Source organism: Psychrobacter submarinus, assembly GCF_904846685.1.
Lineage (GTDB): Bacteria > Pseudomonadota > Gammaproteobacteria > Pseudomonadales > Moraxellaceae > Psychrobacter > Psychrobacter submarinus.
This window is the reverse complement of sequence record NZ_CAJHBQ010000003.1, coordinates 57,672-115,342: the sequence shown is the minus strand read 5'-3', so window position 1 is coordinate 115,342 and position 57,671 is coordinate 57,672. Positions and strand designations below refer to the sequence as shown.

Below are 57,671 nucleotides of genomic sequence, written 5' to 3'. Positions count from 1 at the left end.
ATTGCCATCAAGACAGAGCTGCTGCTACCAAAACCGCAAACCCCAACTGATGAACGTGACCCAAAAGCGGAGCTGATTGAACGCCTAGAAGCTTACGCGCAAATTAAAGAAGCAAGCAGGCGTTTAGATAGCTTAGTTCGTCTTGAGCGCGATGTGTTCTTAGCTATGGTCAGTCTACCTAGCACGGATGTCATGCAAGCTGAGCTACCTTGCTACTCACCTACTCTACTGGTCGATAGCTTATTTAAGATGCAACTGCAGCCTGATTATCAAATGCATAACATCAAAGTCGACGCGGTGCCCCTATCTGATCGAATCGCTAGCATTAGTCGGCAGTTAAGTACTGGTAGTGCTCGCTCCTTTTATCAACTCTTAGATAAGTCGCAAGGCAGAGTCGGCGCAGTAGTGAGCTTTGTAGCGGTGTTAGAGCTCATGAAAAGACAGTTAGTAGGCGTAGTTAGTAGCGATGTAGAAGCTGATAGAGAGACTAGCCAGATAAACTCGTTAACTCTGCAATGGTTGCTGTAGTGTTCGCCGTTGGCGTTTAATTCATTCGTAAATAGAACAGACATGATAAATAATAACGATATCGCTAATACTAAAGAGCATAGCCTACAAATAGAGGTGCTACTGCACGCCTCAGATGCACCGCTGACTGATAAGGCTCTACGCAAGCATCTGTCTGTGTCTGCCAAGGAATTAGAGCAAGCATTAGCGGAATTACAACAGCGCTTAGCTGCTAGTGTGTTAAGACTTCATAAAACCGCTAGCGGCTACCGTTTGCAAATCGCTGATGACTATAGCGCGCTCATTCAGCGTGTGTTTCCACAGCGGCAACAGCGTCTTAGTCAGGCGCTACTTGAGACGCTAAGCGTCATTGCCTATAAGCAGCCGGTCACTCGTAGCGACATTGAGTATGTGCGCGGCGTGACGTTATCTAGTAGCCTGTTAAGACAGCTGTTTGATAAAGGTTGGATTATGGAAGAGGGCTATAAAGACACTTTAGGACGTCCAGCGCTACTGCATACTACCCCGCAGTTTCTGGACGCTTTTGGATTGACAGCTTTGGACGAGCTGCCACCGATGCCGGATTTGTCCGCAATAAACGACGCGGTTTGTAGTGGCATAATTAAATTGGACAACTGCTAAGAGGCTATACTAACCCAAAGAAGGAAAATAGTATGACCAACAAACGCAACCAATATACCCGAGAATTTAAATTAGAAGCGATTAGCTTAGTCACTGATCACAACCGCACCATACCTGATGTGGCAAGCTCACTGGGTATTGGCAAATCTACCCTGCAGAAATGGCTGAGTCAGTACCGTCAAGAAATGAGTGGCCAAGCGCCTAAAGTCGGCAACGCTTTAACGGATGAACAGCGCGAGATTCAAGAATTGCGTAAGCAGGTTAAGCGGCTGACTATGGAGCGCGACATATTAAAAAAGGCTTCTGCTCTGCTGGCCTTGGACAGCCTGAACGGCTATCGCTGATAAGCAAGCTTGCAGAGCAAGACAAACAGGCCAGTAAAAGCCTTTTATGCAAGTTGTTTGGGGTATTGAGGAGCAGTTACTACTATGGACTAAAGCCCAAGCCCATCAGCCTTGAAGCCGTCAAAACTAAAGCATTAGTCCGCCAAATATTTAACGACTCAAAGCGCTCAGCAGGCGCTCGCAGCATTGCCGCTATACTAATGAATGAACACGGCATCAAGCTGACCCGTTATATGGTAGGTAAACTTATGAGCAGCATGGGGCTTAAAAGCTGTCAGTTAAAGACGCATAAATACAAGCACTGTGATGAAGAACACAAAGCTCATGACAACATACTGAACCGTAACTTTAGCCCCACATCGCCCAATCATGTCTGGACAGGTGATGTCACTTATGTTCGCATTAAAGGCGGCTGGTGCTACCTAGCTATCGTTTTAGATTTATATGCTCGTCGTATTGTTGGCTTTGCTGTATCAGATTCGCCTGACAGTATGCTGACAACCAAAGCGCTGCAGATGGCGTATCAGTCGCGCTTAAAGCCAAATGGGGTGTTGTTTCACTCTGATCAAGGCACCCATTACACTAGCAAGAAGTTTGCTGAATCCGTGGCAAGTTGTAATGGCATGAAGCAGAGCATGAGCCGAAAAGGTAACTGTTGGGACAACGCGCCAACTGAAAGGTTCTTCAGGAGCTTTAAAACAGAATGGATGCCAAAGGGCGGTTATGAGAATATTGCTGAAGCTCGGACTGCCATTATTGATTATATTTGGGGCTATTATCAGTCAGTGAGACCACACCGTTTTAATGACTATTTAACACCGCTAGAAAAAGAGAAACGCTACTTTAACAAAAACCTCTTATCAGGTGTCCTAAATTAGTTGACCACTACAGTTTGACATTACCCTTGAACCGGCTCATAGTCGCCTCTCCTTCTGCACATATACCGTGCATGCCAATCACCATCTTCACCGTCTTAATTAATATAATGAGATCCAACCACAGCGTTCGGTTATCCACGTACCAAGTATCAAGCTCGAAGCGCTTTTGCCAACTGATGCTATTGCGGCCGTTCACTTGCGCGTAACCTGTTAAGCCTGGAAGGACTAAGTGCCGGCGAAACTGTTCTGGGCTATATAGAGGCATATATTCCATAAGCTGAGGGCGCGGACCTACTATACTCATCTCACCTCTAAGCACATTCCATAGCTGCGGCAGCTCATCAAGACTAGTTGCTCGAAGCTTCTTACCAAAGTCAGTTAACCGATACTCATCAGCTAATAGCTTGCCTTGGGCATCTCTTTCATCACTCATCGTGCGAAACTTATAAATTTTAAAGGGTTTACCATTGAGGCCGGACCGAGTTTGACGAAATATAACCGGCGATCCAAAATTTCTCTTAACCTTGTATGCTACCAACAGATACACAGGTAACAGTAAAATTAAGACCGTGAGCGCAAGACTGAAATCGAGGGTTCTTTTAAACATATTATGACCTCACCAGTTTTTGACATCTCCTAAAGCCGTTATACCTCTTTTTTAATCAGCTATATCAGGACATGTAAGTATAAATTTAACGGGCAATTAGATTGGATTATTCTTCAAGCGATGACTCATAATTTCGCTATATAATGAACATCTAACCTAAGCCCATCTCCGCTATCATCTGAGTGTTTACTTTTTTGACGTCATACATATCTACCGCAATGTTTCTAGAAGCCAATCCCATTTGCTCACATAGATTAGGATGTTCTATAAACTGGCGCATAGCATCGGTTAATTCATTAATCGCTTGCACAGGAACTAAATAACCATTTTTACCGGAGACCACTGTTTCTCTACAGCCAGGCGCATCGGTAGTAATAATTGCTCGTCCCATAGACATGGCTTCTAACACCGAGCGTGAAGTGCCCTCGCGATAAGATGGCAATACATAGACCGAGCTTGCTGCTATAGCAGGACGGACATCTTTAAGCTCGCCCCAATAGATGATGTCGCCTTCTGCTATCCATTGATCTAATTGTGCTTTTTCAATGGCTGCTGGGTTTTCATCCATCGAACCTACTAGATGAAACTCAGCATCTGGATATTCTTTTTTTATCTGCTTAGCGGCCTCAACGTATTCCACTATGCCTTTATCTTTAAGCAGTCTTGCAATTAATAAGAAAGACAGCTTAACGTTACCTGACTCATCTTTAGGTAAGGGCATTACCTTAAAGTCAGATAGATCAACTCCTGAGCCATTCACCACTACTGTTGGAATAATTGGCTTAAATACATTTAGTTTTTTTAGTAGGTTTAAGTCATCGCTATTCTGAAAAAATATTTTTGAAGATCTTGCTAATGCTTGTTGGTACAGCATATGGACACACGTCTGAAATACGCTGCGCTTATTGGTCTCTTCTACTTGCTGAAAGGTATACCCTAAGCCTGAGAACAACACAAAACGATAAGAAACTCTAGCAAGCCATGCGGCTAGCGTTCCATATACCATAGGTTTAACTGTATAAGAGAGTACATATTCTGGTTTAACTCTAGTCAATATCTGATAAATATGAATAAAAGTCTTTATATCTTTAACTGGATTAGTTCCGGTGCGTTGCATATTAATTTGATGAACATGATAGCCACGACTTATAAAATCACTATGGTCTGTGGCATATTTCTTCAAAACAGGAGCGACGATATGTATCTCATACCCTAATTGAGCAATAGACTCTAAAAGTTTCCCCCTAAAATTAAACACATTGTGCAAACAGTTAGAGAATATTAAGAACTTTTTGATAGTAGTCATAATGTCTTCAACTTAGTTTCGAGTCATATTAAAATGAGTTTCGTGAATGTCATTATTAAAACAATAAGATGAACGCATCTCAGCATTTATATTTATAAATTCATATATTCGAATATATAAATATAATATAGGCGATATTTTTAGGGATTATCAATAGATAAAGACATAAATAATATTTCAATTTATGTCTTAAGAAGTGGTAGTTAGAAGCTTTTAAGAGTCAGGGCTTTGTTCAGCAGGGGTTTTACTTTGGAATAAAGTACTGATTTCACAGTCAGCGCAGACAAATAAAACATATATCACAACAAAAGGATATCTATAGCGGACGGCTGTACCATAGTTGAACACCACCAAACCATATACCGACATAGATAACACTAAAAACAGTAACCAAAATGCCAGTTTATCAGGCCTTTTGAACAAAGCTTGCTTTGTGATTAAATATAAAATGAACAAGATAAATAAGTTTTCAATAGACTGGATGAGAGGTAGAAGACCGCGCGCCTCCCAGATAAAGGGTTTAAACAATAAGTATAAGCCTGAGGTAAAGCCTTCAACGACGAACTCTCCTGCTCCAGATATGAGACTGATCTCTTCGGCCCTGCCGCCATCTTCTACGTACATAGCGACCCTAAACTTATTGACCAAAGGTATAGCTAGAGGAGCTGAGAGCAGCAAAGCGGCGAAAGTAATCGCTCCAATGATTGATGCTTTCGCCAGTCCCATGCCCTTTTTTGCAACGTTAAAAACAAAGTACATTAAAACTATAGGTCCCAAAATATAGAAGTTTTGAAACTTAATTAAATAAACTGGCACGGTACAAAGTGCACTTTTAAAAATCTTAGACTCACGAGCAAACACAATGGCTAAAACCATAAAGAAAAATATTGGTGTTTCTCGTAAGCTCAAAGCAGTATACAAAGCAACACTAGGGAACAGCAGATAGAACCATATAGAGACCTTGGTAAAGATATTCTTGACATACAAAACAAAGAATAAAACGATATAAAGAAAAGTGTTGTAAAATCCTAAACTAATAGCAGAAACAGGCGTAGGAAATGGCATAAGGGCGAAAAACGCACTCGCCTGGAGAGTTTCCCAAACTTTGTGTAACTGCTTATAATCCACTAACAGGAGAATAAGCAATGACTAACCAATCTGACATCAAGAAACTGGCTGAGCAAATGGCCAGCAGCATGAAAAGCTTCGATGACATCAAAGACTTTCAAAAGCAGCTCATGCAATCCTTTATCGATACTGCCTTAGAAGCAGAAATGGAAGAGCATCTCTCGGCTACCCCAAGCATGAAAAAGCAGACAAGCCTAATAAGCGCAATGGACACACTAAAAACCGTCCGTAGCGACACAGGCGATCTTGAGATCTCTAATCCCAAGAGACCGTGATAGCAGCTTTGAGCCTGTACTTGTTAGTAAGCATCAAACCCGTATCTCAGGTCTTGATGATAAAATCATATTCCTTTACGCCAAGGGCCAAACCACTACCGAGATTGTAGAGAGCATCAAAGAGCTCTACGATGTCGATATCTCCAGTAGCTTAGTTTCAAGAGTCACCGATAATATCTTAGACGACATCACCGCTTGGCAGAACAGACCGCTGAGTAGTGTTTATCCTATCGTCTATTTGGACTGCATTGTCGTCAAAGTACGTCAAGACAAGCAGATCATCAACAAAGCCATTTACCTAGCTCTAGGCGTCAATCTTAGTGGTAAAAAGAGCTGCTTGGTATGTGGCTCTCAGAGAATGAAGGCGCTAAGTTCTGGCTAGGTGTTCTTACCGAGGCTTCAAAACCGTGGCGTACAAGACATCTTAATCGCTTGTGTTGACGGTCTAAAGGGCTTCCCTGATGCCATCAATACCGTCTATCCAAAGGCACAGGTTCAGCTGTGTATCGTACACATGGTGCGCTATTCAATGAAGTTTGTGCCGTGGACGGATAAAAAGGCAATAGCGGCTGATTTAAAAGCCATCTACGGCGCTGATACGCTTGAGATAGCAGAGGCCAATCTTGAACACTTTGATGAGGTGTGGGGCGATAAGTACCCACATGTCATCAAGTCTTGGCGTAATAACTGGGAGGGCTTAACGGTGTTCTTTGAGTATCCGAAAGACATCAGAAAAGCCATCTATACCACCAATGCTATTGAGTCTTTAAACAGCGTGATTCGGACAGCGGTGAATAAACGTAAGGTGTTTCCCTCTGATCAGGCAGCATTCAAGGTAGTATATCTGGCAACCCAGCAGGCCTCTAAAAAGTGGTCGATGCCCATCCGTAACTGGACGTCTGCTTTAAATCGCTTTATGATTATGTTTGATGACCGTATCAGCAAGCATTTAATCTAAACGGCAGTTACACAGAATTCGGGATGGTCTCCTCGCCTGCAATACGTTTTCACCACTTGTTAGTGCCTCCATGATGCCCAGCTCACCAGATCTTATCGCATTGACTCCGCGCCAGTACCTAAATTGATCGCCCATATAAGAGGTGCTAAACAGCACATCATTTAGTACAAAAGGCAGCAAACAGTGTAGGGCTAGAATGACTTGATAATTAGAAGGGATCTTAAACTTATAGCCAGCAATCACAATCAATAACAAACACATCAAAAAACTAGGCAAATCAAAAAGCCTAATCCCCAAAAATCCATATGAATAAATCCAGTTCAGGTCTGTCATTAGATTTTCTCTATGTTGTTTTATAATATTTAAATATGAAACCAACTAATAACACTAAGCAGACTACCTATGCTTGAAACAGCACTCTATCTCATCTATGAGATACAAGCTTAAAAACGTCTGCTAATAAGGGTGCTTGTACTTGTAAAGAGTAAAAGTCTCTAACTGATTTCTTGCCCGCCTCGCCAAGCAATTGTCGCTGCTGTTTTGACTGTAATAATTTATTTAATGAGGTTTTCCACTGCTCTGCGCTATTAGCTAGATAGCCACACTGGCAACTGTCTATAATATCTATGTTGACTCCGACAGGGCTTGCAACTACTGGCTTAGCACAGGCCATATATTGAAGAAGCTTATAACCACACTTCCCCCTCTCCCACGGACCGTCTATCAATGGCATAATCCCAATATCAAACTGCTCAATATAGCTCGCCTCTGTACTCTCACTCCATGGAAGCACCTCAACGTCTAGCCCTTGTAGCTTATCTTGTATTTGCTGAGTAGCGCCGATCAGATGTATCTTAAAGCTGACTGTCTGTTTTAGCGCCAAAAACATCTCTTTTAGCTCTAGTACATATTTCTCTGTGGTTGGCGAGCCAATCCAACCAATGATAGGGATTTCGTTATCAGCCTCTATAGCTTGATAGCGACGGTTATCGAGTACCGTTGGGATAATGACCACTTGCTTGCTTGCTGAACTGGCAGCACGCTGAGCAAGATAAGCGTTCCCTGCGATGACTGTAGCAGCATTACGCATAACTTTATTAATTTTGTTTGATAGCAAAAGCCTGACTATCTTATGATTCGAGAGATCATAATTGTGGAAGACAGCATCATCATAATCAACGACGTAGGGCTTGCCCAATCTAGCCATGAGAGCTTCTGCCCAAGCTGGTAGATAAGGAAAAAGCTCTTTTTCTATCCAAATCACATCGTACTTCTTTAGCGCAGATAACTTATACAGCCTAGATAAATAGCGGTGCAATACTTTGGCTGTAGAGCGACCCTTGCTAGCATATAACTTGTGCAAATAATCATTGTCATAAAGAGGGAACACATCAACGACTATTTTCTCATCTTCTAAAAAGGGCAAATACTGCATAGAGCGTAAGCGGCTACTCGCGCCCATACGCGTATACTTGGAAAACAAAGCCACTTTGAGCACCCTATCTTTTTTCATGAGAGGTTATACTCCTATAAATTTGACGATAGCGCACAGCGCCTTTATCCGCAGAGAAATAATCCTCAGCAGCATCTCGGCAGCGCTGACTTAAGTTTTTGTCTTGATAAAGGGTATCTAACTTTTCTAACGCTTCATCGATTGCGTGCTGACTGCCATCTTCTATAACAACGCCGACTTGGTATCTCTCGATAAGACTTGCCATATCACCTACCCCGCTATTACCAATGACGGGAATGCCGCAAGCCAGAAACTCTCCTAAGCGAGTCGGTGCTGATCCAAGCTTGCTAATGCCTGCCGTAAAATACAGCAGCCCTGCTTTGATATCAGCTATATTTTTTGCAATGTCGTTCGGGTTTGAGCTTAAGATTTCTAACTTTGAAGGCTCGATCTCATACTTTTGCGCCATTGTTCGTAATGCTTGCGCTGAATCTCGAGTTACAATCTTAAAAGTTGCATCCTTATCTTTTCGCAATTGCGTTTTTAGTGATAAAAATAGCCAGTCTAAGTGATACCAGCCACTGATGACCGTGCCCATAGTGCCCAGTTTTTTATCCTCGATCGCTACGGTAGATAGCTTAAATCTCTCCAGATCAACACAAGTGGTAATGACAGAAAAATTTTGAGTGTTTAATTGTGGCTGTTGCTGTTGCAAGTATTTGACTGCCGCTTCAGTCAGGCTAACCACATGCACGGCATCTTTGAGTAGCTTAGTCTCTAACCATTCCAACACTTTGTGAACCGGGCTATGGCGATTTAGTCTGCCAGCCTCTATCATCTCCTCAAGCCACAAAGCGCGCATATCAAAGATAAAAGGCACCTGCGTTTGTTTGCTGACTAGCCAAGCGGCGATCGCTGGTATATAACTGCGGCAATGGACATGGTGCGCGCGATTAGAACGCGATAACTGCCAAGTGTGATAAATCAGAGACGATAAATCCCATAGCGTCGCTAATAATCTAGGTTTGTGATGATAGGTCTTAGGCTGCCAGTTAATGCCGTAGTGTTCACACTCTTTTTTTAACGCTTGTAGCTCATCAGTCTTTGCTAAATCCTCAGCCTTCTCAAAGCTAATAATAGTAAATTGATACTCATCAGCAAGACGTGACAGATAAGCCAAGATTTGCGAGCGGCCTAAAGGCTCAAGTAAGCCTGTATAAGAGAGATAAAGCACTTTTATTTTAGACATAGTTATCTATCCTTTCAGGAAACATGACGTCTAAATATTGATTGGCTATTTTTTCTAGCGAGAAGTCAGCGGCTCGGTTTTTTAGTACTTGTTCATCTTGCGGTTGCTGTAAAGACTCAAGCATGGCTTTTGCTAAAGCGTCAGCGTCACCAACAGGTACTAACCTGCCGTATTCTCCTTCTGCTAGAATCTCTCTTGGTCCAGACTGACAATCAGTTGAAACCACAGTAACGCCGGCACTCATCGCTTCTACTATGACGTTGCCAAAACCCTCATAGTCAGAAGATAAGACAAATAAATCTGATTGGACGTATTCAGCCGCGACATCTTTTTTGAACCCAGTCAAAGTCACACAATGCTGCAAATTTAGATCCGCAATGAGTTTTTCCAATTCACCTCTGAGCTCCCCCTCGCCGACTATCACCAGCTCAGCATCAATGTGCTCTAAAAGCTTGGCAAATGCTTTAATCAATAACGCTTGGTTTTTTTGGCGCTTAAGTGAGCCTACATTTAGGATTCTAAAATAGCCTCTTAAATTTCCTTTCGCTGCGTCACTCTGAATAGTGATATCGATTGGATTGTGAATAACATTGAATTTACTCTTGAACAGGCCTGATAACTGTTGAATGTCTGCTGCAACCCCATTAGAAACCGCCAAACGGACGTCAGCTAGCGGATAGATCCATTTAATAGTCTGTGCCAGCATCTTTTTGTTAGACCTACTATTTGTAGCGGTGGAAAGCGATAGAGTATTGTGATCACTGACAACCATACGGCCACTACACCTTGATAGTCGAAATGCAATAGTGGCTATCACGGTCAATGGCCACATAACAGCGATAAGTATCTCAGGATCATGGTTTCTTAAGTATGAAAGAAGAGGCGCAAACGACCCTCTTATCTTTTTACTATCGATATCAATAATATGAACCTTGGCATCTAAGCTGTCTGATAACTCACCCTTTTTTTGGATCAGTAACATATCGACTGCAAAGCCTTGCTTAATAAATGCAGCAGATAAGTTAACAAACACCTTTTCAGCGCCGCCGCCGTCAAGGTTTGGTAGGAATATGGCTATTTTCCTTTTATTATCAGTGCTCATATTCGCGGTCTCCTACGGTGAGTACATCAAGACCTTGAAGCTTTTCTAGCTTACTTATTTTGTAGTGGAGTAAAAAATTACCATACGCTTTAGCTATCTTCGCTGCAGTCCATTGTTTGCTATAAAACACCCGACCTTTATCAATATCATCTTGCTCGATATTCGGTAAATCCTCATCGCGCGTAAAGCTTGCAATAGCTTGTATAAGAAGATCATGGCCATGAGTCATCACCTTTTTGTGCAACTCTAGCAAGCTCTCATTACCGAGTAGCGGCGTTCTTTCAGTTCTTATCAAATTACCGCTATCTATGCCTTCATCTAGCCACATAACGGTATTACCTATCAGTTGAAATGCATTGTTTGCTAAACACCAGTTAGTGCAGTTAGGGCCGCCTTTGACATAAGGAGAGAGACCGGTATGCAAGTTCATTATTTTGCCACTAAGGCCAATTTCCATTATTAGCTCAGCGGTTAGTAGGTTGGTTCCTGAGACCACGACCAACTCAGGCCTGATGGCTTCTACTAAGTCTACAACGGCCTGCGAATTGACATCATCAACCACTAAACGTTCAACTGAGGTAAACCCATTGAGATTCTTTTGAAAACTCGCCTGCATTTTTCGCCAAGCAATAGAGAGCGGTAAAGACAGTACTTTCTTCATTCCTTTAGAGATAAGACGATCTTTTATCGCGTTTTTTGTAGTGCTTTTTTTGTTGACAATGATTACCGCATCTAAAGCAAAGTCTTGATGCATGCGTTCACACAAATATTTATGGTTAGGCTGATCGCCGATGAGCGCTATAATTTTCATGTTATTAAAGCCCTCCTGCCAAACGACTTATACTTGGCTTCATCCATACTACTTGCATCAAAGGTAAACCGATTAAACACCTCACTCCTGCTAGGACTATATTTATCCCCTACCAATAGAATATGGTCAAACCCTTGCTCTTTTGCTTGTTGTACTTGTTTCTTTGTCGCACTACCATTAGGGAAAGCGTAAATATTACACTCAAGCGATAAATCTTCTGCAAAATACGTTTTACACTTCTGTAGATCCTCTAAAAAATAGTCTTCATGCTGACTCTCCATCGACAGATGCTCATAAGAGTGCGCACCGATTTCATGCACAGCAGCGATATCTAGGATGTCCTGTTTCGTCATGGCTGACGCACATAAAAACTCTGGATAATTCAGCAAAAAATTTAGTAGCACTTCTCTTTGCAGGACAAACTGCGCTGCTGGCAGATATTTGATCGCAAAAGATGCTGCTCGGCCTACCTCATGCCTATCGCCGTCGGTAGCTATCTCTAAAGGTATTTTCTTTAACAGCTCAATAGGGGCTTTACCGATGAAGTCTTGTAGTAGCACGTTGACAGGAGGCAAACCCGTCTCAACGCTATAAGGGATAATATTTTGATTGACACGCACCTTGTGCTTATCTAGTACTGGCACCGCATAGTCTATAAAGTCTTTGTAGCCATCATCAAACGAGAGAATAAGCTTAGGTCTATGGCTTTGTATCTGCTCTAATTCAGAAAACAAGCAAATATAAAACTCTTTTTTTAGATAAACAATGAGCTCATTAAATAGCGCTGGCGCTAATGCATTATAGGTGCTACCAGTATTAGGTGCGACTCTATGGAGATTCAGCACCGTAATCACCTCGTTGCTCACTAGTCTTTTTTTTCTAGCGTGCAATCTAGCCGTCGTTGTCAATGTACGAAAAGCGAGAGTCTTAAGTGAGTAATTTTTCATTGCTTGAATCTCTCTTGTTATTTAATAAATTCACTTATCCTTATATCTTTTATAGTTCGATAATATTTCTTTAAAAATATTACTTTGCTTCTTGATTAAATCATTGGTGATGGATATCAGGGAACATAATAGCCAGGTACTGAGCGGAGATTTTGGCTACTGAGAAGGTAGAAGCGTGACACTTTAGCGCTTCATAGTCATGCTTTTGCGCTAATGATTCAAGCATAGCGCTAGCTAAAGCCTCAATATCACCTACTGGCACTAAGGCACCATATTTACCCCCTTCAAGAATCTCTCTAGGGCCGCACTCACAATCGGTAGCGACAACGGGGGTTCCTGCATCCATAGCTTCGACAATCACATTGCCAAAACCTTCGTAATCAGAAGACAGGACAAATAAGTCAGCGTGAGTGTAGTAAGCAGAAGGGTCATTAACGAATCCGGTTAAAACAACGTCTTGTTGTAAATTAAGCGACTCAATCAATGTCTCATACTCACTCCTTAAATCGCCATCACCTACAATATAAAGCTTGGCTGTTACTTTTTCTCTGACTAGCGCAAAGGCTTCAATCAATAGCGCATGATTTTTAACTTTTTTATAACGCCCGACTGTTATGATTGCTAGTCCATCGTTGATCGCAAAAGGACTTCGAGTTTGTAGTTCATCTAGATCTATTTTAGAGGCAGGGTTGTAGATCACTTTAATAGACTCTAAAGGTAGTGACGCTAAGGTAGAGATGTCCTTGGCGACACCTTTTGACACAGCAACTACCTCATCACTCAACCGATAAGAGAGCGCCATACTGGCTCTAAGACTTAGATCGTGCCACTTACCTTTAGGCTGATATTGCGCTGACAAAATGCCATGATCGCTGATCACACACATGGTCTTTTGTAGACTGAGCTTAGTCGCTAGAGCAGCAACAACTGTCAATGGCCACATCGCTGCTAATATAACCTCTGGTTGTTCTTGACGGATATAGCGTACTAAGCTAGGAAGCAGCATTCTATATCTGGTTACATTGAGCACAGTTACTCGAATGTCTTTAGGGATAAGCTCTAGTAACCCACCTCTTTTTGATAACAACAAAAACTCAACATCATAATGAGCACGCCACTCCTTAGCTAGGATAAGGCGCATTTTTTCGACACCACCCTCGCGCATATCAGGAAGAAGTATAGTTATTTTTTTCAAAATAGCTCCGTATTATTGAGTTGAGCCTACAGGACTAGTATCTTGCTCTTTGATTGATTAGTGTTTGAATATTAATGTCCTATATATTGGCCTGATGGCTTTTTTTAGAGGGCTTGGTAATTTGACGGCAATAGCATGCTCCCATTGTTTTAATAAACTTTTAGGCGGTTTCATAAATGTTTTGCTTAGGCTGGGCATATACATCTGATTATCACCCGTACAGAACACGGGCTTGTCGGTAGCAGTCATAATGGCCAAGGCTTGCGCTGGTGCACTTTCTATAAATAGATCGAGCCCGGACTGACTATAATAGGCAGCCTTATGTTTGGCGTGCGCGCCTAGCTTTTGACGTTCTTTTTTGCTGGGCAGATCTAGCATGATTAATTCATCGTATTGTATATTGTGTGCCTTGAGCCATTGCTCAGTCTGCGGGCGATATTTCTCAAGCCTACTAGTGACTAAAGCTTTTAACTTAGTGCTGGGCATGTGCAGTGGTTTGGCATTCAATATAAAATGAATATAGTTATCACCATCATCGTTTTCATCTTCTGTAGGGTCTATACACAGTACGCCCTCTATATCTAAGCAAGCGTTTTTCATCAGTCTTGAATGAAAAATATTCCACTCAAACACCCGTGGCCTTTTGACATGTTCCAGATAAATATCGATATCAGGTTTGTTTTTTTTATCTGAATAGATGGCGCAGGTGGTGATATTCTTTTTAATATTGTCTGGTATGCTTTCTAATGCTAGCTGCATCGCTTTACCAGTTACGATACTATCGTCTACCAGTAAAACCTTATGTGCATCCATAGCATAAATGAGAGACATCTTGGTATTCCTAGATACGCCCGAAGTCAATTTTTCATTCTTGATGAATGAATCTAGGCTAGTGACATGGACGTTGAGATAAAGTCCTATCATGTACGCGGGTATCATGCCACTACGGGGGATACCAACAATCAGATCATAGCCTTGATTATTTAGTTTGAATAAGTTGTTATTGATATCAATGGAGAGGTCGGCAAAAGATTTATAATTCATAGCTTTTCTCGCAACTTTTCAATATTATTTTGTCCAAATCTAATTTATGTTTTGGGTCGTATAACTAATAGTTAACATAAGTATGCTATAGCGTTTACTTGTTGTAAAGAATTATATTCTTTACTTTGAATATATATCTAAGACAATCCCTGTATAACTAGTATTTGCTCTGAGCGCTTTAAAACCTAATTCTTAACAGACCTAGCAACAACCTAATGTCTGTTCTTTGCAGACGTCTAACAGGCTTAAAAGAGGCGAACCAGTGTGTTCTATACTTTTTGAAATCTCCCTGCTGCAGATGCCTATTAGCCAAGTTAAGGTGTATCGCTGTAGCTTTATGATGAACATATTGGCTATCAGGAACCTGTAAATAGGCTTCTAGCTCTTTTAAGCTGTTCAGCATTCTCTCACTTTTTTTAAAAAACCTATGATCATCACTGACCACCCTATTTGTCCAAGAGCCACTACTACCAAGACGATAAACGCTGCAGACCTCTGGTAAATAATGTACGCCGCCAATAGCGCTTATTGCTTCTAAGAAAAAATCCCCAATGGGCACTCTAGCAAAAAACTCCGGCATCACTGCTACTTTGTCTCTAGCGATAACCATAGAAGCGGTCGGACAGAACTGCCCTGCTGTGGTATAAACGAGCTTTGACGACAGCACAGTCTCAGACTCTCCGTGGCCAGTAGAGACATCAGTGATTTGGTTATCCATACAGATATGAGCGCGGTGAATGGATAGGAATATTTTTGGATTTTTACGTAAAAATGAGACTTGCCGGCTGAGCTTATCGCTACAAGTCCAAAAATCGTCGCCTTCACACAAAGCGATATAGTCCCCTTGCGCTCTTGGGAAGTTAAAGGTCGGACTGATTTTTATACCCTTAGAGTACTGATTCTCAGTTTGATAGATAGGTTTTATGATATTGGGATATCTTTGCTCATAGTCGCGAATGATATCCGCCGTGTTATCTTTTGACGCATCATCATGGATCAACACCTCAAAGGGGTAGTCGGTTTTTTGCATCAAAAAGCCATTCAAGGCGTCACGAATATAGGACTCATGATTATAGGTAATACAGACAATAGACACTAAAGGCGCAGTATAATTCTCTTGCCACTGCGCCATTATCTCCGCTTCAGGCTTAGGTTCAGGAGGGGATAAATTTATGCCCTGAACCTTTGAGCTATCTATGTCAGTATTCACTTTACAATCCTTGTATGAAGTGCTGCAACTGGCCGCTAGTGCAAACGAGCCAGTCATCTACTTACTGGTATATTTTGATAACTTCGTCGTAATCTTCTCGAATTACAGACATCAAAACCAAATCTTGCGACCGGCCTTGTTTAAACACCGCCTTTCTCATGACGCCTTCTGTTTTATAGCCGCACTTTTCTAGTACTCGTGTCGATGCTTGATTATGCAGTAAAACACGTGACTCTATCCTCTCTAATCCCAAATCGTAAAAAGCATGATACAAAAGAAGTAGCGTAGCATGAGTACCAAACCCTTTGCCCCAGTAGGCTTTATTGCCAATGAGCTTTCCTGAGTTGGCAGTTCGATTAAAAAAGTCAATATTATTAAGGTATATATTGCCAATATAGTTGTCTGTGAGTACATCGCAGATAGCTAGCTTTAACTGCCCTTGCAAGTCGCCCGCTTGCTGCACCCATTTTTTCTCAAACTCACTGGAAACAAAATAACGCCGGCCGACAACCATATCCCAGATCTGTTGATCTTGCCGCCAAGCGATAGAGGTTTGGTAATCCTCTACCTCTAAAGCTCTGAGATAAACCTTCATATTTTTTAGCATTATGGTCCCCTATGAGCTTAGTTTGGCTGTTAAGCGTTTTAGCTAACCACTGATTATCTAGGGTTACGCATATAACACCCGGACTAAATCGTCTATATTATTCATCTGCTGATCTCTTGTCTCAACCGTTGGAAACGCTAATAGTAAAACTCCAACTGAGGTATGCGAGCCGCAATATTGCTGCACAGCCTCGCCTTTTTTCTTAAATAGCTTCTTATAAAAGATAAACAGCTCTAGTGAAGAATCAATGTTTATACCGGCAAAAATGCCGTCTGTTTGCGCATGTAGGACATAATAAGCACCGATCTTGCGCTGAGTTTGCTGACCAGCCTCATTGTGAACGACCTTTTGTCCCAAGCTAACTTTGAGAACCGCATCGACATAGTCAAACCCAGTTAAGCGCTTTTGCAGCAAAGGCACAAAGTTACCGCCGTTTCGAGCGCCGACTTCAATAAGGTACAGCTCGTTATCACGGTTGAGCCGAGCTTCAACATTGATAGGACCATTGAGATATCCAGTATGAGCGGCTAGCTGCTCTAGCTGTATTTTTAATTGCTGATAAACATCAGCATGCACCGTCGGCCAGCGGGTTGAGATCGGAATAAAGCTATCACTTTGAGTATAAAAGTACTGATCACCAAAATAGCCCGCGATCAGCTTACCGTCTTGCAAAAAGCCATCGCCATGAACTTGTGGACCCTGAAGATACTCTTCAATGATGCATCTATGGCTACGAGAGAAACTCAAAGCATAATCGATACACTCTAAAATATTGCTTTGAGTGCCAGTACTTAACCTAACGCCTTTGCTGCCCGAGCTGTCCACCGGCTTGACGATATAGGGTTTATTATTATTTAGCCCAAATGGGATAGCAGCTGACTTGGTCAGATAAAAACTTGGTGTCCTCAGCCCGGCCTGTTTTAGCACTTGCCGAAACAAATCCTTATTCGAAAAATTTTGAGCAGCTTGTGCACTAATACCGGGTAATCCCAACGCTTCGGCGACATACCCTATAGTCGGAATAGCTGGATCTGAGGCAAAGGTAGCGATACTATCTATCTTATAATCTATAGCCAATTGCAACACTGCGTCCTTGTCAGTAGTACTGATATTGATATATTTATCTGCTAGAGCATGACCTGGATTGTCCGGCAGATAATCACAAGTGAGTACATATAGACCCAGCTGCTTCGCCGCTTGGATCAACGGAACCTGAAACTCTGAACCGCCTAATATCAATATCGTTTTTGTTGTCATGACACAATACACGCAATAATTTTATCTTGCTGTTGTTTTGTTAGACCCGTAAATAGCGGTAGGCAAAGGATACGGCTAGCTATGTCTCTTGAATGCTTACAAACTTGCTCATGGCCCAGATAGTCTAAGGTGTCCAGACTAGGATAGAAGTAACGTCTGGGGAAAATATGGTTTTTTTTCAACTGTGCCTCTACTCTTAATAACTCTGATTCGGAGTTGAAAAGTATGGGTGCATAAGCATGGTTATTCTTGCTTTTTTTATGCCACCGCTGAAAGATTAGCGTTTTTTTTGTCAAGGCTTGTCGATAGAGACGCCAGATTTTAGCTCTGCTATCCTTAATGTGCTCTATTTCATCTAACACACATAGCCCCATCGCTGCTTCAAACTCATTCATCTTAGCGTTGATACCCATAGCGTTGATTTGAGTGGCACTAGCGATACCGAAGTTCATCATCAGTCTTATCTTGCCCGCAAGCTCATCATCATTGGTGATAATGGCCCCGCCCTCAGTACTGTGAAACAGCTTAGTAGCATGGAAGCTTAAGGTACTGATATCACCATAATTTAATACGCTTTGGCCTTGATACTGGGTATCAAACGCATGGGCGCCGTCATAGATCACCTTTAAGTTATTTTTTTTGGCAATGTCTTGGATTTGCTCTACTTCACAAGGGTTACCAAAGACGTGTACAGGAACGAGAGCGCTGGTGTTTGTAGTGATTTTTGCTGCAATCTTAGTAGGGTCGATATTAAAAGTAGCAGGATCAATATCAACAAAAACAGGCTTTAACCCTTCCCAAACTAAGGTGCTGGTAGTCGCAACAAAACTAAAGGGCGTAGTGATGACCTCGCCTTTTAGCTCCAAAGCCTTGTAGGCGAGCTGCAAGGCTAGCGTTCCATTTGCCACTACTATCAAATGCTTGACGCCCAAATAGTTCTGCAGACGACTTTCTAGCTCTTTTACCAGCTGCCCGTTATTGGTCAGCCAGCCACGATGAAAAATACCCTCTACGTAGTCTTGATAAGTGTCTTTATTTGGCAAATAAGCTTTTGTGACCGGTATCATGATATTCTCTCGTATGCGAATATGACTTATCTCTATATAGTTGCCTTAGTAATGCGCTAAGCAGCTCTTCATGCTTTGCGGCCATTGCGATAACTCAACCCCAAACTCCTGCTCGATTTTTGCTGTCGCTAATACTGAATGACTCGGCCGCTTCGCAGACGTAGGATAGTCACTACTAGGTATCGGCTGTACGCGACAATCGATATCCGCCGCTACAAAAATAGCTTTGGCAAACTCATACCAACTGCACTGGCCTTGGTTACTATAATGATAGATTTCTACCTCCTGACTGGCACGCTTAAGCTGAGGAATAATCTGTACAATCGCTCTCGCTAAGTCGCGAGCATAAGTCGGTGACCCAATCTGATCATTCACGACATTTAGCTGCTCTCGCTCTGGCCCTAGCCTGAGCATAGTGGTTAAAAAGTTACTACCAAATAAAGAATACAGCCAAGAAGTACGAATGATAATACTATTAGGTGGACTGATATCCTGCAGTGCTTGCTCACCTAATCGCTTAGTTTTACCATATACATTGTTTGGATGAGTAATATCTGTTTCCTTATAAGCTTGCTTGCTATCACCATCAAAGACATAATCAGTTGAGATGTGAATCATAGCGATGTCGTGCTTTTTTGCGACTTCGGCTAAGTGCTTAACCGCAAGATGGTTTATGGCATTGGCTTTATCCGCTTCACTCTCTGCTTTGTCTACGGCAGTAAAAGCGGCGCAATTAATAATATAGCTCACACTATTGGTACTACAAAAACTCTCAATCGCACCTTTATCGGTAATATCTAAGCGGCTTTTATCAGCGAAAATAAAGGCGTATCCTGCGCTTAAGCTGACTTTATTTTTCCTAATATCCTCACCAAGATAGCGCAGCTCAGAGCCTAACTGCCCGCCTGCGCCTGTCACTAAGATATTAGTACTCATAATCACTCGTCCGATAATAGTTGGTCTGATAACTAAATAACTCAGCATCAGCCAGTAGCGGTTGTTGTTGATCTTTTGCTGATAATAGTAGCTCGCTAGTAGGTATACCCCAGTTGATCGCTAGGCTAGGGTCATCAAAAGCGATACCCCTATCCTCTGCAGGACTGTAGTAATTATCGACTTTATAACTAAAGATAGTGTTATCTTCTAACACCGCGAACCCATGAGCGAAGCCTCTTGGTATCAACACTTGCCTTTTATTCTCAGCGGTAAGCTCGATAGCGACATGCTGAGCGAACGTTGGACTACCCTTACGAATATCAACAGCGACATCCAGGACTCGCCCTGAGATAACTCGTACTAGCTTACTTTGAGCGCTACTCCCTATTTGATAATGCAGACCTCGCAGCACCCCGCGGTCAGATTTGGACTCGTTGTCTTGAATGAAGTTGACGCTATAACCCACAAAGCGCTCTAACACATCTTGACGATAGCTCTCAAAAAAGTAGCCGCGTTCGTCACCGTGCACTTTAGGTTCGATGATAATAACGTCAGCGATAGCCGTTCTCCTAAGCTGCATATCAACGCCCTACCTTTTTCTCGTTGGCTCGTCTAATCAGATATTGGCCATATTGATTTTTATGTAAAGGTTCGGCCAACGCCAGTAGTTGCTCACGGTTTATATAGCCTTTTTCAAAAGCAATATCCTCAAGACAAGCCACTTTTAGACCCTGACGATTCTCTATCGTTTGGATAAAGTTACTGGCATCTATTAGACTCTCATGAGTCCCAGTATCAAGCCAAGCAAACCCTCGGCCCATCAGCTCGACATGCAGCTGCTCACGCTCTAGATAAGTCTGGTTTACTGTAGTGATCTCTAACTCGCCGCGCTCTGATGGGGTGACTTGTTTTGCAATATCTATCACTGAGTTTGGATAAAAGTATAAGCCCACTACCGCATAGGAGCTTTTGGGTTCTGCAGGTTTCTCCTCGATACTCAACGCTTTGCCAGTATCGTCAAAATCGACTACCCCGTAGCGATTGGGGTCTTTGACATAGTAGCCAAACACAGTTGCATACTCATGACTTTCCACATTATCTTGAGCTTGTTTCAGCATTTTAACGAGGCCTTGACCATAAAAAATATTATCTCCTAATATCAAACAAACATTATCTTTACCAATAAACTCCTCACCAATGATAAAGGCTTGCGCTAAACCATCAGGGCTTGGCTGCTGCGCATATTGCAAGGAGATACCGAGTTGACTACCATCGCCTAATAAACGTTGAAACTGGGAGGCGTCCTCCGGCGTCGTAATAATCAAAATCTCTTTGATACCCGCGAGCATCAGCACTGAGAGCGGATAAAAGATCATTGGCTTATCATAAATCGCCATCAGCTGCTTACTGACCCCTTGGGTTAAAGGATAGAGCCTAGTGCCAGAACCGCCTGCTAAGATAATGCCTTTTGTATTATGACTCATGATGTACTCCTAATCGTTTGCGTTGATAGCTACCGTCTTGTACTCGCCGGCACCATGCTAGATTCTCTAAGTACCAGGTAATCGTTTTTTCAATGCCGCTCTCAAAAGTCTCTATCGGCGTCCATCCCAGCTCATTAGCCATTTTGCTAGCATCGATGGCATAACGTAAATCGTGACCGGGACGATCTTTGACAAAGCGGATTAGTGACTCATATTTAGCGCCATCCGCACGAGGCTGCTTTCGATCCAAAATCTGACAGATAATGGAGACGACTTCGATGTTTTGTTTTTCGTTATGACCCCCTATATTGTATGTCTCGCCGACTTTACCTTCTGTGACCACTTTATAAAGCGCCCGAGCATGATCTTCCACAAACAACCAATCACGGATTTGATCGCCTTTACCATAAATTGGCAAGGCGCTATTATCTAAGGCGTTTAGAATGACTAAAGGAATCAGTTTTTCTGGAAAGTGATACGGTCCATAATTGTTTGAGCAATTAGTAATAATGATGGGTAGACCGTAAGTACGACCCCAAGCTCGTACCAAGTGATCCGCGCTGGCTTTTGAGGCAGAATAAGGGGAGCTTGGTGCATAAGGAGTAGACTCGACAAATAGCGCATCCGTTTCTGCTAAGTCACCATATACTTCATCGGTTGAGATATGATGAAACCTAAAACGGGATTTATCGGTTTCTCTAAGACCTTGCCAATACTGACGGGCCACCTCTAGTAACGTATAAGTACCGACGATATTAGTCGTAATAAACTCTGCTGGGCCATCGATGGAGCGATCGACATGGGATTCAGCGGCAAGATGCATCACCAAATCAGGCTTAAAATGATCAAAAACATCTTCTAGCGCTTGGGCATTACAGATATCTAGCTGCTGAAACTGATACCTCGCGTTTTGATCGATATCCACTAATGACTCTAAATTGCCTGCATAAGTCAGCTTATCGATATTGCACACTTCATTATCGGTATTGTTAATGATATGGCGGATCACCGAAGAGCCGATGAAACCTGCACCGCCAGTAACTAATATATTCATAAGCTCCACCTTGTTATTTATATCCCTAAAATATGCGCTTGAGCAGCTATGAGCATAACGTTAATCGCCAAATCTGCCATTAGTGTCATTAAGCGTGTTTCGCCATCTCCTTAAACTTTGAGTTGCGCACGACTAAATCTTGATAAGTTCCGCAGTCTACTATCTTCCCGTGCTCCATAAAGTAGATAAGATCGCACTTCTCTACCGTTTTTAGACGATGAGCAATCATAATGATGGTTTTTTTGCCACTGAACTCGTGGATAGCGTCCATCACTATCTTTTCAGTGATACCATCTAACGCACTCGTAGCTTCATCGAAGACGAGCACTTGGGCCTCATGATAAAGTGCACGTGCAATTCCAATACGTTGACGCTGGCCCCCTGAGAGCTTTACCCCGCGCTCGCCTACTTTGGTATTGATACCCTCGGGTAATTGGTTGACCAATTCGCTGAGATTGGCAAGCGTCAATGCTTTATTGACTTGCTCTAGGCTGATATCTTTTGCCGGCACGCCAAAAGCGATGTTTTCGGCGATAGTGCCTTCGCTTAAAAAAATACTCTGTGGTACGAAGCCTAGTAAGTTTTGCCAAGCTCGCTTGTTATTGGCGGTAATACGAATATCATCAACATATAAACTGCCGTGCTGCGGAATCAGTAGGCCAAGCAATAAATCAATCAAAGTCGACTTGCCAGAGCCGGAAGAACCGACCAAACCTATCACGCTATTGGCAGGGATACTCATACTGACGCCGTCTACTGCTGCTATCTCTTTGCCGGGATAACTAAATTCTATCTGTTGCAAAACAATGCTTTTGTGCAGACTAATCGATATCGGTGAAGGATTCTCATTAAGAGGTTTTTGCTTATCAAAGGAGCGCTCTAAGTCCTTTTTTACTGCCTCAAAAGCGGCAACATTACCTTTTATAGTAGACACACTGGCATAGATCTGCTGTAGAGCTGGCAGGAGCTTAAAAGCAGCTAGCGCATACACCGCTAAAATAGGTAGCACTTCTCCTAAATTACCTGAATGTAGTTTGATCAGTACCAGCACCAGTGAAATCATCGCCCCAAAAGCGATGAGCTCTACAAAGTACCGCGGTACTTGACTGATGGCGATATTGGTCCCTTGTGCGCGGGCGAAGACTTTGCCACTGTCATGAAAACGCTCAATAAAATCATGGCTTCGGTTGAGCAGTAATACATCCTTAATACCACCAAAGCCTTCGTTCATCAGCCGAAACCGCTGGGTCGATACATTAGATAGCTTCTGACCATTGCTGACTAACTTTTTGCGCACCAATCTATAGAGCAAGAAGTACGCTAACGAAAATATGGACAAGCCTAGAATGGCAATAAGTGGCTCATAGATTACAATACCGACAGAGATAAATAGCGCCAAAACCAGCTTGGCATTCATCCTCACTAGCGGCTGTATGATGCCATTACTGATTCTCGCCGCTTCGGTAGAGACTTGCTTGGTCAGCTGGGCACTGCTGCCACTGGCGTGAAACTGCCAGCTTTGCTGCATATAATAAGTATAGAGGCGATCAGCAAGCTCTGTGCCTATACGAGCGCCAAAGATGGACAGCTTCCAAATCGTAAACATAGAAACCAGTGTAGAAAATGCCAGCATAACTAACACAAACACACCAGTATAAAACAAGAAATCCATGGGATCATTGAGACCGGAGAGCTGGTACAGCTGGGCAAAAACGCCATTGCTCTCAAGTATGCTCATATCGCCAACTAAAGCCATAAAAGGTGCAATAGAGGCAATGCCTAGCAGCTCGGTAAACGCCATGACGACGACTAAGACTTGCAAGACATAAAAATGCTTTAGCTGCTCATCTGTCAGCAAAGCAAAGAGCTGCTTGATGATAGTCAACATAATTTATCCAACGCTAAGCGGTTTTGTAAAAAACCAACGTACCAAGGCATGGCTTTTTTAATACCAGCAACGATCTCAAACTGCGGCTCATAGCCCAAGGCATTTTTAATCTTACTGATATCTGCCTGACTATGACGCACATCGCCTGCGCGAAAGTCCCGATAAACAGGCGCTTGGCGATAGCTTACTCCGTTCATAGCAAGATTATCTTTTAAGGCTGTGAATAAAGTATTCAGCGTCGTACGGCCACCAACTGCGACGTTATAGACTTGATTCTTTGCCTCTTCATTCGCCGTTGCGGCCAGAATATTGGCTTGCACTGCATTTTCAATGAAATTAAAGTCGCGACTGGTATCGCCATCACCATTGATGAACACCTTATCACCTGCGATCATCGCTGCTGTCCATTTAGGAATCACCGCGGCATATGCACCATCAGGCGCTTGGCGTTTGCCAAAAATATTAAAATAGCGTAGACCAATTGTCTTAAAGCCGTAAGTACTGGCAAACACGTCCGCATAGAGCTCATTAACATATTTAGTGACCGCATAAGGCGATAATGGCTTACCGATAGCGTCCTCGACTTTGGGCAGTGCTGGATGATCGCCATAGGTTGAGCTGCTAGCGGCATAGGTAAAACTTGTGACCTTGGCATCGCGAGCGGCGACTAGCATATTTAAGAAGCCTGAGATATTGGTAGCGTTAGTATTGATCGGATCAGCGATAGAGCGCGGCACTGAGCCAAGCGCTGCTTGGTGCAATACATAGTCAACACCTACGCAGACGCTCTGACAATCCGTCAGCTTACGTATATCGCCTTCGATAAAGCTAAACCTCTGCCATTGCTCGCTACTGACTAATCCCTCTACCTCATCAAGATTATACTGAAAGCCAGTAGCGAAATTATCTAAGCCTACTACTTTTTGATTTAGTAACAATAGCTCTTCTAGTAAATTAGAGCCAATGAACCCCGCTACCCCAGTAATCAGCCAAGTTTTGGGAGAGGCTACTAATGAAGCTTTGACTTTTTCGTACGCTATTGCGGTCATATACTCTTCTCTTATCATGTTTTTTTAGGTTATGTACTTATAGCGTTATAGACGAATATCAGTGTCTTCTTTTGCAAAGACATACTTCAAGTCATAGAGCACATGGTCAGCTTTACCAAAGCTTCTAATGTGCTCAGCCCCCATATCAACGAACTCACTATGAGCCACTGCTAGGATAATACCATCGTAGCCGTTAGTTATAGGCTGCTCAACAGGGGTAATCTGATATTCACTCTCAGCTTCTGCTCTATCTATCCAAGGATCATAGACATCCACTTCGATATTGTATTCTTCAAGTTCATGGACGATATCAATGACCTTAGTATTGCGCACATCAGGGCAATTTTCTTTAAAGCTTAGGCCTAAGATTAGTACTTTAGCGCCTTCAACCTGAATACGCTTTTTTATCATCGTTTTAACTAATTGGGTCACTACATACTCACCCATGCTATCGTTTAGACGCCGGCCTGCTAATATAATCTCTGGGTTATGGCCGATAGCTTGCGCCTTGTGCGTTAGATAGTAAGGATCGACACCGATGCAGTGCCCGCCAACGAGGCCTGGACGGAAAGGTAAAAAGTTCCATTTGGTACCCGCCGCTTTTAATACGGCTTCGGTATCGATACCCATTTTATTGAAGATAACCGCCAGCTCATTAATCAGCGCAATATTCACATCACGTTGCGTGTTCTCAATCACCTTTGCCGCTTCTGCTACTTTGATACTTGCTGCTTTATGCGTGCCGGCGGTAATGATTAAGTTATAAACCTCATCTATAAAGTCGGCGACTTCAGGGGTTGAGCCTGCAGTCACCTTTAAGATATTTGTCACGCGGTGCTCTTTGTCACCCGGATTGATGCGCTCAGGACTGTAGCCTGCGTAGAAATCTTGGTTAAAGGTGAGTCCAGAGACTTTCTCTAACACCGGAATACATACCTCTTCTGTCGCGCCTGGATAAACCGTTGACTCATAGACCACGATATCGTCTTTTTTTAGTAAGCCAGCGATTGCTTTTGACGCTTTGATCAGTGGCGTTAGATCAGGCTGTTTAGAATTATCGATAGGCGTAGGCACAGTGACAATAAAGAAGTTACAGTCTTTGAGCTCATTGATATTTGAGCTATAGCGTAAATGTATCGCTTGCGCTAACTCAACATCGCTAACTTCTAGCGTATGGTCCGTACCGCTATTGAGCGCAGCGATACGCGCAGCGTTGATATCGAAACCTACTACTGAGTGCTGTTTACCAAACTCAACTGCCAGTGGTAGTCCAACATACCCCAAACCAATAACAGCAATTTTTAGATTATTTATATTTTTCATAAAGTCCTATCACCTAATCGTTGTTGAAGCGTTTGATAAATCAGCTATATGGTCACTACCCTCGTGACAACACTGGCGCGTATTATCGATTACTGCCATAGGCATAGCTGTAGTGATAGCTATACTTGCCCATTAGCCCCTGTTTTACATCGTTAAGGACAATGCCATCTATATGAATATTAGACTCTTGCATTTGCTTGACGGCATACGTAAGCTGTCTTTCCATTGAGCTATCATAGCGAGCCACCATCAGTACTTGATCAGCATACTGAGCGAGTAGCATGGCATCTGAAGCGGCTAATACTGGGGGTGAGTCGATAATGATATAGTCGTATCGAGATTTTAGTTCGGTGAACAAGGCATCGAACCTTTCGCTAATCAGGAGCGAGGCCGGATTATTGGGATGCTTGCCGCGCGGTATCAAGTCGATATATTCGATACCACTATAATGGATAACGTTATCGATATCCAGATCAGCAGCCGGCTGCGTTGTTTGCCTATCGGCAGTTTGAATATCGGAAGTTTGCATATCAGTACGCTGGACATCAGTGATAGGCTTGAGTGGTTCTGTCCCTTGCTCAAAAGATAGATAATCTGCCAAACCCTCATACTGACTCAGACCAAAGACATGGTGCAGCTCACCCATACGCATATCGGCATCTATGAGCAACACTCTTTTATTTAGTTTAGCGAATATTTCAGCTAAATTAGCGGAGATGAACGACTTACCAACTTCTGGGCTTTCACCAGTGATTAAAAACACTTTGGCCTTTTGGCTCTCTGGAACGGTTGTTGGCGTATTTAAGATAAGTTTTGTTCGCAGGCTTTTGATGGCTTCATAGCTCAGGCTATTATTATCGATATGAGCAAGCATGCGAGGCGCCGCGTTTTTATTCGAGCTAAGCCTAGATAGTGGCGTAGAGCGAGGAATGGTAGCAATAACCGGTATCCCTGTCTTAGACTCGATACGCTCAGGGTCTTTGACGACGTTTCTGATCAGATGCATAATAAAGACCAATAGAGCACCTATTAATGCGCCAGATAAAGTCGCCAGCACCATGATAAGCTGTTTTTTCGGCGTGATGGTTCTATTGGTGTTAATAGGTAGATCGATGATACGAGCATCACTCACTTCGCCTGCTTTAACGATTTTTAATTGCTCATAGTTTTTGAGAATTGTTAGATAAATCTCTCGATTAATTCTGACATCTTCTGATAGCGTCAAAAACTCTCTTTGTACTTCTGGTAGCCTGTTAATCGTATTGTCGATTTCCTGCTGTCTAGCATTCAACACTCTTAGTTGGTCGTTTATTTGCACGACTAGCGGATGCTCATTCGTGTAGTAAGTGGTAAGCTCTGCTTTTCTAAGCTTAAGCTCACTGATTTGTGAATCAATTCCGGCATTTTCACTGAGTAGCATTGACGCTTCTTGTGCCACATCGATGGTGCCCGATTTTTCACGAAAATCGTTGAATATCGCTTCTGAGGCTTCAAGGTTTTGTTTTAGCTCTGGAATTTGTTTTTCCATAAACTCGATAGTCTTGATGGTTTGTTCTGAGCTTCGAGTTTGGTTCTGAGCAATGTAAGAGCGTACGACTTGCTCTAGGGTTAGACTGGCCTGCTCTTGATTTAGGCCGGATAAAGACAGCTCGATAATACCCGTCTGATTGCCTCTTTCTTCTACGGTTAAGGCACTATTGATCGAGTCTGTAGTGATTTGCAGCGATTGCTTGGTGATGTTTATAGGGTGATCACCAGAGGGCAAATCATTAACGGTAATCTCTATAAAGCCCTGATTGCTCTTGAAACGATATGCTTGATTAAGACTGCCTTTAAACTGCTCGCTGTCGTTACTCAAAACAAAACCAGTGTCCGTTCTAGATAACATAAAAGGTTGATCTAACAGGTCTTTGGGCACTGTAAATTGGCTTACTTGTACCAAGCCGTCAGCGGTCTCAAGGGTGACGCCGTCAGCGGTATTCATTTGCACACTGGTATGGTTACTCAATATTCTATCTAGCTGACTAACCGACGGGTCGCTCAACTTAATATCTAAGTGTAGTAACTCAACCACAGGCTCTAACACCATGCGCGATCTAATCAGCTCGATTTGTGCCTGTACTGAACTATCATCAGGTGGCAACAGCTCGGCTATATTTGACCCTAGACCAGATACGTTTGTTGTGGTCTCATCAATCTGAATGAGCGCATCTGATTTATAAGTAGGGTTTTCGTAGCGGATATATAACATCCCTATGAGCAGACCCAATATTGCAAACAGCGCTATCAGCTTCCAGCCGCGCAATAATACTAAAAACAGACCTAGTAGCTCATTATCTTTACCCGTATCTCTAGGGGCGCTGTGTCTAGATAACTCTTTTGAATGATTATTCATAACTATATCTTCATCAGTTAGTATTAGTCGTTCAGCTTAGTGCGTTAGCTGAGTGCCCAAGGTACGCTTATCTTTGCTAATTGCTAATTGCTATCCGCACCGTATTATTAACCTCATAAGGATTGGTACTGTCTTTGTCAGTTGGCCCGTCCCACAGCCCTGCTACAGCTCACGCGGCTACCCCTTCTCACCCTCTTCTACCTAAAAGCCTGAAAGCGTGTTGATTGCAGATGTCGATGGTAATAAAGCACTGATGACTCGGTTCCAACGCGTTAGACCTGTCGGATCAACATAGAGAATGTCATTGGCTTGCATCTCGAAACGATTAGCTAGTGCTAAGCCGGTGATGGTTTTCATGTCGGCATAATAGATATGAGTATAGTTGTACTGTTGATTATCACGGACGATGTATACCCTTGCCGCGTCAGCTGTGAATGAATTAAGACCATTCGACTCACCTAGTACCTGCGCTAAGCTCAGCCCTTGCTCAGGTACAGCAACTGGTGCCACGCGGCCAAACTCGCCCAATACATAGACCCTATTACGGTCTTGACTATTGACATGGATGGAGTCGCCGTTTTGTATGTAGACTTGGTTGGCGGATAAGCCGAGCTGCCGGAGCGACTGTAGTCCTAAGTTGTAGTTTTTACCGCGGCGATTTAAGACGATATTATTTGAATCACCTTCGGTAGTAGCGCCCCCTGCCATAGACAAAGCACTGTATAAAGTGACTGGTACATCAGCAATAGGATATTCACCAGACTTCGCGACTTCGCCATCAATAAAGAATTTGCTACCTAGATAGTTAACCATTTTGACTTGCGGATCTGAGTATTTAAGATAGCGTTGTAACCGACTCTGCAATGTGGCAGTGAACTGCGGCACACTCATACCGCTTGCTTTAAGACGGCCTATCAATGGAAACTGAATAAAGCCTTGCTGATCTACGGTCAGACTCGAGGTTGATTTACTGATATTGGGATAGTCAGTAAGGGCAATACTCATAACATCGCCTGCTTTAATCCGATAGCTTATTGGCGCTGAGGTTTTGATTAAACGAGATAAATTATTATCGAGTACGGGTACCTGTTTGGCTGGCAAATTAGCTATAGTCAATGGCTCCACGTGAAAGGTCATACCATTTTCTGCTACAAAAGCACCGCTAGGTGGCAAACTGCCTACTTGCAGTCCCGAGTTAATACTGGTACAACCTGATATAGTACCCAAGACCAATAAGCACATTATCGTTAAGCGCTGAAAAAGATGAATACGCATAATGAGACCTTTATTAACTGAGCTATGCCAAATCTAAAACAGTTTCATTGCCATTCAGAGCAGCTATGTTTATGGCATTATCTGTCACTCTCTAGCAATCTGCTGTTACCCGCTTAACAAAACAATTATATATAAATAGTTGAATATATATATCTACTTATAGTTATATAGTATTTATCTGAAAAATACAACAAAACTTCATTACTAATTTAGAGGTCTGTAAGGATAGTCAAAACTGCTAAATAGCTAGGCTAAGTTTTTAGCTTATAGAAGGTAGTCATATACTTGGTTGAAATAGAGGCTTATAGATAGTCAATAACTACTAAGCTACTGGTAAGTATGGGATTTAGCTTGTGAATATTATTGACTGTCGTGATAATCATTGAGATAGAATGAGAGTCAGGCACAAAAAAGCGGCCATTGATATGATATCAATGGCCGCTTTTTATGTTATCTAGTGATAACTAGATAACAGCTAGAGCAAACAATGTCTACATTTATAAAGCTTCCGTTCTATAAATGCTCTGGTTTAATAAGTTGCCAGCTCAATACCGACACCAACACCGACATCGGTTGACTCTACATCTGAGTCTACTGCCCATAGTCTTGTGCTAACTTTGGTCAGCGGCTGCAGCTGATACTCCCATGCAACATCGACAGCGGTGAGCTTATCCGTTGTTGGATAGGCTTGGTTATCCGCCTCCCCAGTGCGAGAGTCTAACTCTCCTGACTGATTGACTTTAGCGTGTTGTAGTTTGGCATTGATAAAGTTACGCTCATCAAGCCATAAGCGGCCACCTACTGCCACACTCTCAGCATCACCGCCAAGCGCATAGCCTAACGGATAGCCTTGCTGATAATAACCATCGGTATAGTTAATATGGTCATAGGAGATGCCTCTGACCTCACCGCTGGTACGCGTATCGGTATATTCAGCATACAGCTGATAGGGCTTGCCGTAAGCAGATGAAGCATAGTCAGCGCCGGCTAGATACATGTTTTTAGCCGGTAGGCCGCCCGCTTCATCTTCACCGATATACTGACCGTAGACGCTAGCCGGAACATCAATCAGTGAGGCGAGCTTGAGTTTGGCATCAAAGCCGCCCAATTGGTTGGCTGGATCGCCACCATCACGACCACCATTATCTTTGGTACCTAATATGGCATCACCAAAGGAGCTTAAACTTTCAGGTCGACCCTCGCCGCCCCACATAAAACTACGTGAAGCGCCGACTTCTAACCAAGGCAATGGACTAGCGGTTAGACGCGCGCCAAATAGCTTAGCGTCAGGAACCGCATCATAATCATCCAATTGCCCAGCAAATAGCTGATACTGCCAAGGTCCGACCCAGTTTAAATACTTATAATCAGGCGCAGTTTGCGTATCACGCTGCATAGTAAAGCCGGTCACCGGGATACTAGCATCACCGCGAATCAGGCTACCGTCATGCCCAGGACCCCACCAAGTCGGAATCTTACCAGCGACTAGCCATTGGTTAGCAGCCATACCCGCCAGATAAGAGCCTTCAAAGCTGACGTCAGAATCATCATCTATGAGCTCATCATTCTTGACATTAGCTTGCAGATTGAACTCCCAATTGGCTTCGCTCAACCCTACCGAGCCACTAAGCTGCTGTCCGGCGAGTTTATCGTCGCCGAAGCTCTGGGGCAGCTGTTGACGATCGGTCTGTATAGAGAGCTCGCCAGTCGCTTTAACTAAGGACTCACGATCTTTATTAAGACGGGTTTGGATAGACTGCACGACTTGCTGCTGCACAGGCGTAGTTAACTGGGCGCCCAATAGTCCGCGCTCAATCTCATTAGCCGTCAACGGCCAAGTGCTGGTACTGATCTGAGTGACGCCTTGAGTGTTGAGCCAGTCGATATCAGCCTTTAAGCGCAAGTCATTCATATAGAGGTTTTGCGCAGTAGCGGTTGTGGCTAGCATAGAAGACATTGATACAATACTGGCAGTTAATGCCGTCATTAACTTTTTATTCATAAGGGTCTGCTTTTATAACAAGGTTTGATAAATAATAGCTTAATAATACAGATTATACTTACACAGCATCAGCCATTTTGGTAAATACTTGTTCGATAGCTTGCACAGTTTGTTCAATCTCTGACTCAGTCAAAGTTGGATGTACTAAGAACATGAGACTCGTCTCACCTAATTGCTTGGCTATTGGTAATGGCGCTGCTGGCCGCAGACCTGTATCATCAAAGGCTTTTTCACGGTAGACTTCAGAAGCGGAGCCGGAGAAGCAAGGCACTTTTAATGCATTAATCTCCGCGATAATCCGATCTCGTGACCACCCTGCTGGCAAATTCTCTGGCTGTACGTAGACATATAGTTTGTAATAGGCATGGGTGCAATCGGCAAACTCTGGCGTTTGCTCTAGTCTAGGTACAGACAAATAGCCTTTATCTTGCCACTTTTCACAAGCATCAAGGATAGCATGGGCATTGGCTGTGCGCTTAGCGGTCCAATCCTGCATACGCTGTAGCTGGATACGCCCAATTACTGCTTGCATCTCAGTCATGCGCCAGTTAGTACCAAAGCTCTCATGCAACCAACGATAGCCTGGCGGATGTTGTGTCTCATAAACCGCAGCGTAGCTCTTACCATGATCCTTATACGCCCACATCTTGCGCCATAGTGCCTCGTCGTTGGTGGTGACCATACCGCCTTCACCGCCAGTAGTCATAATCTTGTCTTGGCAAAAGCTCCAAGCGCCAATATGCCCAATACTACCCACGCTACGACCCTTATAAGTTGCACCATGAGCCTGTGCGCAGTCTTCTATCACATAGAGGTCATGCTGCTCTGCTAGCGCCATGATGCCGTCCATGTCGCACGGCCAACCAGCCAAATGCACACAAACGATGGCTTTAGTTTTGTCCGTCAGTACCGCTTTGATGGTCTCAGGCGAGATATTACCAGTCTCGGCATCCACATCCGCAAATACAGGCGTCGCACCTGCATTGACCACACAAGAGATACTGGCAATAAAGGTGCGCGGCGTGACAATCACTTCATCACCTGCACCGATATCTAACGCTTTTAATGCCACATCCAATGCAAGTGTGCCATTAGCAACGGCTACTGCGTATTGGCTGTCTGCCCACGCTGCAAATTCTTTTTCAAACTCGCGCCCTTCTTGCCCTGTCCAGTAGTTAACTTTATTAGACAATAAAACAGCACTGACCTTGTTCGCCTCTTCTTGAGTAAAGCTGGGCCATGGTGAGAAAGGAGTGTTTAGCATAAGGTTCTCAATTTTTTATAATAAGTCATAAGATTTATAGTGTGCTAGTTTTAGCAAATTATTTACTCAAAGGTCGTGCTGGATTACCTACTACTACGGCTCCGGCGGGTACGTCTTTAGTCACCACAGCACCCATCCCAACGATAGCGCCTTCACCAATGATCAAGGGTTTATCAGGTGTGCCTTGGTTGATGACTGCCCCCGTGCCGATATAGGCATGGTCGTGAATATGAATGTTGCCGTTACAGCTGACACGCGGGGCAAAGGTCACATAGTCGCCAATGACACAATCGTGAGCGATATAGCTGTAAATATTAGCGTGAAATTGCTTACCAATTTTAATATTAGAAGTCAGTTGAGTAAAATGACACAGTACTGAACCTTCTCCTATTTCGACTGCATCTAATACAATGCTATTAGATGCTTTTGCAGACAAAACAGCGATATTGTCTTTACTACATTTAGCTACTAATATTTCACGGATTCTACTATCTGCAATGGCTATAACCACTGCTTTATCTTTAGGAGCTAAGCCTAAATAGGCTTCATAGTTATAAATCTTATAACCATTTAACTCTTCGTCTTGTGATCCGTCATCTACAAAACAAATACTTGCTTCTGGATACTGTTCACGCGCTAAAGGCAACAACTCTTTGCCAAACCCGCTAGCGCCATATATACCGATTAACTGCTTCATTTTGACTTCCTTATTATTATTAACTATATATTCCCTTTAAACTTACTCATAGTCGCTTCACCATCAGCGCTAATACCATCTTTGATAACCACTTTTTTTACTGTATTAAGTAGTATTTTAATATCCAACCATAATGATTGATTGTCCACATACCAAGTATCAAGCGCGAATTTTTCATTCCAGCCAATCGCATTACGCCCATTGACCTGCGCATAGCCTGTAACACCAGGGCGCACATGATGGCGGCGCTTTTGCTCATCATTATATAGCGGCAGATATTCCATCAATAACGGACGCGGCCCTACCAAGCTCATATCGCCTTTAATCACATTCCAAAGCTCAGGCAGCTCATCCAAGCTGCTGTCACGCAGACGCTTACCAAAATCTGTTAGACGCTCGCTATCAGGCAGTACATTGCCCTCAGCGTCAACAGCATCTTTCATCGAGCGAAACTTAAGCATCTCAAAGGGCTTACCATGTAGACCAGGACGTGTCTGACGGAATAGCACTGGTGATCCTAAGTTTTTACTGACTTTGTATGCAGTAATGGCGTATACCGGAGAGAGAACCACTAATGCTGTGGTGGCAGCGGTTATGTCGAAGAGGCGTTTTATCATTTATAAACTCAATTTAATAAATATCTGTTAATTTAGAAGATATAACAAGCTATGATTTGTTTGCTAGCATAATTTACGTCTTAATCATTACCAAATAAATCACGAGTAAACACCTTATTAGCCACATCCTCCAATTCATCTGCTAAACGATTAGTGAGAATAACATCAGCCTCTTGCTTAAAATCTGATAAGTCTCGAATAACACGTGAACCAAAAAACTCGTCATCATCTAGCACTGGCTCATATACAATGACTTCAATGCCTTTTGCTTTTATACGTTTCATAACACCTTGTATAGCACTAGCTCTAAAGTTATCTGATCCAGCTTTCATAATAAGACGATATACTCCCACTGTCTTGGGGTTTCTTTTCAATACAGACTCTGCAATGAAATCTTTTCGGGTACGATTGGCATCTACAATAGCTCGGATAATGTTATTTGGCACTTGCTGATAGTTGGCTAATAGCTGCTTTGTATCTTTAGGTAGGCAATAGCCACCATATCCAAATGAAGGGTTGTTATAATGATTGCCAATACGAGGATCTAGGCCAACACCCTCAATAATTTGTCGACTGTCTAAGTCTAGGGACTCAGCATAGCTATCAAGTTCGTTGAAATAAGCGACTCTCATGGCTAAATAAGTATTGGAAAAGAGTTTGACCGCTTCAGCTTCTGTATTACCTATAAATAGCATATCAACATCTTTGGTAATTGCGCCTTGTAGCAATAACTCAGCAAACTGGTGTGCCCGTTCAGAGCCCTCACCTATGATAATACGTGATGGATGCAAATTGTCGTGTAGTGCTTTACCCTCACGTAGAAATTCAGGAGAAAAAATCAAGTTTGGTGTATTAAAAGTTTTTTTGGTCTCTTCGGTATAACCTACAGGTACTGTAGATTTAATAATCATTATAGCTTTAGGATTAATGTTGATTACAGAAGCAATAACCGATTCAATACTTTTAGTATCAAAGTAATTGGTCTGTGAATCATAATTGGTAGGTGTAGCGATAATTACAAAGTCAGCATTACTATAAGCAGCCTTAGCATCTAAGGTGGCTACAAAGTTTATTTTATCACTATCCAAAAAAGACTGGATATCCATGTCTTCGATAGGTGACTTTCTTGCATTCAACAAGTCAATTTTTTCTGGGATGATATCTACTGCTACTACTTCATTATGCTGCGCCAAAAGCATAGCGTTAGAGAGACCGACATATCCTGTTCCAGCAATTGCTATTTTCATGTTCTAATCCTATAAGTATTCGCCAGCAGCGATAGACTCTATATTATTTGTTTTACCTTGAATCGTTAATTCAAGTACAGACATGAGTTGTGCAGCAAGAGCATCTCGATCAAACTCTTCTTCAGCCAGTCTACGGGCAGCCGAGCCCGCTTGTTTTAGCCATTCATCATCGTTCATTACCTCATTAAGCTGCTCTGCTACTAGCTTTATTGGCTGTTGCCACATAGCTAAACCGCAAGAATGCTGTTGCACTAAGTCATGCATCCAGCCCCCATAGTTAAGTAGCACAGGAGTGCTCGAAGCCAATGCATCAAAGAATTTGTTTGCAGAGTTTGGACGCATCTCTGGTAAGTCAATAAACAAAGCAGATGCCATCGTTGCTGCACTCAATAGAGCGGGAATATCTTTTTTGGGCATTGATGGCTCAATAAATAAATTCTCTTCGAGGACTCCAGCACTTTTAGCCTTTGCAATTACCTTTGGTTTTTCTGCACCATCACCAACAAGCAAAATCTTTACGTTAGAATTTAAACGTTGTAGCTCGCTCGCTAACGACACCATGTAACCTACACCATTGATCTTTCCGAATGTACCTGTATACACAAGAAGAGGGCTATCATCTAACCATTCTCGTTCTTTACGGAATTGAGCGGCAGCACTGTCGTCATGCATCATTTCAAAATTATCACTGCTATTTGGAATCACTGCAACTTGATTTGAAGGGTATTTAGTGTTTAGTATGCCTTGCTTCATTCCTGGAGACAACGCAACGATAGCACTTGAGTTCTTATAGGCCCAGCGCTCAAGTTTTTTTGCAACTAGTTTAAGTGCAGGATTTTTAAGGGCACCAATGGCGATAGGGATTTCTGGCCATAAGTCTCTTACCTCAAAAACCATAGGTATTTTTAATAACTTTGAGGCTATAACTGCAGGTATAGCAATAGTTAACGGTGTACTTGTTGCAAAAATAATATCCGAACTTTTAAATGACGCTGTCTTTTTGGTTGCCGCATGAGCAAACTTTATGAATGATTCAATTCTTTTTTTAAATGACATGCTATTGTCATAGGCATTTGGATACCAATGGACATCAATACCATCTATTTTTTCATGAAACCAGTTTGAATGTTCTGTCTTATCTGTCCAAGTCGTAATCATTTGTACTTCATGACCCGCTGCCACCATGCGCTTTGCCATCTCGTAAGAGCGAGTACCTCCAGACATATTAGGAGTTTTAAAATATTGATGTAGATATAGTATTTTCATATAATCTATTCCGTAATTCATAACCACTTTCTAAAAATATAGAGATCAAAATATCTTTTTCAAATGCCTAACGGTTGCTAGAACCCTAGTTAATAAAAAAGTTTTGTCAGAACGAGGTGAAAATAACATTTTACTATATAAATAAGTGAGATATGCGACTCTTTTTATTTCTTTTGGTTTATCTATTCTAGATCGTGTCGCTGAACCTTCTCTTTCACATACATAGTACAAGACATCATTATCAGTTTTTTTAATACCTTTAATTTTATTAGATATTTCTGTCATAAATAATGAGTCTTCACCAACTGACAGATTTGTATTAAACCTTGTCTCTCCAATCATCTTACGATGAAGCATTTTGGCGACTGGCGATGAGAAATACTTTCTAGATTTTGTTTTTGAAGTCTCAATAGATTTTAGTTTTAAGAAAGAGTTACCAATATAGTTGGATTTTAATGAGCTCAAATCTTTCTCAAAGTTAACAATGTTGGTTATACCCATAAAACTTTCGCTAGTTACTGAACGTAATTCCGCAAGGTAATTTTGGCTAATCAAGTCATCATCATCAAGGAATACAATAAAGTCTTCTGTAGAGTTTTCAATTAGAAAGTTTCTTGCATTTGAAACACCTGCCTCTTTGATATCAAAAAACTCATAATTAAAGTGATAATTTTGCAATACAGTCTGAATATATACTTTATAACTACCCTCCGAGCCATTTAATACCAAATATACTTTGAATTCACTTCTTGATAAAGTTTGATTTTCTAAACTGTCTAGACAACGTTCTAAATAATCGCCTGGTTTATAAGTCGGGACTAGAACAGCAATATCTGACATACCAACCTCCAAATCATGATAAATACCTCTTAGGTACTACCGATACTCTTCTTATTCTTTAACAAATAACTATAAATAAATAAATAAATAAAATTTTATTAAAAGCAACAGCTACAGAATATAAACTCACCTTTATATTGAAATATAAAAAGCTTAGAATTAAAATAGAGAGGAGAAAAATAAAAGGAATTGGGAATAATCGTTTTAAGTCTAGTATAATTGTAATAAAACAGAGCAATCCAGATAAAATAAAATAGCACCGATAATGGTAGTCCAAAAAATAGTAAAAATCGCATGTATCCAGCATCTACTGACATATAATAACCCGATCCATTCACATTAGAATAACGAGCATCTCCTATCAGCATAGTTTCTTGAGGTGGAACATAGTACATATCTTCTAGTCCCTGTAATGAACTGACACCAAAATTTCCGTAATCAATAAAATGTTGGATTGGCTGGAAAACATAGAAAATATATCTTGATATAGATGGAATATCTAACTGCAACAAAAATATTGAGAATAGAACTACAGATAACGGGACTAAAAAAACAAACTTTATAATTGAAAACCAGCGATTTTCTTTTGAACTTATCAATAAATAGCTTAATAAAAATATTCCAACTCCTGCTATCGCAGTTCTACCAGCAGATAGTACAGCAATGGCAGTAAAAATTAAGATTATATAATCAGCTACTGTCAGTTTGTTATTTTGGATTATTAATTTAAGACAAAACACAATGTATAAAAGCTGCGCTAAAGTTACCGCTAAACCAAAAGCAATAGAACCTGATAAACCAAGTCCTCTTGAACCCTGATATCCAGACAATCTATCGATTTGTTCAGTAGTTTTTGTAAAAGAATTTATTACTTCAGCCGTAGTTGGAAAAAACAACATAAAAATTATCAAAAATACCTGTATATACAATATATATTTAAGGTAATTATATATCGGTAGAAAATCATTTTCATCTTTACGATATGAATTAAAAATATATGAGGCTAGTAAAATACATGCAGGAATTGATGCTAAAGTGTGTAATAATGGTCTTGAGAAGGCGAAATCGTAAGTGTTTCTGAAAACTGTGTATGAAACAGTAAACATAAAAAATATAAAGTATGGCAAAACGTTTATTAAAAAGCATATTTATTTTTTATTAGAGAAATAGAGAGAGAGTGTATATATTATTATGTTTAGGATGAAGTAAGAAATAATATCGGAATGTAATACAATACACTATATAGCTAAAGTTAGGTAAAGCCATTAAAATTAACAGCATATATAAATAAAAATGATAGAACTATTGCAAGAATATCAAAGACTTTTGTATATAGTAACAATTTTATTCCTTTTTTGCAGTTCTAGTATCTATTAAATTTTTATTGAAGTAGTATTCAACTAATCTTTTCTATGGAATTGATTAAGAATAACATATACATTCGACGTACTCTAAAAAATGTTATAACTCTTACTAGGGTTGATCTTATAGCAAATGTATGTATAAAAAATACAAAATAGATTCATACCAGTAGCATCTTGGCATAAATAAAATATTTTCATGTCAGTTAAACCAATTTTCTCTTAAGTTTTAACAAAGAGTATGTAATACTATGTATTGGTTTGGAAATATTTAATGGTAATGAAGAGAATATAGTATAAAAACCAGACTTAACAGGTTGAACTTTAAAAAACAGCTTACCTCTAAGTACAAAATTTTCATCTACTAACATATGCATATTTCGATTCCAAGCAACCGTTAGTAGGTTATTATATCTTATTTTCAATTTTCTGATAATTTCATCAGAATAGTCTTTATTCAACATTGCCATTAAAGTTTGGTGATGAAGATCAGGATCAATGATACTTGTCTTAGTTACCATGTTTATGGAATCTGTAAAGTATATAGCTCCAATATGCTTAGACCAGTACATACTTTGAGCGGCCTCTATACATCTTAACCAAGTATCTACATCCCCCCCCATGGTTATTTTTCCTTCAGGAAACATTCCAGCTTCTACTAGTACAGCCTTTTTAATACACGCTACAGATGTCCATATAGGTCTTCCAAAATTAATCTCACTTGAAAGATAGTCTGAGAAGCTAATAGTATGACTTTCTGCATTTCGTCTGGAATAGTTATCTAATCGATAAGCATCGTGTTCGTATATCTTCCAACCACAAGATATAATAGAGCATTTATCATTGCTTATTACAGACTGATAAACATTATTTAAATGATCAGGATACCACTCATCATCTGCATCTAAGAAAGCGATCCAGTCTGACTTAGCATTGGTAATACCGAGATTACGAGCTGCATAACCCCCAGGTCCAGGTTGTTCTCGATAAAGTACACGGATTCTTGGATCATCAAACTTAGCAATTTCCTCATTGCTGTTGTCTGTTGAGGGATCACAAACTATAATCAACTCAAAATCACCAAAACTTTGTTTCAAAACTGAATTTATAGAACGATAAATATGTGGCTCTTTATTATATACAGGGACCACTACGGAGAAAAAAGATAATCGCCTTTTTTTCTTTATACCGATACTATTATTCATTTTGCTTATCCTTAAAAAGACACATCGTAGTTATTATTTATACAAAAAGAAAGTCTATTTTATTTAATAAAACACTAACTAAGTAGTATAAAATATATATACTGCTAGTAACGCTAGTCATACCTATAACAGTTTTCTTAACATCAAAACCTTCAGTAAAACTTTTAATGACTTAGAAGTAGTTATTGAACGTAACAATAATTTTTTATCTACTTTCGTACGTGTCTCAAAAGACACTTTTACATAGTTTGAAGTAAAAATACCCATACGACGTCGAAGAAGTTTGTTTTTAAGCTTATTTGAACGACTTTCATTTATAAGTTTATGTAATGAGATCAAAATAGCACGCTGTCCTTCTACATGCTTAACACCTTTCTTACCTGTCATTGTAGAATTAGCTCGAATTCTACGTAAGAAATATACTTTTTTACTTACTACATATTTTGAAGCACTAAATAGTAGAGGATAGAATATCTCTTCGTCTTCATGATAAAAGTGATTGAACTTTAAGTTATTATCGCTCCATATAGAGCGATGACTTACATATAGACAAGGGCTACATGAAAGTTCAGGGTACTGCACTAACTCTTTCAAAAAATCATTTTGGTTATTATATCTACCTTCGAAAGGCCTTATATAACAAGGGTTAAAACTTGTTCTTTCTAGCATAGAGTCGAGAAAAGACTTACCAGAGAATAACAATATATCAGGTTGGTTATTATCTACAAGCTGCTGCTTTACATGCTCTACAAAACTATCAATCAACAAGTCATCAGAATCAAAAAAATATAAATACTCCGATGTTGCTTGATTTATACCTATATTGCGTGCAGCTCCTTGTCCTCTATTTTTAGTTTCAATGAGCTTTATTTTCGGTATTAGATTATGACATCGAATAATCTTCGAGGTTTTGTCATTACTACCATCATCAATAATTATAATTTCATCTGGTTCTTTCGTTTGATTAGCTAGTGAATCAAGTGTTTCCTTAATATAGTCTTCGACATTATAAGCGGGTATGATTATTGTTAATGAGTGTTTAAACATATTTACCCTTAGAATTTTTAATTTAAATATATGTATAGTTATAAATGTCAGTATTATATACTAACGAATAATCTATCTTCTTTTCTGTTTTTTACTTTAGCATTTAAAAAATTCTATATGCTTAATTTATAGACCTCTTGCAAAAGTAGTTGTAAGACACAACGTATATTATTGAACTCTACTTACTTAATAGATATGCCAAACATAAATAAGCTACTCAAACAAAGTGACGCTGGTTTTAAACGCTACACTGGCATTCATAAAGCCACCTTTTATGACATGCTTGATGCCATGCAAGAGCATGAAGCATCTAAGACCAAATCAGGCAGACCAAGTGTGCTCAGTCTTAAGGAGCAGATACTACTCGCCCTGACTTATTGGCGTGAATACCGCACGCTTTATCATATCAGTATGGACTTTGGTATTCATGAGTCTTCTGCTAGCCGTATCATTCGTAAAGTAGAAGACGTACTTATCGATTCAGGTAAGTTTGAATTGCCTAAAAAGTTGCCTAGTCGTGTCGATGAGGACATCAATTGGTCAGTCGTCATTGTCGATGCCACCGAAACCCCTATTGAGCGTCCAAAAAAAACCAAAGAGACTACTACAGCGGTAAGAAAAAACAACACACCTTAAAAGCGCAGGTTATCGTTCATTGGCAAACTGGTTTGATACTTGATGTGCAAACCTGTAAAGGGTCAATCCACGATTTTAAGCTGTATAAAGATACTTGTCCTGACTGGTTACCTTGTGACGCCAAGCTATTAGCCGATAGTGGTTATCAAGGGTTAGCAAAGCGACATAAGCAAACTTTCACACCATTTAAGAAACCTCGTGGTGGTCAGTTATTGGAGATATGCAAACAGGCCAATCACTATCTGGCAAAGTTCCGTATTGTGGTTGAGCACAAAATAGGCTTAATCAAGTTGTTTAAAATCGTGGCTCATAAATATCGCAACCGTCGTCAGCGCTATGATCTTAGAATGAAGCTGTTTGCTGGTATCATTAATTTCGAGCTAAACCTATGACTTTTGCAAGAGGTCTTATAAATAAACTATATATTGAGGAATTTGATATGTAGCTTAATTTTTTTCGCTATCTCTAAAATAATCTTGTATTACTTTCAATATGAGGTTTTTATCATAATATCCTTTTGGTAACACTGCCTTTTTTGCCATCATCTCAAAATCAAGTGTATCAATATTTTCTTCTTTAATTGAAATATGTGATACTTGAGATTCATCTATAGTAGAAAAAAAATCTTTAAACTTAAAATCATTTCCTATTAGATTATTATCACAGACTTCTAACCAGACCCATGGTATCTCGTAAGCTTGTGCAATTATAAGACCGTGTAAAGATGTAGATATACAGACAGTAGATGAGCTAATATTATCAACAACAGTTTCAACGTCTTCTTGTACATCGATAATTTTCAAATTATTTTTTTCTATTACTTTTTCCAAAAAAGCTGATTTATGTATATGATGAGGGCAAATCCCAATTTTCTCCTTATTTTCTACAGAGGGCTCATAGAACAAAGGTAAAATTAAGGCAGGGTCGCCGTATGCATTTTCATTTTCAACTGTTATACCAAGTTCTGCTAGGTATTTAGCCGTTTTCTTTCCTCTAACTGATAAAACTTTTGGTTTATACTTTTTAATACTAACAGCTACTTCAAGATTTGGTTCATTTATTAAACCACTGCCCCAAATTACTATATTTTTTCTATCGATCATCTGTATGATGCTACCTACAGCCATCATACCAGCATAGTTAGAATTTTTGATATTCACAACTGACCTGCCACTTATTTTAGAAATCAAATATGGTCCAATAAGATCACCAAAATTAGGCTTTGTATCCCAATAAAAAACAGGTAATGAGTTTTTAACCGTTTTACTCTTGCGATCGAAGAAAGTATTTTCATTATTAGAATATACTGCTATCGGCCTCTCTTCCTCTAAAATAACCGATGCTTTATCAATAACTTTTTGAGGAGTTAGCTTTTTTACTTTTGAAAATACATAACTGTTCTTTTTCAAAATTCCAAACAAATAACTCATATATTTCATGTTAGATTATCCAGAGATTATTATGTTGTACTTTACTTATGAACTTATCTTAAAATTAAATATTTTTATGTGAAAATCGTTCTGACATAACTCTAATTTTATTAAATATTGCGTTTCGTTCAAATCTACTAAATCCAAATAATACTACAGCAATAAGAACAAAAAAAGATATAATTATGGATTCTAACCAAAAACTAAAGTCATGGAATATGTACACCAATAACCAATAATATAATAATACCACTACACTAGAAATTACGATTGAGCGTCCTAAAACTTCCTTGAGGTACTCAGCTACCGGCAAGAACATTAACTTCTTTAGAATTATTAATCTTGCTATCAGAGCAAGAATAGACATTATGATACTCACATAGACTACTACGTAAGGTTTACTCCCAAAGCTCAGTACCAAATATGATAAAGGTAGGTTGAGCAATAAGAACCCTCCTACCACACTTTGATACAGTTTTATCTTACCAGTAGCTTGTGCAGCAGTCATTAAAGGCGCGGATATACAGTCGATAATAATGTTAACTATTATAAGCTTCACAAATATAGATGTATACTCAGGTACAGAGCCAAGCCACATATTTAAAACAAAATCAGTATTTATTAGTATTGGTACAGACAAAAAAAACAAGAGAAAAAAATTATACTTTGCACCATAACAAACTAGCTGATGCATATAAGCCATATCTTGTGATGCGTAGGATTTTATAATTTGAGGATTAATTGCAACTTGCAAGCTTTGCACAAACTTGTTAAGCGCATTTGATACCTGCATTGCAATAGCCCTAGCAGCGTTAACAGATGGTCCAAAAAAAATATTGAGTAATATATTAACTCCTTGGCCACTCATCACTGAGGCAATATTTCCAAATAAATTCCAACCTGTATAAGACAGCATAACCTCAAAGAGATTTTTATCCCAATATAATCTAAACTTTGACTCCACAAAATTACTCTTGCAGTAAACTCGATATACTAAAGCTATAATTAATACAACTATAAAGCTTAAAAATCCATACAGTATTAATTTATCAAAACCAAACCAACTTAATACGAAAACTATTATTAATTTTAACAATACATCAAGAATACTTACCCATGCAAACACTTTCATTTTTTCGTGCGCGATAATTAAAGCATTGTATGGCACACTAATTATAGTAACCATAAAAGACAATAATGATAAATGAAAAACCCATTGGGCAGCAATTATTCTATCAATGGGTATGGTCAACTGCGTTCTTACAAACCAAAGACCTACTGTTTCACCTAATAGAAATACAAATAAAGCAATAAGCACATGAATATTTAAGCTCATGCTAAAAATACCGCGTATGTCTTTATCACCTATTTTACCAATTTCAAAAGTAAGAAAACGCTGTGTTGCTGAAGACATTGCACTATTTAGAAATCCTAACATGATTACAAAGCCAGCGACTACATTGTAGATACCGAAGTCTTCAACACCAAGAGTTTGTAATATAACCCTTGAAGTATATAACGCCACTGCCATAGTAAGTAGCATGCGGAAATAAAGCATGCCCGCATTTTTTGCTATGCGTTTGTATTTATTACTTTCCACTTGAGTAAATGTCCTTAGTATTAACTAAATTAGTGTGCGAAGTAATACTTTATTAAGACACTGAGTTAAGTTTCTCAAGGTTATAACTTATATCTTTAGTTATCGTATTCGCAATAGGAGTACCATCTTGATAACCCGCGACAAAATAGCGAAACTCTTGTTTGAGCCAATCAACATCATAGTTCTGTGCTCTTTGCGCAAGCTCGTTCAACGTCTTTTCAATATCTGTCAAAGGAAAGCTCGACTCCATTGCCTGCATGATCAGCGGATGATCCGTATCTTCGACATTATCCTCACCAATGATAAGCTCCTCATAGAGCTTCTCTCCTGGGCGCAGTCCGGTATAGGTAATCTCGATATCACCATAAGGGTGCTCTTCGTCTTTTACCTCAAAGCCGCTTAACTGAATCATACGCTTTGCAAGATCAACGATTCTTACTGGAGCGCCCATATCGAGGACAAACACTTCCCCACCTTTTGCCATTGCCCCTGCTTGAATGACTAAGTTTGCCGCTTCCGGTATCGTCATAAAGTAACGTGTGACATCTGGATGGGTCACAGTAATAGGCTTACCCTGCGCGATCTGCTTAGTAAATACCGGCACTACTGAGCCTGATGAGCCGAGTACATTACCGAAGCGCACCATACTGATGAGGGTATGGTTATTATTCGAATTGTTCTTTTGGCTGAGCGCTTGACAAACTAATTCCGCTAAACGCTTAGTGGCGCCCATGACATTGGTTGGTCTTACCGCTTTATCAGTTGAAATAAGTACAAAGGTCTCAACCTTCGCTTCGATAGCGGCGCGAGCACAGTGATACGTGCCCTTGCTGTTATTTATTGCACCTTCAAAAGGGTTATGCTCGACGATAGGCACATGCTTGTAGGCTGCCGCATGATAGACGGTCTGGATTTGATAGCGTTTGAGTACACGTAGTAGATTGGCTTCATTAGTGACATTACCGATCACTGCGATGACTTCGATGCCTTGATAGATGTCTTTGCTAGCGACTCGAGCGATCAGCTCTTGATGAATGCTATAAAGCGCAAACTCAGATAGCTCGTAGAGTACCAAAACTTTGGGCTTATTTATGATGATTTGCCGGCATAGCTCGCTACCGATAGAGCCACCAGCACCAGTGACCAGTACGCATTTATCAGCGATATTATATCGTAATAAGCGCTCATCAGGCTCGACAGTCTGCCGATCTAGTACATCTAAGATATCGACTTTGCGCATACTACTGACAGTGACTTTACCATCGACTATCTCTTCTAGGCTTGGTAGCTCTTTAATTTTAATCGAGATACCTTCTAGCTTATCGATGATCTGCCGCTTGCTAGCACGGCTAATAGAAGGAATAGCTAAGAACACTTGGGAGATATCAAGCTTAGACACGACTTCCACTAGCTCATCAGGACCATAGATGCGCTTGCCTAACACATAAGCGCCAGTGAGCTGAACATCATCGTCAACAAAAGCCACAACATTATACTTATGAGAGTTTCTGAGGCCCTCTAACAGCTCTTTACCTGCCTCCCCTGCACCATAAATAAGTACATTATCAGAGTCATCATTGAGCTGACGCTGCGGTCGCTGACCTTGCCAACGTGCAAGTAGCTCGCGAATAGTTAAACGACTATTCCATAGCCAAATAAAGAATAAAAACAAGTATAGAATAGGTACTGCCCGTGGCATACCGGGTATCAGATCAAGATACAGCGCTCCTTGTGCGATGACAATCAGCAATAAGAACAGTTGTAGCACTTTGCCCATCGCGGAGTCGAAGAAGCTACGGGCAACACCTTTATAAAAACCTATAAGGTATAAACCAATCACCGGGATTAATGCATAAAGACATAGCGCAACTGGGCTAATATGATTGCCCATATAGCCATAGCGTGCTGCAATGGCGAAATATAAGCATACCGCTGACATCACAAAGTCAGCCGTCATCAAGATAGCTTGCTTAGCGCTGCGCGGTAGCGCTAGTAGATACTCAGCAACCCGTTGCGACCAACTGGTCGCTTCTTGGTGCTGCTGAGTGCTAGTAGGTTTGGATTCTATCGACATAATGGACAACTATTTTATTCATACTTTATAGGCTTAGGTCGAAACTACAGTTAGCTGTTATTACCATAGGCATAGCTATAATGATAACTATATTTACTTATTAAGCCCTGTTGTACATCATTGAGGACAATACCATCGACTTGGACATCGGCCTTATGCATCTGCTTGATTGCATAAGCGACTTGACCTTCTACTGACTGATCATAGCGTGTCACCATTAGTACTCTATCCGCGTAATGCGACATAATCATCGCATCTGATGCCGCTAAGATAGGCGGCGAATCGATAACAATATAATCGTAGTGCTCATTGAGCTCTGTCATCATACGCTCAAACTTATCACCTGAGAGCAAGGATGATGGGTTCTTAGGATGCTGTCCACGCGGCATAAAGTCGACATTATCTATAGAGGTCGGATGTATAACCGATGCTAACTCAATGTGCTGCGCTAAATAATCTCCTAAGCCATTATCTTGGCTCATATCGAACATTCTATGCAGCTCACCTAAGCGCATATCCGCATCTATGATCAGTACCTTTTTATCGAGCTGCGAAAATACCTCAGTTAAGTTAGCAGAGATAAACGACTTACCTACCCCTGGGCTCTCACCGGTGATTAAGATAACTTTAGCTCGCTCACCGACTTTACCCACTACCGGCATACCGAACATCAAGTTCGTTCTTAAGCTCTTGATCGCCTCGTAGCTCAGGCTATTGTTATCGGCATGGGCCAACAGACGATTTGATGATTTTTTATTCTTACGTAGTCTGGTTAACAGTGGCGAGCGCGGAATAGTAGCAATGACTGGTACACCGGTCTTAGCTTCGATACTCTCAGGATCCTTGACCACGTTTCTAAGCATACTTTTGACTAGAACTATCATCGACCCTAGCATGCCACCTAATATCAAAGCCAATGCCATTATTAATAGCTTTCTTGGAGCAATTGGCTCAAAGGTATCAATAGGCAAATCAATAATACGCGCAAAGCCTTTTTGGCCTACTTTTGCTATTTGTAACTGTTGATAATTCTTGAGTAGATTTAAATAGATTTCTCTATTTATCTCGGTATCTTGTGATAGCTTTAAGAACTCACGCTGCACTTCTGGAAGGCCAGCAATAGTATTATCAATTTTTTGCTTGCGAGCGTTCAATACGGCTATTTGCTCATCGATTTGAATAACAAGCGGATGCTCGTCAGTGTAATAAGTGGTCAAATCTGCTTTTTTTAGCTTAAGCTCACTGAGCTGTGTGTCAATCTGAGAGTTTTCTGCTAATAGAATTGACGCTTCTTGACTGACATCAATAGTACCGTACTTAGTTCGAAACTCGTTAAATACTGCTTCTGAATCTTCTAGCTTCTTTCTTAATAGCGGAATCTGAGTTTCCATAAACTCAAGCGTTCTAGTGGTATCTTCGGTACCACGAGACTGGTTTTGACCCACATAAGATAAGACAATCTCTTTAAGAATAAGGCTAGTCTGCTGCTGGTTATTGCCGGTCATGGACAGCTCAATAATGCCAGTCTGCTTACCCTTTTCAACTACCGATAGCGCGTCATTTATCGTATTAGTCGTTCTCTGTAATGATTGCTTAGTCAGACTAATAGCATGACTGTCAGCAGGTAAATCGTTGACTGTAATCTGGATCTGGCCATCCGCTCCTTTAAACTGATGAGGTTGGTTCAGCTGACCTTTGAACTCATCAAGTTCATTACTAAGTGTAAAACCCGTTTCAGAGCGAGTGAGAGTAAATGGCTGATTTAGATAGCCTTGCGAGACATTAAATTGACTGATACTGGCTTGACCGTCTGTCGTAGTTAGGGACACTCCTTCTAGCGTATGTATAGCGGTATTTGTACGGTCATTGACGATTCTATCTATAGCGCCTACTTCAGGATCAGCTAAGCGGATACGTAGATGTAGCGAGTTAATCACGGGTTCTAATACCATTCGAGAACGGATCAATTCAGCTTCCGCCTGCGCTTTGCTGTCTTCAGCGCCGATAAGCTCTGAGATATCGCCGCCAAGCGCCGATATTCCTGATGACTTTTCATCGATTTGTATTAGAGCTTCAGATTTATAAGTCGGATTGACATAGCGACTATATAAGATACCAATCAATAGTCCCAGTATGGCAAAAAACAGTATAGTCTTCCAACCACGCAACAACGCTAATAGTAGCGCCATTAGGTCGATTTCATCGTCTTCTTTTTCGACAGCCGTTTTGGCACTATTTTTTGAATCTATAGTCATAACTTTGGGTTCATCATCTTAGATTAGTAGCTCAATATCAGTAACTCGATATCACTTAATTAGGGGTAAGCAGTTAGCTAATTTTATCAGCCCAAGGTTTTAGGCTATCGAAGATATCTTGCCGCGCCTTTTCGAACACAGCAAGATCATGGCGATATGGATCAGCGATGTCTTTGTCAATCCAATGCCCAATACGGAAAGTCTTACCGCGGCAATGCGGCCAACGGTCCTCTATCCATTTGCTTTGATTATTAGACATCGTCAGGATCAAATCCGCGCGCTTCACTAACGTCTCGTCAATCTGCTTGGCGATATGCGCAGACATATCTATACCCAGCTCTGACATCACAGCCAAAGCTTTAGGATCAGCGCCATTACCGACTACAGCGGAGAGCCCAGCAGAGTCGATTGTCTTATTAGGGTACTGCTGCGTAAGAGCCGCCTCAGCGATAGGACTGCGACAAATATTGCCCACGCAAACCACCAAAATATTATCAAATGCCATAATATTTGCCACCTATAAGCTTGAAACGCTTCTAATTGCTGAGGTTGAAGGAAGCAATGCACTGATCACACGGTTCCAACGCGTCAAGCCAGTTGGATCCACATAGAGAATATCATTCGGCTGCATCTCGAAGCGATTGGCTAGTGCTAAACTAGTCAGACTTTGCATATCAGCATAATAAATATTGGTACGCTGATAGTTTGGATTGTCACGGACTACATATACTTTGGCCGCATTAGCAGTAGCAGAGTTCAGACCTTTAGATCTGCCTAACACTTGCGCTAGGCTCAGTCCTTGCTCTAAGATAGGCACCGGCTCAATTTGACCAAACTCGCCTAAGACATAGACGGTGTTTCGATCTTGGCTATTAACATGAATAGAGTCGCCGTCTTGGATATAGATCTGATTACCCGAAGCGCCTATCTGCCGTAGATCGCTTAAACCGATATTATAATTACGGCCATTACGGTTTAGCACGATACTGTTTGAATCGCCGGTCTCTGTGGCACCGCCCGCTTTGGAGATCGCACTATATAGTGATACAGGCGCATCATCAATAGCAAACTCGCCAGGCTGTTTGACTTCACCATCGATAAAGAACTTATTACCGCGGTAATTGATAATCTTCACTTGTGGATCGGAGTATTTCAGATAGCGTTGCAGTTGACTTTGTAAGGAAGCGGTAAATTGCGGTACGCTCAATCCTGCCGCCTTAACTCTGCCGACTAATGGAAACTGCACGAAGCCTTGTTGATCTACTGGGTATCCTGCAGATGCAGGACTATTACTGTTTCCAGATGAAGCGATATTCATATCTGGATAACCCACTAAATTAATAGCTAAGATATCACCCTGAGAGATACGGTATTCTTTTTTCTTTGAGCTCGCTATAAGCTGATAGATGTCATTCGTAGGACGGCTGACTTGCGGAGGCGGCAAGGTCGCTAAGTTGAGCGGCTGAATATTGAACTGCAAACCGTTTTCGGCAGTAAAATCCCCTACTGGCGGCAAATCACCTGCTTGCAAGCCTGAATTGATCGTCGTCGTCGCGCATCCTGCAGACCATAAAGTCATGAGCAATAAGCCCGAGGTGCTTAATAGTTTAAAGGATTGGCGCATAATGAAGACCTTTATAGAACATGATGACAGATAAAAAGTATAGATAACGACGATATATTACTAGTTTAGTAAGGCATTTATACTATAAAAAAAAAGCCATAATAACATAATTGGTTAAAATTTCATCTATTGTTACTATTTTTGTTCACTTTTATCTACACTGGTTTGCAGATATTATAGTCGCTCACTACTGCTTTGTCGTTCAAAGTAGCGTAAAATAGCCAATCTAACTTTTTACATTGAGAAATGTACACACTTACCCGATTCAAGGATATATTATGAAAGATGAAAAACTACAAAAAGCACTCGCTCGTATGGGTCTTGGCTCACGCCGTCAAATGGAAGAAGTCATCAAAGCGGGCCGAGTATCGGTCAATAATGGCCCAGCCACTATTGGCGATCGCGTCAGTCCAGGTGATGAGATCCGCGTTGATGGTCGTCAGATCAAATACACCAGCGAGAACGAAAAGCGTCGCCGCGTTATCGCTTACTACAAGCCTGAAGGCGAGATTTGTTCAGCGAACGATCCAGAAGGTCGTCCAACTGTATTTGAGCGTCTACCAAAACTGACCCACGATCGCTGGGTAATGGTCGGCCGTTTGGATATTAATTCAACTGGTCTACTATTATTTACCAATGATGGGGAGCTGGCGCATCGCTTAATGCATCCATCGAATGAAATCACTCGTGAATATGCGGTACGAGTGCTAGGCGAAGTGACGCCTGAGATTGCCCGTACCTTAACTTCTGGCGTGATGCTAGAAGATGGTATGGCGCAGTTTGAAGATATTAAAGAAGGCGGCGGTGAAGGCGTGAATAAATGGTATCACGTCAAGCTTAAAGAAGGACGTAATCGCGAAGTGCGCCGTCTATTTGAGTCGCAGGGCCTAAAAGTCAGCCGCCTATTACGTACGCGCTACGGCTCTATCGATTTACCTAAAGAGCTGCGTACCGGTCGTCATATTGAATTAGACAAAAAAGACATCAACACTTTGACTGATTTAGTTAGCTTGCGCCCGCGTCAGGGTACTGGTCTGCATGGTGCAGCTAAAGAGAAGCAAAAGCGCATTAGAAGTAAACCGCTAAAAGCGCGACGTAGTGACAATCGTAGATCTGAGAGCAATGATAATAACGCTAAGTCTAAGCGTAGTGGCAGTCCTGCTAGTAAAGGTCGTAGCCGTAATAACAATCGTTAAAACAAATTTATCAAGTTAGGTTATAGTCGATGCACTCTAAAAAGCGCATAGCGCTACTGGGATGAATTTTGCGCAGCCTCTGGGAACGCAGCACGCAAGTAAAATTTATACCAGTAGCGCGTTTAAATTTATATAACAGTTTTATTTTCAACTGACTATAGACAAAATAAAACGGCCATTGATATTTAATATCAATGGCCATTCTTTTTGTAGGTTATGATTTTAGCTCACGTAAGGTGCGCCCTGCGCACCGATTATTGAGAAAAACCTAGCCAATGGTACGTGGAACGCACCTCACAGAAGTTGCAGCATAAGCTAACTTTGGCTATCCATATACTGCTTCATCACCCGTAGATCTTGCAGATGTTGGCTTTGCATTTGCTCTAGCAAGGACTCTAATCTTGATTCAATATTATCTAGCATCGCTTGCAGTAATTGCTGAGCCTCGTCTTGTTGACGGCTTTTAAAGGAATTACTGTTCTTAGCATTATCGCAATCTGTATTTTGCTTGAACAAATGATAGTAACTGGTTAGCATCTCCGGTAGTCTCGTGTGTAGTAACTTATGCAGCACAAACTGCTGCTCTGTCATAGTGGCTGTAATGTTCTGCTGCGCTAAGCTCTGCTGGTAATCGCTATATACCGCTACCCTATCGTCGATAGCTTGTAGCTGTCGCAGCTGCTCTTGCGTTAAAGGTGCTAAGTGCTTTGGATCTAAAGCAAGCTGACGCCAGCGCATATCTTTAGGTGTTAGCGCTTGATTAGGGTCTTGATAAACCAACACGCCAGGGCTGATGCCAACTGCTTTATGCAGCGCCTGCCAGCCTTTTTTACCAATGTAAATGACGCCGACAGTAGTCGCAATGCCTACACCTATCAGTACACTCATGTCATTTAGCCTTCTATTTCCTTACTACTCTTTGCCGCTGCTTTTGCAAACTATGCCTATTAATAAGGCTATCTTTAGCGCTAAAAAATCGATTAATAAAATTCCAAATTAATAATTAAACTTGTGACTCGCTTTTATCGCTTAGCGCTTGCTCATTTATGACTATATTTGGCGCTCTATTAGTATTATTACTAGTAGTAGGAGCATCGAAACGCTGCTGTAAGTAGCGATTGGTCACTAGTAGTTTTTGCCCATCTTGATGATAAGACGCATCGAGCAGGTCATCAAATTGACGATCTACTGTATTTAGCACCTCTAACAACGCCTCTTTACCCGTAACACCAGAGTGTTTTATCTTAGTAGTATCGGCGCGCTGACCATCCAAATCGTGGAGACGACGATAGTCGGCTACCGCTTGCGGGATATGTGTGTCCATCAAGTTTTGAATCATGATATAAGTTTCGGTCACCGTATCCGTGTCATCAATTTTGCCATCATTATTAGTATCGCCGTAGATGACTCGTAGCTTCTCACCTTTTTGATTAATCTTATCAAGTAAGGTTTTGACCTCAGTAGGTAAGCTCTTTTCAGGAATATAGCCGAGCTGCGGCATCGCCTTGTACTCAAGCATTTTTGGCGCCGTTACTTTTTTGATACCGCGATAACCTAGATACAATCCTGCTGCCGGTAGCACACCGTAAAGGATGAACATCACAAACATGGCGGTTACTTGAGTCATGGCGGTATCCTTATAAAAGGTGGAAAAATTATCTGTATTTTGCTTATCATGTCAGTGAATACAGCTTAGCTTTGTGTGCGGCTTTTGACATAGCGATGAGTCGATGCCAAGCGATTGAGCACGGTCTGATGCAGCTCATCAAGGAGCTCATCAAGCTCGTAATCAATCTCCAAAAACAGATCAGTCAACATATCACCTGCCGTCATATTCCCTTGCACCATAGTGTTTCTGGTTCGATGCGGACTAAAGCGCAGTAGTTGCTCATAATGATGCAGCGCTTCTGGGATGCTCTCGGACACCAGTTTATCGATGACGAACTGGCGCTCATTATGCTGCTGCTGTTGCTCTTCATTCAGCTCATCGCTCCAGTCACGGTAGCGTTTGAGCTTGCCATTGATACGATCAAGGATAGCCACTGCCTCAATAGGCATAGCATTTAAAGTTGCCTCATCAACCACATCGACAAGTTCGGTCATAATTGGGCAGCGTCCATGTTTGAGATACCATAATGTATCGGGGTCAAAAGGGGGTCGATTGGGCGAGCGCCACTGAGCGCGGTTCGCCAAATAGCGATCTGTCAGCGGCGTTGGCGTACCAATATCATTAACTTGTGCCAATGCAGCACAGATACGCTCAGCGCGTTTAGGCTCAGTAAGCGGCGATAACGCTTCAATATGTTTACGGCTATTGTTAGCACTACTGTCAGCAGCAGTATAATCTTGATTCACGTTACTTGCTGCTTGTTGTACATTTTTGGCAGCCGAAGTCGGCAGGTCATCTTGTTCTTGCCCAAATGACTGTAGCATTCTTGCCAGACTTATTACCATAACTTACCTTTCCCTAATCGCTCATAATCTACTCGCTCAAAGCGCACTTACGCTATTGCATTCGACTTTTGAATAGCTTATCTTAACAGCTTTTTTGCCATCTTCCAGTAAGCAAACGTCACCAATTATAGTAAAAAACTAAGCCACTCTTTATGAATATTGCTGATTATTTTTCTGGGTTTTTTCTAGGCTTATCGCTGATTATAGCTATCGGCTCACAAAACGCCTTTGTCCTAAAACAAGGCCTTAAACGCGAGCACGTGTTTCTTATTTGTCTATTCTGCGCTGTCAGTGATGCACTGCTGATTTCAGCGGGCGTCGCAGGCTTTGGCGCGGTAACGGCTCGTTTCCCGCAAGTGGTGACTATCGCAAAATTCGCAGGTGTGGTGTTTTTAGTCGGTTATGGACTGCAAAGCCTATATGCTAGCGTAAAACTATCTCATGCCTTGACGACCGAAGGCCAAGCAGTAGGCAGCCTTAAAAAAGCGCTACTACTTTGCATTGGCTTTACTTGGCTCAATCCGCACGTCTACTTAGATACTTTGGTGCTCGTGGGCATGGTTTCAACCGGTGCTAGTAGCAAACTCACCTTTGCTCTGGGAGCCGTCAGCGCTTCTTTTGTGTTCTTTTTTGCGCTAGGCTATGGTGCACAGCTATTACGGCCGCTATTTGCCAAACCTAAGGCTTGGAATATACTTGATGCCTTAGTCGGAATACTGATGCTTTATCTAGCGTGGCATTTATACAACAGTTAGCATTTTACAAACCTTTTATCGCCGATATAATCAGCCATAAAAAAACCAAACACACTATCTTAGTATGTTTGGTTTCGATGTGATAAGCGTTGTAAACGTTATCTATTTAAGCATTGTCTAATAACTATTAGCTAAAATAGTATTGATAACCTTTAGCTAAGACGCTTTTTTGTGCTTTTTGGACTTAATAAAGCTTAAGTTCAAAAAGTGCTCTAGCGAATCATCAGTGATATCTAACCAAGGCTCTGGTAGCTCTGGCGCTAACGTCCCAGTCAGCGTTGAGCGGTAGGCTTTTTCTCTGAATGTCATGATATCTTCCGTTTTATCTTTTTGCCACTGCTTCAAGATATCTGCTTGCTTTTCGACTGCAAATTCAGGATAGTCCGTCGCGTTGTTCAGATCGCGGATATAGGCGGCTTGAAAATCGATCGAATCATTGACCGTTACACATTTAGCGTAAGTCGCGAGCCATTTTTCTTCGTCCGCTTGACGGCTCTCAAGATCCGGTAATTCAATATCACCCAAGATGACATCGCGGGCATACCACGCTTGCGCGTCAAACATATTAAAGGTGAAGTACTGATCCTGCATACCTAAATAGATAAGCTGCGGGTTTGGCTGCCAAAAGATGCCTTTATAAAGGTTGGCCGGATACAGACAGTTATGCGTCTGCAAACGTAATTCATCTGGCAAGAACGGGAAATGGAATAAGTAGCCGGTACACATAATAATCGCATCAAAGCGCTTACTCGTACCATCAGCGAAATGCGCCACATCGTCTTCAAAATGCGTCACTAGCGGACTCTCGCTAATGCCCTCGGGCCAGTCATATCCAAGCGCTTGCGTGCGATAGCTGATAGTGACCGATTTAGTGCCGTATTTATAGCACTGTGTTCCGATATCTTCAGCAGAATAGCTACTACCGATGAGTAAGATATCTTCGTCTTTAAACTCTAAGGCATCACGGAAATCGTGAGCATGCAGCACACGGCCTGGGAAGGCTTCTAGTCCTTCAAAATAAGGCATATTCGGCGTTGAGAAATGGCCTGTTGCGACGATCACATGGTCAAACTCACCGACTTCTTGCTCGCCGGTTTTGTGGTTCATCACCGTCACGGTAAATAACTTGGTTTCATCATCGAAAGTGACCCAACGTACTGGGCATTCAAAACGAATATATTTTTGGATATTTTGCTTATCGATACGTCCCATGATGTAGTCTTTTAGGACTTCGCGCGGTGGGTATGACGGGATAGGCTCGCCAAAATGCTCTTCAAACGAATAATCGGCAAACTCTAAGCATTCTTTAGGGCCATTCGACCATAAGTAGCGATACATACTGCCGTGAACGGGTTCACCGTTTCTATCTAGGCCAGTACGCCAGTTATAGTTCCACATGCCGCCAATGGCATTTTGTTTTTCATAACATACAATTTCTGGTAAGTCCTTAGCGCCTGCTAAACGCGCCGCTTCAAAGGCACGTAACTGTGCCAAACCGCTTGGACCTGCACCTAATATAGCAATTTTTTTCTTGTTCAAGATTTACTCCTGCTGATAATAGTGGAGCACTACTATAACATATTTTTATATTTCATGTTTTTAGACGCTCTACTTGGTTATGGATCAGGGGTTTAGAGCAGTTGAGCAGACCTCAGCAAACCTCTAAAAGAACGAGATTGCCGAGGGGTTTAAGGCAGGGTAATTTGTATGGCAACAGACAAAGGCATGAAGCGCTATTAATCAATATAGTCGAACCACTATTAAAGTGTTACAGCATTAGACTCGTTTAGCCTACTACTGTAGTACTTGCACTCGTCTGCCTTGTACCACTTTTAATATTGATTGACTATAAGTACGCTGATAATTGAGCTAATAAGCGAATTGATAGAATAGGGCGTGTTGAACATTCGCAAATAGGCACTGCTGATCGCTAAAAATGTTCCAGACAAGGCACAAAGCGACGATAATGCAGATGCCTTAGCGAGATTTGTAACGCAGTATGGGGCAATTTTAGCATCAGCCCCAACGACAACAACAGGGACAGGACTCTTTTTTGCCGCTTCATCGTTAAAAATAAGCGCTTAGAATGACTAAACTTATTATTTTTAAC

The 57,671-nt window shown here is 41.4% G+C and carries 51 protein-coding genes and 2 pseudogenes (1 of these 53 only partly in view); 10 read left to right on the top strand and 43 right to left on the bottom strand.

From position 1 onward, the window contains the following. The 4 genes in view from JMY03_RS09810 to JMY03_RS09795 are tightly spaced (at most 42 nt apart) and all read left to right on the top strand, a layout consistent with a single transcriptional unit that may run on beyond the window. Positions 1-528, top strand: partial view of a segregation and condensation protein A gene (locus tag JMY03_RS09810; RefSeq protein WP_227675606.1) — the 3' portion only. Its footprint begins 267 nt before the window's first position; the window shows 528 of its 795 coding nt (coding positions 268-795); its start codon lies off the left edge, out of view; it ends in the stop codon at positions 526-528. A gap of 42 nt (positions 529-570) precedes the next feature. Then, entirely contained in the window at positions 571-1,149 is a 579-nt protein-coding gene (gene scpB / locus JMY03_RS09805; RefSeq protein WP_201603468.1) for an SMC-Scp complex subunit ScpB, read from the top strand. 32 nt (positions 1,150-1,181) lie between these two features. Then, complete coding sequence (locus JMY03_RS09800; protein WP_201603467.1) at positions 1,182-1,493, top strand: transposase; 312 nt, start codon at positions 1,182-1,184, stop codon at positions 1,491-1,493. After that, positions 1,439-2,371, top strand: coding sequence for an IS3 family transposase (locus JMY03_RS09795; protein ID WP_201603641.1), 933 nt, complete (start codon positions 1,439-1,441; stop codon positions 2,369-2,371). Before JMY03_RS09800 ends, JMY03_RS09795 begins: the two co-directional genes overlap by 55 nt. A 7-nt stretch (positions 2,372-2,378) precedes the next feature. Here the strand turns inward: JMY03_RS09795 and JMY03_RS09790 are convergent, their stop codons facing one another. The 3 genes from JMY03_RS09790 to JMY03_RS09780 all read right to left on the bottom strand — a co-directional run bounded on the left by JMY03_RS09790 (position 2,379) and on the right by JMY03_RS09780 (position 5,349). Next, positions 2,379-2,978 (bottom strand): sugar transferase, encoded by a 600-nt coding sequence (locus JMY03_RS09790; protein ID WP_201603466.1) that lies wholly within the window; start codon positions 2,976-2,978, stop codon positions 2,379-2,381. A gap of 151 nt (positions 2,979-3,129) precedes the next feature. After that, the gene (locus tag JMY03_RS09785; RefSeq protein ID WP_201603465.1) at positions 3,130-4,284 is read right to left on the bottom strand and encodes a glycosyltransferase family 4 protein; all 1,155 of its coding nucleotides are present in this window, start codon (positions 4,282-4,284) and stop codon (positions 3,130-3,132) included. Positions 4,285-4,497: 213 nt separating this feature from the next. Then, positions 4,498-5,349, bottom strand: coding sequence for a hypothetical protein (locus JMY03_RS09780; protein WP_201603464.1), 852 nt, complete (start codon positions 5,347-5,349; stop codon positions 4,498-4,500). 80 nt (positions 5,350-5,429) lie between these two features. Here JMY03_RS09780 and JMY03_RS13330 point away from each other — a divergent pair, with 80 nt between their 5' ends. Both JMY03_RS13330 and JMY03_RS09775 read left to right on the top strand, forming a co-directional pair. After that, on the top strand, positions 5,430-5,687 hold the full coding sequence (locus JMY03_RS13330; RefSeq protein ID WP_265089637.1) for a transposase: 258 nt from the start codon (positions 5,430-5,432) through the stop codon (positions 5,685-5,687). Next, positions 5,659-6,645: pseudogene (locus JMY03_RS09775) on the top strand (IS256 family transposase). Before JMY03_RS13330 ends, JMY03_RS09775 begins: the two are co-directional and overlap by 29 nt. A gap of 424 nt (positions 6,646-7,069) precedes the next feature. Here the strand turns inward: JMY03_RS09775 and JMY03_RS09770 are convergent. The 30 genes from JMY03_RS09770 to JMY03_RS09625 form a co-directional block, all read right to left on the bottom strand. Further along, on the bottom strand, positions 7,070-8,158 hold the full coding sequence (locus JMY03_RS09770) for a glycosyltransferase family 4 protein (RefSeq protein ID WP_201603462.1): 1,089 nt from the start codon (positions 8,156-8,158) through the stop codon (positions 7,070-7,072). Continuing rightward, entirely contained in the window at positions 8,145-9,347 is a 1,203-nt protein-coding gene (locus JMY03_RS09765; RefSeq protein ID WP_201603461.1) for a glycosyltransferase, read from the bottom strand. Before JMY03_RS09765 ends, JMY03_RS09770 begins: the two co-directional genes overlap by 14 nt. Then, positions 9,340-10,449 (bottom strand): glycosyltransferase, encoded by a 1,110-nt coding sequence (locus JMY03_RS09760; protein WP_201603460.1) that lies wholly within the window; start codon positions 10,447-10,449, stop codon positions 9,340-9,342. The genes JMY03_RS09765 and JMY03_RS09760 overlap by 8 nt, the downstream gene beginning before the upstream one ends. Further along, the gene (locus JMY03_RS09755) at positions 10,439-11,260 is read right to left on the bottom strand and encodes a formyltransferase family protein (protein ID WP_201603459.1); all 822 of its coding nucleotides are present in this window, start codon (positions 11,258-11,260) and stop codon (positions 10,439-10,441) included. The genes JMY03_RS09760 and JMY03_RS09755 overlap by 11 nt, the downstream gene beginning before the upstream one ends. Then, positions 11,257-12,207, bottom strand: a complete 951-nt coding sequence (locus tag JMY03_RS09750) for a polysaccharide deacetylase family protein (protein WP_201603458.1) — start codon at positions 12,205-12,207, stop codon at positions 11,257-11,259. The genes JMY03_RS09755 and JMY03_RS09750 overlap by 4 nt, the downstream gene beginning before the upstream one ends. Positions 12,208-12,307: 100 nt before the next feature. After that, a complete protein-coding gene (locus tag JMY03_RS09745; protein ID WP_201603457.1) occupies positions 12,308-13,402 on the bottom strand; it encodes a glycosyltransferase in 1,095 nt (364 codons plus the stop codon). 57 nt (positions 13,403-13,459) lie between these two features. Then, positions 13,460-14,446 (bottom strand): phosphoribosyltransferase family protein, encoded by a 987-nt coding sequence (locus JMY03_RS09740; RefSeq protein WP_201603456.1) that lies wholly within the window; start codon positions 14,444-14,446, stop codon positions 13,460-13,462. Between the two features lie 178 nt (positions 14,447-14,624). After that, complete coding sequence (locus tag JMY03_RS09735) at positions 14,625-15,656, bottom strand: glycosyltransferase family 2 protein (RefSeq protein WP_227675588.1); 1,032 nt, start codon at positions 15,654-15,656, stop codon at positions 14,625-14,627. 61 nt (positions 15,657-15,717) lie between these two features. Then, complete coding sequence (locus JMY03_RS09730) at positions 15,718-16,263, bottom strand: GNAT family N-acetyltransferase (RefSeq protein WP_201603454.1); 546 nt, start codon at positions 16,261-16,263, stop codon at positions 15,718-15,720. A gap of 63 nt (positions 16,264-16,326) precedes the next feature. Continuing rightward, positions 16,327-17,520, bottom strand: coding sequence for an ATP-grasp domain-containing protein (locus tag JMY03_RS09725; RefSeq protein ID WP_201603452.1), 1,194 nt, complete (start codon positions 17,518-17,520; stop codon positions 16,327-16,329). Continuing rightward, a complete protein-coding gene (locus JMY03_RS09720) occupies positions 17,517-18,587 on the bottom strand; it encodes a DegT/DnrJ/EryC1/StrS family aminotransferase (protein ID WP_201603451.1) in 1,071 nt (356 codons plus the stop codon). The genes JMY03_RS09725 and JMY03_RS09720 overlap by 4 nt, the downstream gene beginning before the upstream one ends. A 45-nt stretch (positions 18,588-18,632) precedes the next feature. Beyond that, the gene (rfbD, locus tag JMY03_RS09715) at positions 18,633-19,523 is read right to left on the bottom strand and encodes a dTDP-4-dehydrorhamnose reductase (protein ID WP_201603450.1); all 891 of its coding nucleotides are present in this window, start codon (positions 19,521-19,523) and stop codon (positions 18,633-18,635) included. Beyond that, on the bottom strand, positions 19,513-20,103 hold the full coding sequence (rfbC, locus tag JMY03_RS09710; protein ID WP_201603449.1) for a dTDP-4-dehydrorhamnose 3,5-epimerase: 591 nt from the start codon (positions 20,101-20,103) through the stop codon (positions 19,513-19,515). The genes rfbD and rfbC overlap by 11 nt, the downstream gene beginning before the upstream one ends. Before the next feature lies 1 nt (position 20,104). Next, on the bottom strand, positions 20,105-21,007 hold the full coding sequence (gene rfbA, locus JMY03_RS09705; RefSeq protein ID WP_201603448.1) for a glucose-1-phosphate thymidylyltransferase RfbA: 903 nt from the start codon (positions 21,005-21,007) through the stop codon (positions 20,105-20,107). Continuing rightward, positions 20,997-22,061: a dTDP-glucose 4,6-dehydratase gene (rfbB, locus tag JMY03_RS09700; RefSeq protein ID WP_201603447.1), complete on the bottom strand. Its 1,065-nt coding sequence runs from the start codon at positions 22,059-22,061 to the stop codon at positions 20,997-20,999. The genes rfbA and rfbB overlap by 11 nt, the downstream gene beginning before the upstream one ends. Positions 22,062-22,149: 88 nt before the next feature. After that, a complete protein-coding gene (locus tag JMY03_RS09695; RefSeq protein WP_201603446.1) occupies positions 22,150-23,949 on the bottom strand; it encodes an ABC transporter ATP-binding protein in 1,800 nt (599 codons plus the stop codon). Continuing rightward, on the bottom strand, positions 23,943-24,998 hold the full coding sequence (locus JMY03_RS09690; RefSeq protein ID WP_201603445.1) for an NAD-dependent epimerase/dehydratase family protein: 1,056 nt from the start codon (positions 24,996-24,998) through the stop codon (positions 23,943-23,945). Before JMY03_RS09690 ends, JMY03_RS09695 begins: the two co-directional genes overlap by 7 nt. 45 nt (positions 24,999-25,043) lie before the next feature. After that, positions 25,044-26,321: a Vi polysaccharide biosynthesis UDP-N-acetylglucosamine C-6 dehydrogenase TviB gene (gene tviB, locus JMY03_RS09685; protein WP_201603443.1), complete on the bottom strand. Its 1,278-nt coding sequence runs from the start codon at positions 26,319-26,321 to the stop codon at positions 25,044-25,046. Between the two features lie 82 nt (positions 26,322-26,403). Beyond that, positions 26,404-28,716, bottom strand: coding sequence for a GNVR domain-containing protein (locus tag JMY03_RS09680; protein ID WP_201603442.1), 2,313 nt, complete (start codon positions 28,714-28,716; stop codon positions 26,404-26,406). A 201-nt stretch (positions 28,717-28,917) separates the two neighbouring features. Next, positions 28,918-29,991: a polysaccharide biosynthesis/export family protein gene (locus JMY03_RS09675; protein WP_201603440.1), complete on the bottom strand. Its 1,074-nt coding sequence runs from the start codon at positions 29,989-29,991 to the stop codon at positions 28,918-28,920. A 529-nt stretch (positions 29,992-30,520) separates the two neighbouring features. Further along, positions 30,521-31,993: a capsule assembly Wzi family protein gene (locus JMY03_RS09670; RefSeq protein ID WP_227675587.1), complete on the bottom strand. Its 1,473-nt coding sequence runs from the start codon at positions 31,991-31,993 to the stop codon at positions 30,521-30,523. A gap of 58 nt (positions 31,994-32,051) precedes the next feature. Beyond that, positions 32,052-33,257 (bottom strand): DegT/DnrJ/EryC1/StrS family aminotransferase, encoded by a 1,206-nt coding sequence (locus tag JMY03_RS09665; protein WP_201603438.1) that lies wholly within the window; start codon positions 33,255-33,257, stop codon positions 32,052-32,054. Positions 33,258-33,315: 58 nt separating this feature from the next. Beyond that, entirely contained in the window at positions 33,316-33,954 is a 639-nt protein-coding gene (locus JMY03_RS09660; RefSeq protein WP_201603436.1) for an acetyltransferase, read from the bottom strand. A 23-nt stretch (positions 33,955-33,977) separates the two neighbouring features. Beyond that, positions 33,978-34,571: a sugar transferase gene (locus tag JMY03_RS09655; RefSeq protein WP_201603435.1), complete on the bottom strand. Its 594-nt coding sequence runs from the start codon at positions 34,569-34,571 to the stop codon at positions 33,978-33,980. A gap of 80 nt (positions 34,572-34,651) precedes the next feature. Beyond that, complete coding sequence (locus JMY03_RS09650; RefSeq protein ID WP_201603434.1) at positions 34,652-35,818, bottom strand: nucleotide sugar dehydrogenase; 1,167 nt, start codon at positions 35,816-35,818, stop codon at positions 34,652-34,654. A gap of 9 nt (positions 35,819-35,827) precedes the next feature. Continuing rightward, on the bottom strand, positions 35,828-37,105 hold the full coding sequence (locus JMY03_RS09645; protein ID WP_265089636.1) for a glycosyltransferase family 4 protein: 1,278 nt from the start codon (positions 37,103-37,105) through the stop codon (positions 35,828-35,830). 24 nt (positions 37,106-37,129) lie between these two features. Next, entirely contained in the window at positions 37,130-37,924 is a 795-nt protein-coding gene (locus JMY03_RS09640) for a glycosyltransferase family 2 protein (protein WP_201603427.1), read from the bottom strand. Between the two features lie 98 nt (positions 37,925-38,022). Further along, positions 38,023-38,823 carry a hypothetical protein gene (locus JMY03_RS09635; protein ID WP_201603425.1) on the bottom strand — a complete coding sequence of 267 codons (801 nt, stop codon included), beginning with the start codon at positions 38,821-38,823 and terminating at the stop codon, positions 38,023-38,025. Positions 38,824-39,491: 668 nt separating this feature from the next. Further along, positions 39,492-40,490 (bottom strand): glycosyltransferase family A protein, encoded by a 999-nt coding sequence (locus JMY03_RS09630; RefSeq protein WP_201603423.1) that lies wholly within the window; start codon positions 40,488-40,490, stop codon positions 39,492-39,494. Between the two features lie 123 nt (positions 40,491-40,613). Then, complete coding sequence (locus tag JMY03_RS09625; protein WP_201603421.1) at positions 40,614-41,537, bottom strand: glycosyltransferase family A protein; 924 nt, start codon at positions 41,535-41,537, stop codon at positions 40,614-40,616. Positions 41,538-41,732: 195 nt separating this feature from the next. Between JMY03_RS09625 and JMY03_RS09620 the strand changes: the two genes are divergently transcribed. Beyond that, a complete protein-coding gene (locus tag JMY03_RS09620) occupies positions 41,733-42,173 on the top strand; it encodes a transposase family protein (protein ID WP_201603419.1) in 441 nt (146 codons plus the stop codon). An 8-nt stretch (positions 42,174-42,181) separates the two neighbouring features. Continuing rightward, positions 42,182-42,565 (top strand): annotated as a pseudogene (locus JMY03_RS09615) (transposase family protein); the annotation flags it as partial. Between the two features lie 54 nt (positions 42,566-42,619). On the opposite strand, the gene JMY03_RS09610 reads toward JMY03_RS09615, so the two are convergent. The 6 genes from JMY03_RS09610 to JMY03_RS09585 form a co-directional block, all read right to left on the bottom strand. Continuing rightward, the gene (locus JMY03_RS09610) at positions 42,620-43,612 is read right to left on the bottom strand and encodes a polysaccharide pyruvyl transferase family protein (RefSeq protein ID WP_201603417.1); all 993 of its coding nucleotides are present in this window, start codon (positions 43,610-43,612) and stop codon (positions 42,620-42,622) included. A gap of 55 nt (positions 43,613-43,667) precedes the next feature. Further along, complete coding sequence (locus tag JMY03_RS09605; RefSeq protein WP_201603414.1) at positions 43,668-45,203, bottom strand: hypothetical protein; 1,536 nt, start codon at positions 45,201-45,203, stop codon at positions 43,668-43,670. Between the two features lie 52 nt (positions 45,204-45,255). Then, complete coding sequence (locus tag JMY03_RS09600; protein WP_201603413.1) at positions 45,256-47,277, bottom strand: polysaccharide biosynthesis protein; 2,022 nt, start codon at positions 47,275-47,277, stop codon at positions 45,256-45,258. 50 nt (positions 47,278-47,327) lie between these two features. Beyond that, complete coding sequence (locus JMY03_RS09595) at positions 47,328-49,532, bottom strand: polysaccharide biosynthesis tyrosine autokinase (protein ID WP_201603412.1); 2,205 nt, start codon at positions 49,530-49,532, stop codon at positions 47,328-47,330. 73 nt (positions 49,533-49,605) lie between these two features. Then, positions 49,606-50,037, bottom strand: a complete 432-nt coding sequence (locus tag JMY03_RS09590) for a low molecular weight protein-tyrosine-phosphatase (protein ID WP_201603411.1) — start codon at positions 50,035-50,037, stop codon at positions 49,606-49,608. Between the two features lie 12 nt (positions 50,038-50,049). Next, on the bottom strand, positions 50,050-51,156 hold the full coding sequence (locus tag JMY03_RS09585; protein WP_227675586.1) for a polysaccharide biosynthesis/export family protein: 1,107 nt from the start codon (positions 51,154-51,156) through the stop codon (positions 50,050-50,052). 278 nt (positions 51,157-51,434) lie between these two features. Here JMY03_RS09585 and rluB point away from each other — a divergent pair, with 278 nt between their 5' ends. After that, positions 51,435-52,352, top strand: a complete 918-nt coding sequence (gene rluB, locus JMY03_RS09580) for a 23S rRNA pseudouridine(2605) synthase RluB (protein ID WP_201603410.1) — start codon at positions 51,435-51,437, stop codon at positions 52,350-52,352. A 315-nt stretch (positions 52,353-52,667) separates the two neighbouring features. Here the strand turns inward: rluB and JMY03_RS09575 are convergent, their stop codons facing one another. From JMY03_RS09575 to JMY03_RS09565, 3 genes are all read right to left on the bottom strand, one after another. Beyond that, positions 52,668-53,240, bottom strand: coding sequence for a hypothetical protein (locus JMY03_RS09575; RefSeq protein ID WP_201603409.1), 573 nt, complete (start codon positions 53,238-53,240; stop codon positions 52,668-52,670). A gap of 115 nt (positions 53,241-53,355) precedes the next feature. After that, positions 53,356-53,979, bottom strand: coding sequence for a hypothetical protein (locus JMY03_RS09570; RefSeq protein WP_227675585.1), 624 nt, complete (start codon positions 53,977-53,979; stop codon positions 53,356-53,358). Positions 53,980-54,044: 65 nt separating this feature from the next. Beyond that, entirely contained in the window at positions 54,045-54,806 is a 762-nt protein-coding gene (locus tag JMY03_RS09565; RefSeq protein WP_227675584.1) for a hypothetical protein, read from the bottom strand. 152 nt (positions 54,807-54,958) lie between these two features. On the opposite strand from JMY03_RS09565, the gene JMY03_RS09560 reads away from it, so the two are divergent. Beyond that, entirely contained in the window at positions 54,959-55,561 is a 603-nt protein-coding gene (locus JMY03_RS09560; protein ID WP_201557124.1) for a LysE/ArgO family amino acid transporter, read from the top strand. Positions 55,562-55,717: 156 nt separating this feature from the next. On the opposite strand, the gene JMY03_RS09555 is transcribed toward JMY03_RS09560, so the two are convergent. Then, positions 55,718-57,100 carry an NAD(P)-binding domain-containing protein gene (locus tag JMY03_RS09555; RefSeq protein WP_201603408.1) on the bottom strand — a complete coding sequence of 461 codons (1,383 nt, stop codon included), beginning with the start codon at positions 57,098-57,100 and terminating at the stop codon, positions 55,718-55,720. Positions 57,101-57,671 lie beyond the last annotated feature (571 nt).

Bases quoted from the DNA above. Each gene is read 5' to 3' on its own strand.
- JMY03_RS09640 (WP_201603427.1), bottom strand. From the start codon at position 37,924: ATGTCAGATATTGCTGTTCTAGTCCCGACTTATAAACCAGGCGATTAT.
- JMY03_RS13330 (WP_265089637.1), top strand. From the start codon at position 5,430: ATGACTAACCAATCTGACATCAAGAAACTGGCTGAGCAAATGGCCAGC.
- JMY03_RS09670 (WP_227675587.1), bottom strand. From the start codon at position 31,993: ATGAATAAAAAGTTAATGACGGCATTAACTGCCAGTATTGTATCAATG.
- JMY03_RS09655 (WP_201603435.1), bottom strand. From the start codon at position 34,571: ATGATAAAACGCCTCTTCGACATAACCGCTGCCACCACAGCATTAGTG.
- JMY03_RS09565 (WP_227675584.1), bottom strand. From the start codon at position 54,806: ATGGTAATAAGTCTGGCAAGAATGCTACAGTCATTTGGGCAAGAACAA.
- rfbB (WP_201603447.1), bottom strand. From the start codon at position 22,061: ATGAATATATTAGTTACTGGCGGTGCAGGTTTCATCGGCTCTTCGGTG.
- JMY03_RS09645 (WP_265089636.1), bottom strand. From the start codon at position 37,105: ATGAATTACGGAATAGATTATATGAAAATACTATATCTACATCAATAT.
- rfbD (WP_201603450.1), bottom strand. From the start codon at position 19,523: ATGAGTACTAATATCTTAGTGACAGGCGCAGGCGGGCAGTTAGGCTCT.
- tviB (WP_201603443.1), bottom strand. From the start codon at position 26,321: ATGAAAAATATAAATAATCTAAAAATTGCTGTTATTGGTTTGGGGTAT.
- rfbC (WP_201603449.1), bottom strand. From the start codon at position 20,103: ATGCAGCTTAGGAGAACGGCTATCGCTGACGTTATTATCATCGAACCT.
- JMY03_RS09690 (WP_201603445.1), bottom strand. From the start codon at position 24,998: ATGACCGCAATAGCGTACGAAAAAGTCAAAGCTTCATTAGTAGCCTCT.
- JMY03_RS09790 (WP_201603466.1), bottom strand. From the start codon at position 2,978: ATGTTTAAAAGAACCCTCGATTTCAGTCTTGCGCTCACGGTCTTAATT.
- JMY03_RS09680 (WP_201603442.1), bottom strand. From the start codon at position 28,716: ATGAATAATCATTCAAAAGAGTTATCTAGACACAGCGCCCCTAGAGAT.
- JMY03_RS09755 (WP_201603459.1), bottom strand. From the start codon at position 11,260: ATGAAAATTATAGCGCTCATCGGCGATCAGCCTAACCATAAATATTTG.
- JMY03_RS09720 (WP_201603451.1), bottom strand. From the start codon at position 18,587: ATGATACCGGTCACAAAAGCTTATTTGCCAAATAAAGACACTTATCAA.
- JMY03_RS09635 (WP_201603425.1), bottom strand. From the start codon at position 38,823: ATGTTGTTTTTTCCAACTACGGCTGAAGTAATAAATTCTTTTACAAAA.
- JMY03_RS09800 (WP_201603467.1), top strand. From the start codon at position 1,182: ATGACCAACAAACGCAACCAATATACCCGAGAATTTAAATTAGAAGCG.
- JMY03_RS09765 (WP_201603461.1), bottom strand. From the start codon at position 9,347: ATGTCTAAAATAAAAGTGCTTTATCTCTCTTATACAGGCTTACTTGAG.
- JMY03_RS09620 (WP_201603419.1), top strand. From the start codon at position 41,733: ATGCCAAACATAAATAAGCTACTCAAACAAAGTGACGCTGGTTTTAAA.
- JMY03_RS09570 (WP_227675585.1), bottom strand. From the start codon at position 53,979: ATGACTCAAGTAACCGCCATGTTTGTGATGTTCATCCTTTACGGTGTG.
- JMY03_RS09610 (WP_201603417.1), bottom strand. From the start codon at position 43,612: ATGAAATATATGAGTTATTTGTTTGGAATTTTGAAAAAGAACAGTTAT.
- JMY03_RS09585 (WP_227675586.1), bottom strand. From the start codon at position 51,156: ATGCGCCAATCCTTTAAACTATTAAGCACCTCGGGCTTATTGCTCATG.
- JMY03_RS09785 (WP_201603465.1), bottom strand. From the start codon at position 4,284: ATGACTACTATCAAAAAGTTCTTAATATTCTCTAACTGTTTGCACAAT.
- rluB (WP_201603410.1), top strand. From the start codon at position 51,435: ATGAAAGATGAAAAACTACAAAAAGCACTCGCTCGTATGGGTCTTGGC.
- JMY03_RS09650 (WP_201603434.1), bottom strand. From the start codon at position 35,818: ATGAAAATAGCAATTGCTGGAACAGGATATGTCGGTCTCTCTAACGCT.
- scpB (WP_201603468.1), top strand. From the start codon at position 571: ATGATAAATAATAACGATATCGCTAATACTAAAGAGCATAGCCTACAA.
- JMY03_RS09595 (WP_201603412.1), bottom strand. From the start codon at position 49,532: ATGACTATAGATTCAAAAAATAGTGCCAAAACGGCTGTCGAAAAAGAA.
- JMY03_RS09760 (WP_201603460.1), bottom strand. From the start codon at position 10,449: ATGAGCACTGATAATAAAAGGAAAATAGCCATATTCCTACCAAACCTT.
- rfbA (WP_201603448.1), bottom strand. From the start codon at position 21,007: ATGAGTCATAATACAAAAGGCATTATCTTAGCAGGCGGTTCTGGCACT.
- JMY03_RS09660 (WP_201603436.1), bottom strand. From the start codon at position 33,954: ATGAAGCAGTTAATCGGTATATATGGCGCTAGCGGGTTTGGCAAAGAG.
- JMY03_RS09560 (WP_201557124.1), top strand. From the start codon at position 54,959: ATGAATATTGCTGATTATTTTTCTGGGTTTTTTCTAGGCTTATCGCTG.
- JMY03_RS09730 (WP_201603454.1), bottom strand. From the start codon at position 16,263: ATGCTAAAAAATATGAAGGTTTATCTCAGAGCTTTAGAGGTAGAGGAT.
- JMY03_RS09625 (WP_201603421.1), bottom strand. From the start codon at position 41,537: ATGTTTAAACACTCATTAACAATAATCATACCCGCTTATAATGTCGAA.
- JMY03_RS09600 (WP_201603413.1), bottom strand. From the start codon at position 47,277: ATGTCGATAGAATCCAAACCTACTAGCACTCAGCAGCACCAAGAAGCG.
- JMY03_RS09665 (WP_201603438.1), bottom strand. From the start codon at position 33,257: ATGCTAAACACTCCTTTCTCACCATGGCCCAGCTTTACTCAAGAAGAG.
- JMY03_RS09630 (WP_201603423.1), bottom strand. From the start codon at position 40,490: ATGAATAATAGTATCGGTATAAAGAAAAAAAGGCGATTATCTTTTTTC.
- JMY03_RS09695 (WP_201603446.1), bottom strand. From the start codon at position 23,949: ATGTTGACTATCATCAAGCAGCTCTTTGCTTTGCTGACAGATGAGCAG.
- JMY03_RS09770 (WP_201603462.1), bottom strand. From the start codon at position 8,158: ATGAAAAAAGATAGGGTGCTCAAAGTGGCTTTGTTTTCCAAGTATACG.
- JMY03_RS09575 (WP_201603409.1), bottom strand. From the start codon at position 53,240: ATGAGTGTACTGATAGGTGTAGGCATTGCGACTACTGTCGGCGTCATT.
- JMY03_RS09750 (WP_201603458.1), bottom strand. From the start codon at position 12,207: ATGAAAAATTACTCACTTAAGACTCTCGCTTTTCGTACATTGACAACG.
- JMY03_RS09740 (WP_201603456.1), bottom strand. From the start codon at position 14,446: ATGAATTATAAATCTTTTGCCGACCTCTCCATTGATATCAATAACAAC.
- JMY03_RS09675 (WP_201603440.1), bottom strand. From the start codon at position 29,991: ATGCGTATTCATCTTTTTCAGCGCTTAACGATAATGTGCTTATTGGTC.
- JMY03_RS09725 (WP_201603452.1), bottom strand. From the start codon at position 17,520: ATGACAACAAAAACGATATTGATATTAGGCGGTTCAGAGTTTCAGGTT.
- JMY03_RS09780 (WP_201603464.1), bottom strand. From the start codon at position 5,349: ATGCCATTTCCTACGCCTGTTTCTGCTATTAGTTTAGGATTTTACAAC.
- JMY03_RS09590 (WP_201603411.1), bottom strand. From the start codon at position 50,037: ATGGCATTTGATAATATTTTGGTGGTTTGCGTGGGCAATATTTGTCGC.